Source organism: Brevundimonas sp. UBA2503 (genome assembly GCF_002341485.1).
GTDB classification, from domain to species: domain Bacteria; phylum Pseudomonadota; class Alphaproteobacteria; order Caulobacterales; family Caulobacteraceae; genus Brevundimonas; species Brevundimonas halotolerans.
Genome location: NZ_DDOD01000009.1, coordinates 1 through 55,843 on the forward strand (window position 1 = coordinate 1; position 55,843 = coordinate 55,843).

53 protein-coding genes, 1 tRNA gene and 1 riboswitch (1 of these 55 cut by a window edge) are annotated in these 55,843 nt (G+C 66.3%); of the genes, 28 read left to right on the forward strand and 26 right to left on the reverse strand.

The annotated features are described in order from the left end of the window. Positions 1–612, reverse strand: a 612-nt coding sequence (locus tag B4K74_RS03475) for a hypothetical protein (RefSeq protein ID WP_286691772.1), incomplete at its 3' end; no start/stop codon positions are given. 496 nt (positions 613–1,108) lie between these two features. Here B4K74_RS03475 and B4K74_RS03480 point away from each other — a divergent pair. From B4K74_RS03480 to clpA, 4 genes are all read left to right on the forward strand, one after another. Then, positions 1,109–1,501, forward strand: a complete 393-nt coding sequence (locus tag B4K74_RS03480; RefSeq protein WP_286691773.1) for a hypothetical protein — start codon at positions 1,109–1,111, stop codon at positions 1,499–1,501. Positions 1,502–1,728: 227 nt separating this feature from the next. Continuing rightward, positions 1,729–2,199 carry a phasin family protein gene (locus B4K74_RS03485; RefSeq protein ID WP_286691774.1) on the forward strand — a complete coding sequence of 157 codons (471 nt, stop codon included), beginning with the start codon at positions 1,729–1,731 and terminating at the stop codon, positions 2,197–2,199. A 297-nt stretch (positions 2,200–2,496) separates the two neighbouring features. Then, entirely contained in the window at positions 2,497–2,826 is a 330-nt protein-coding gene (clpS, locus tag B4K74_RS03490) for an ATP-dependent Clp protease adapter ClpS (protein ID WP_123286396.1), read from the forward strand. A gap of 15 nt (positions 2,827–2,841) precedes the next feature. Continuing rightward, positions 2,842–5,151 (forward strand): ATP-dependent Clp protease ATP-binding subunit ClpA, encoded by a 2,310-nt coding sequence (gene clpA / locus B4K74_RS03495; protein ID WP_123286397.1) that lies wholly within the window; start codon positions 2,842–2,844, stop codon positions 5,149–5,151. Between the two features lie 74 nt (positions 5,152–5,225). On the opposite strand, the gene B4K74_RS03500 is transcribed toward clpA, so the two are convergent. Beyond that, the gene (locus B4K74_RS03500; protein WP_123286398.1) at positions 5,226–5,531 is read right to left on the reverse strand and encodes a CsbD family protein; all 306 of its coding nucleotides are present in this window, start codon (positions 5,529–5,531) and stop codon (positions 5,226–5,228) included. Positions 5,532–5,627: 96 nt separating this feature from the next. Then, positions 5,628–6,395, reverse strand: coding sequence for a pseudouridine synthase (locus tag B4K74_RS03505; RefSeq protein WP_286691775.1), 768 nt, complete (start codon positions 6,393–6,395; stop codon positions 5,628–5,630). A 266-nt stretch (positions 6,396–6,661) separates the two neighbouring features. On the opposite strand from B4K74_RS03505, the gene B4K74_RS03510 reads away from it, so the two are divergent. Continuing rightward, entirely contained in the window at positions 6,662–7,159 is a 498-nt protein-coding gene (locus tag B4K74_RS03510; RefSeq protein WP_286691776.1) for a hypothetical protein, read from the forward strand. 24 nt (positions 7,160–7,183) lie between these two features. Here the strand turns inward: B4K74_RS03510 and B4K74_RS03515 are convergent, their stop codons facing one another. Further along, positions 7,184–7,810 (reverse strand): DUF938 domain-containing protein, encoded by a 627-nt coding sequence (locus B4K74_RS03515; RefSeq protein WP_286691777.1) that lies wholly within the window; start codon positions 7,808–7,810, stop codon positions 7,184–7,186. Positions 7,811–8,028: 218 nt separating this feature from the next. Here B4K74_RS03515 and B4K74_RS03520 point away from each other — a divergent pair, with 218 nt between their 5' ends. Beyond that, on the forward strand, positions 8,029–9,876 hold the full coding sequence (locus B4K74_RS03520; RefSeq protein ID WP_286691778.1) for a phosphoenolpyruvate carboxykinase (GTP): 1,848 nt from the start codon (positions 8,029–8,031) through the stop codon (positions 9,874–9,876). A gap of 48 nt (positions 9,877–9,924) precedes the next feature. Next, positions 9,925–10,893, forward strand: coding sequence for an NAD(P)/FAD-dependent oxidoreductase (locus tag B4K74_RS03525; RefSeq protein ID WP_286691779.1), 969 nt, complete (start codon positions 9,925–9,927; stop codon positions 10,891–10,893). A gap of 20 nt (positions 10,894–10,913) precedes the next feature. Here B4K74_RS03525 and B4K74_RS03530 read toward each other — a convergent pair whose 3' ends face one another. Continuing rightward, positions 10,914–11,651 (reverse strand): energy transducer TonB, encoded by a 738-nt coding sequence (locus tag B4K74_RS03530; RefSeq protein ID WP_286691780.1) that lies wholly within the window; start codon positions 11,649–11,651, stop codon positions 10,914–10,916. A gap of 149 nt (positions 11,652–11,800) precedes the next feature. Between B4K74_RS03530 and B4K74_RS03535 the strand changes: the two genes are divergently transcribed. Both B4K74_RS03535 and B4K74_RS03540 read left to right on the forward strand, forming a co-directional pair. After that, the gene (locus B4K74_RS03535) at positions 11,801–12,589 is read left to right on the forward strand and encodes a transglycosylase SLT domain-containing protein (protein ID WP_286691781.1); all 789 of its coding nucleotides are present in this window, start codon (positions 11,801–11,803) and stop codon (positions 12,587–12,589) included. Between the two features lie 98 nt (positions 12,590–12,687). Then, positions 12,688–13,833 (forward strand): DUF2336 domain-containing protein, encoded by a 1,146-nt coding sequence (locus tag B4K74_RS03540; protein ID WP_123286404.1) that lies wholly within the window; start codon positions 12,688–12,690, stop codon positions 13,831–13,833. Positions 13,834–13,888: 55 nt separating this feature from the next. Here B4K74_RS03540 and B4K74_RS03545 read toward each other — a convergent pair whose 3' ends face one another. The 3 genes from B4K74_RS03545 to B4K74_RS03555 form a co-directional block, all read right to left on the reverse strand. After that, entirely contained in the window at positions 13,889–14,365 is a 477-nt protein-coding gene (locus B4K74_RS03545) for an Hpt domain-containing protein (protein ID WP_123286405.1), read from the reverse strand. A gap of 62 nt (positions 14,366–14,427) precedes the next feature. Then, the gene (locus tag B4K74_RS03550) at positions 14,428–15,204 is read right to left on the reverse strand and encodes an NAD kinase (protein WP_286691782.1); all 777 of its coding nucleotides are present in this window, start codon (positions 15,202–15,204) and stop codon (positions 14,428–14,430) included. Positions 15,205–15,260: 56 nt separating this feature from the next. Then, positions 15,261–16,400, reverse strand: a complete 1,140-nt coding sequence (locus B4K74_RS03555; protein WP_286691783.1) for a DUF2336 domain-containing protein — start codon at positions 16,398–16,400, stop codon at positions 15,261–15,263. A 181-nt stretch (positions 16,401–16,581) separates the two neighbouring features. On the opposite strand from B4K74_RS03555, the gene B4K74_RS03560 reads away from it, so the two are divergent. From B4K74_RS03560 to B4K74_RS03575, 4 genes are all read left to right on the forward strand, one after another. Beyond that, entirely contained in the window at positions 16,582–17,346 is a 765-nt protein-coding gene (locus tag B4K74_RS03560) for a class II aldolase/adducin family protein (RefSeq protein WP_286691784.1), read from the forward strand. After that, complete coding sequence (locus B4K74_RS03565; RefSeq protein WP_286691785.1) at positions 17,292–18,131, forward strand: hypothetical protein; 840 nt, start codon at positions 17,292–17,294, stop codon at positions 18,129–18,131. Before B4K74_RS03560 ends, B4K74_RS03565 begins: the two co-directional genes overlap by 55 nt. A gap of 116 nt (positions 18,132–18,247) precedes the next feature. Next, positions 18,248–19,336: an efflux RND transporter periplasmic adaptor subunit gene (locus tag B4K74_RS03570; protein WP_286691786.1), complete on the forward strand. Its 1,089-nt coding sequence runs from the start codon at positions 18,248–18,250 to the stop codon at positions 19,334–19,336. Next, positions 19,336–22,503, forward strand: a complete 3,168-nt coding sequence (locus B4K74_RS03575; RefSeq protein ID WP_286691962.1) for an efflux RND transporter permease subunit — start codon at positions 19,336–19,338, stop codon at positions 22,501–22,503. Before B4K74_RS03570 ends, B4K74_RS03575 begins: the two co-directional genes overlap by 1 nt. 3 nt (positions 22,504–22,506) lie before the next feature. On the opposite strand, the gene B4K74_RS03580 is transcribed toward B4K74_RS03575, so the two are convergent. After that, positions 22,507–22,992: a c-type cytochrome gene (locus B4K74_RS03580; RefSeq protein WP_286691787.1), complete on the reverse strand. Its 486-nt coding sequence runs from the start codon at positions 22,990–22,992 to the stop codon at positions 22,507–22,509. 168 nt (positions 22,993–23,160) lie between these two features. On the opposite strand from B4K74_RS03580, the gene B4K74_RS03585 reads away from it, so the two are divergent. The 3 genes from B4K74_RS03585 to B4K74_RS03595 are packed head-to-tail and all read left to right on the forward strand — an operon-like array spanning position 23,161 to position 25,967. Then, positions 23,161–23,439 (forward strand): FeoA family protein, encoded by a 279-nt coding sequence (locus B4K74_RS03585; protein WP_286691788.1) that lies wholly within the window; start codon positions 23,161–23,163, stop codon positions 23,437–23,439. Positions 23,440–23,447: 8 nt separating this feature from the next. Then, positions 23,448–25,295, forward strand: a complete 1,848-nt coding sequence (feoB, locus tag B4K74_RS03590) for a ferrous iron transporter B (RefSeq protein ID WP_286691789.1) — start codon at positions 23,448–23,450, stop codon at positions 25,293–25,295. Positions 25,296–25,307: 12 nt separating this feature from the next. Continuing rightward, a complete protein-coding gene (locus tag B4K74_RS03595) occupies positions 25,308–25,967 on the forward strand; it encodes a prepilin peptidase (protein WP_123286412.1) in 660 nt (219 codons plus the stop codon). On the opposite strand, the gene B4K74_RS03600 is transcribed toward B4K74_RS03595, so the two are convergent. The 3 genes from B4K74_RS03600 to B4K74_RS03610 all read right to left on the reverse strand — a co-directional run bounded on the left by B4K74_RS03600 (position 25,954) and on the right by B4K74_RS03610 (position 27,188). After that, the gene (locus tag B4K74_RS03600; protein ID WP_286691790.1) at positions 25,954–26,580 is read right to left on the reverse strand and encodes a TetR/AcrR family transcriptional regulator; all 627 of its coding nucleotides are present in this window, start codon (positions 26,578–26,580) and stop codon (positions 25,954–25,956) included. The two genes, B4K74_RS03595 and B4K74_RS03600, sit on opposite strands and share 14 nt — an antisense overlap. Positions 26,581–26,606: 26 nt before the next feature. Then, positions 26,607–26,682, reverse strand: a tRNA-Thr gene (locus B4K74_RS03605). Positions 26,683–26,744: 62 nt separating this feature from the next. Next, on the reverse strand, positions 26,745–27,188 hold the full coding sequence (locus B4K74_RS03610) for an HIT family protein (RefSeq protein ID WP_286691791.1): 444 nt from the start codon (positions 27,186–27,188) through the stop codon (positions 26,745–26,747). Positions 27,189–27,312: 124 nt separating this feature from the next. Between B4K74_RS03610 and B4K74_RS03615 the strand changes: the two genes are divergently transcribed. From B4K74_RS03615 to B4K74_RS03650, 8 genes are all read left to right on the forward strand, one after another. After that, on the forward strand, positions 27,313–27,666 hold the full coding sequence (locus B4K74_RS03615) for a phage holin family protein (protein WP_286691792.1): 354 nt from the start codon (positions 27,313–27,315) through the stop codon (positions 27,664–27,666). A gap of 2 nt (positions 27,667–27,668) precedes the next feature. Further along, the gene (locus B4K74_RS03620) at positions 27,669–28,946 is read left to right on the forward strand and encodes an Nramp family divalent metal transporter (protein ID WP_286691793.1); all 1,278 of its coding nucleotides are present in this window, start codon (positions 27,669–27,671) and stop codon (positions 28,944–28,946) included. Positions 28,947–29,027: 81 nt separating this feature from the next. After that, the gene (gene fabD / locus B4K74_RS03625; protein WP_286691794.1) at positions 29,028–29,984 is read left to right on the forward strand and encodes an ACP S-malonyltransferase; all 957 of its coding nucleotides are present in this window, start codon (positions 29,028–29,030) and stop codon (positions 29,982–29,984) included. A gap of 79 nt (positions 29,985–30,063) precedes the next feature. Next, positions 30,064–30,804 (forward strand): 3-oxoacyl-[acyl-carrier-protein] reductase, encoded by a 741-nt coding sequence (gene fabG / locus B4K74_RS03630; protein WP_286691795.1) that lies wholly within the window; start codon positions 30,064–30,066, stop codon positions 30,802–30,804. 181 nt (positions 30,805–30,985) lie between these two features. Next, on the forward strand, positions 30,986–31,225 hold the full coding sequence (locus tag B4K74_RS03635; RefSeq protein WP_092312098.1) for an acyl carrier protein: 240 nt from the start codon (positions 30,986–30,988) through the stop codon (positions 31,223–31,225). A 107-nt stretch (positions 31,226–31,332) separates the two neighbouring features. Then, on the forward strand, positions 31,333–32,613 hold the full coding sequence (fabF, locus tag B4K74_RS03640) for a beta-ketoacyl-ACP synthase II (RefSeq protein ID WP_286691796.1): 1,281 nt from the start codon (positions 31,333–31,335) through the stop codon (positions 32,611–32,613). A 1-nt stretch (position 32,614) separates the two neighbouring features. Further along, positions 32,615–33,721, forward strand: a complete 1,107-nt coding sequence (gene mltG, locus B4K74_RS03645) for an endolytic transglycosylase MltG (RefSeq protein ID WP_286691797.1) — start codon at positions 32,615–32,617, stop codon at positions 33,719–33,721. Beyond that, complete coding sequence (locus B4K74_RS03650) at positions 33,718–34,605, forward strand: YicC/YloC family endoribonuclease (protein ID WP_286691798.1); 888 nt, start codon at positions 33,718–33,720, stop codon at positions 34,603–34,605. The genes mltG and B4K74_RS03650 overlap by 4 nt, the downstream gene beginning before the upstream one ends. A gap of 274 nt (positions 34,606–34,879) precedes the next feature. On the opposite strand, the gene hemN is transcribed toward B4K74_RS03650, so the two are convergent. The 12 genes from hemN to B4K74_RS03710 are packed head-to-tail and all read right to left on the reverse strand — an operon-like array spanning position 34,880 to position 49,897. After that, positions 34,880–36,238, reverse strand: a complete 1,359-nt coding sequence (gene hemN, locus B4K74_RS03655) for an oxygen-independent coproporphyrinogen III oxidase (protein ID WP_286691799.1) — start codon at positions 36,236–36,238, stop codon at positions 34,880–34,882. Beyond that, positions 36,235–36,816 (reverse strand): molybdenum cofactor guanylyltransferase, encoded by a 582-nt coding sequence (mobA, locus tag B4K74_RS03660; protein ID WP_286691800.1) that lies wholly within the window; start codon positions 36,814–36,816, stop codon positions 36,235–36,237. The genes hemN and mobA overlap by 4 nt, the downstream gene beginning before the upstream one ends. Beyond that, complete coding sequence (locus B4K74_RS03665; protein WP_286691801.1) at positions 36,817–37,512, reverse strand: carbonic anhydrase; 696 nt, start codon at positions 37,510–37,512, stop codon at positions 36,817–36,819. After that, positions 37,509–38,069 carry a hemerythrin domain-containing protein gene (locus B4K74_RS03670; protein ID WP_123286424.1) on the reverse strand — a complete coding sequence of 187 codons (561 nt, stop codon included), beginning with the start codon at positions 38,067–38,069 and terminating at the stop codon, positions 37,509–37,511. Before B4K74_RS03670 ends, B4K74_RS03665 begins: the two co-directional genes overlap by 4 nt. Positions 38,070–38,099: 30 nt before the next feature. Further along, the gene (locus tag B4K74_RS03675) at positions 38,100–39,326 is read right to left on the reverse strand and encodes a hypothetical protein (protein WP_286691802.1); all 1,227 of its coding nucleotides are present in this window, start codon (positions 39,324–39,326) and stop codon (positions 38,100–38,102) included. A 1-nt stretch (position 39,327) separates the two neighbouring features. Continuing rightward, positions 39,328–40,440 (reverse strand): peptidylprolyl isomerase, encoded by a 1,113-nt coding sequence (locus B4K74_RS03680; RefSeq protein ID WP_286691803.1) that lies wholly within the window; start codon positions 40,438–40,440, stop codon positions 39,328–39,330. Beyond that, positions 40,437–41,156: a respiratory nitrate reductase subunit gamma gene (gene narI / locus B4K74_RS03685; RefSeq protein ID WP_286691804.1), complete on the reverse strand. Its 720-nt coding sequence runs from the start codon at positions 41,154–41,156 to the stop codon at positions 40,437–40,439. The genes B4K74_RS03680 and narI overlap by 4 nt, the downstream gene beginning before the upstream one ends. 11 nt (positions 41,157–41,167) lie before the next feature. Further along, complete coding sequence (narJ, locus tag B4K74_RS03690; RefSeq protein WP_123286428.1) at positions 41,168–41,878, reverse strand: nitrate reductase molybdenum cofactor assembly chaperone; 711 nt, start codon at positions 41,876–41,878, stop codon at positions 41,168–41,170. Between the two features lie 2 nt (positions 41,879–41,880). Continuing rightward, entirely contained in the window at positions 41,881–43,407 is a 1,527-nt protein-coding gene (narH, locus tag B4K74_RS03695) for a nitrate reductase subunit beta (RefSeq protein WP_123286429.1), read from the reverse strand. Next, positions 43,404–47,135: a nitrate reductase subunit alpha gene (locus tag B4K74_RS03700; RefSeq protein WP_286691805.1), complete on the reverse strand. Its 3,732-nt coding sequence runs from the start codon at positions 47,133–47,135 to the stop codon at positions 43,404–43,406. The genes narH and B4K74_RS03700 overlap by 4 nt, the downstream gene beginning before the upstream one ends. A 2-nt stretch (positions 47,136–47,137) precedes the next feature. After that, a complete protein-coding gene (locus B4K74_RS03705; RefSeq protein ID WP_286691806.1) occupies positions 47,138–48,541 on the reverse strand; it encodes an MFS transporter in 1,404 nt (467 codons plus the stop codon). Between the two features lie 12 nt (positions 48,542–48,553). Continuing rightward, positions 48,554–49,897 (reverse strand): MFS transporter, encoded by a 1,344-nt coding sequence (locus tag B4K74_RS03710; RefSeq protein WP_241153121.1) that lies wholly within the window; start codon positions 49,895–49,897, stop codon positions 48,554–48,556. A 292-nt stretch (positions 49,898–50,189) separates the two neighbouring features. Between B4K74_RS03710 and B4K74_RS03715 the strand changes: the two genes are divergently transcribed. Further along, positions 50,190–50,975 (forward strand): cyclic nucleotide-binding domain-containing protein, encoded by a 786-nt coding sequence (locus tag B4K74_RS03715; protein ID WP_339784565.1) that lies wholly within the window; start codon positions 50,190–50,192, stop codon positions 50,973–50,975. Here B4K74_RS03715 and moaA read toward each other — a convergent pair whose 3' ends face one another. Then, positions 50,976–51,968, reverse strand: coding sequence for a GTP 3',8-cyclase MoaA (gene moaA, locus B4K74_RS03720; RefSeq protein WP_286691807.1), 993 nt, complete (start codon positions 51,966–51,968; stop codon positions 50,976–50,978). It abuts the gene before it with no gap. Then, positions 51,960–52,094, reverse strand: a riboswitch (molybdenum cofactor riboswitch). (Overlaps the previous gene by 9 nt.) A gap of 258 nt (positions 52,095–52,352) precedes the next feature. Here moaA and modA point away from each other — a divergent pair. The 3 genes from modA to modC are packed head-to-tail and all read left to right on the forward strand — an operon-like array spanning position 52,353 to position 54,829. Continuing rightward, complete coding sequence (gene modA, locus B4K74_RS03725) at positions 52,353–53,060, forward strand: molybdate ABC transporter substrate-binding protein (RefSeq protein ID WP_286691808.1); 708 nt, start codon at positions 52,353–52,355, stop codon at positions 53,058–53,060. Between the two features lie 9 nt (positions 53,061–53,069). Next, a complete protein-coding gene (gene modB / locus B4K74_RS03730) occupies positions 53,070–53,765 on the forward strand; it encodes a molybdate ABC transporter permease subunit (RefSeq protein ID WP_286691809.1) in 696 nt (231 codons plus the stop codon). Then, positions 53,765–54,829 (forward strand): molybdenum ABC transporter ATP-binding protein, encoded by a 1,065-nt coding sequence (gene modC / locus B4K74_RS03735; RefSeq protein WP_286691810.1) that lies wholly within the window; start codon positions 53,765–53,767, stop codon positions 54,827–54,829. The genes modB and modC overlap by 1 nt, the downstream gene beginning before the upstream one ends. Before the next feature lie 6 nt (positions 54,830–54,835). Here the strand turns inward: modC and B4K74_RS03740 are convergent, their stop codons facing one another. Further along, a protein-coding gene (locus tag B4K74_RS03740; protein WP_286691811.1) for an NnrS family protein crosses the window boundary here: on the reverse strand, positions 54,836–55,843 show its 3' portion. 177 nt of this gene lie beyond the right edge of the window; the window shows 1,008 of its 1,185 coding nt (coding positions 178–1,185); the start codon falls outside the window, past its right edge — the gene reads right to left on this strand; its stop codon occupies positions 54,836–54,838.

Below are 55,843 nucleotides of genomic sequence, written 5' to 3' on the forward strand. Positions count from 1 at the left end.
GGTCAAGCCCGAGGATGACGGGGATTTGCCTCCGGCCAGCGACCGGGCCATCGCCTCGATTTCAGCGACCTGGGCTTCGAGGGCGTCCATGAGGGGGTTGGGCACGGGTGCCGGTTTCGGCGCCGGCTTTGCGGGCGGCTTCCTGGCCATGTCCAGCAGGGTGCGGTGCAGGCGCATCCAGCGGCCGGCTTCGGTGGCGTGGCCTTTCAGGATGGCGCGGTTGAGGCGGATCAGGGCGTGGGCGGCCATGTCGGCATAGTCGGGCAGGCCCTGTTCCATCTCGGCGTCCAGATCGACCGGTTCGGGTTCCGGCTGGTCCTGACGGCGCCAGCCTTCTTCGGCGGCGCGGTTCCGGAGCGTCGAGACGCGCATGCCGTAGCGGTCGCAGACCACCGAGGCCGACTCCCCGGCCAGATAGTCGGCCCGGGCGCGGGCCCAGGTCTCGTCCGAGGCGCGGTGATGGCCGGAGCGGGATCGGGGCTCGCGTTCGGCGAAGATGCCGGCGCATTCGTCGTCGATGGCGGCCCGGTCGGGGTCATAGGCCGGATCGTGTCCGGGCCAGTCGTTGGGCCAGTAGCCCTGGTCGGCGGGGTTGGGGGCGTGCGGGTCCATGGGGTCCTCCCTGTGTTTCAACCGGCCAGTGTGCGGGGGCTGTGAGGTGAGGCGGGGAGAATGACGGTCGCGGCGGGCAGGGTGTTGGAAAGGCGAGGGTTTGTTGCCGGAGATGTGCGGGTTGGGGGGCGTAGCTGAGCATTCCCGCCCGTTGGTGCTTCGTCTTTCGTCATCCTCCGGGCCGCGAAGCGGAACCGGGGGACCCAGCGGCGCGCGAGAGCGCGACCCTGTCACGGGTGCGCCTGTGTCCAGCTTTCGCCTTCGGCGCCGCTGGGTCCCCCGGTCTGCGCCGCGCAGGCGCGGCTTGCCGGAGGATGACGAAAGAAAGAAGGGGGACTTTAAAAGGGGTTCATCACAGCGGACACAGCGAAGACACGGCGGTCACGGCGGGGGTGGTGCGGCGTCCGATGCCGTAGCCCCGCCGGAGTGGTCCGTGCGGACTCTACGAATGCCCACGATGGGTGGAAAGCTGATGCTGCCGTGATAGGTCTTGTTGATGATCCTACTCACTCTCTTCGCGGGCATCCTTGCCGCATTCCCAGGACAGCCAGACGACATGGGCGTCTGTGATGTGACCGAACTGGCTCAAGTCCGTGTCGAACCGCTTCGACTGGATGGCAGACGGTTTTGCGGCGAGGTTGAGGTCCGGCAGTTGAACGATTTTTTGATATTGATGCCGCCCGGAACCGATCTTCTGACCTCGGAAAACGAGACAATCGTTCTGCCGCACGAATGGCCGGAGAGAGTCCCGCTTCATGAAGGACTGTATCGGATCGAGGGCTATATAAACGTCGACCCAGACTGCTTCGATGAATCAAAAGAGCAATGCGTGCCCATTGATCGTCCAGTTTTCCTCGACGTTGATCTCGCGGAGCCCCGAAGCCGCTAACGCTACCAGCGGCAGTCCTGACACGTTCAGACTCGCGGAATGGGCGTTCTTTGGGTCGGGAGCGGACCCCTTCCCGGGAGCCTGCTAGCCCCAAAATGGTGCGGTGCACAAAAACCTCTTGCATTCCCTTCGCACTTGCACCATATGGCACATCAACGCCCCGGAGTTTTGCGTGGGGTGGACCTTTCAGAGCGGCTTTGGCCGCCACCGAACCAGGAGATGTGACCATGGCTGACACTGCCGAGACCACCAAGAAGACCGTCGAGACCGCCACTGCCAAGGCCCAGGCCCAGGCTGAAAAGATCCAGGCCGCCGGTGCGCAGGCCGTGCGTGAAGGCATGGACAAGTCCATGGCCTCCATGTCGGAACTGAGCGTTCAGGCCAAGAAGAACCTGGACGCCGTGGTCGAGTCGGCCGCTGCTGCCCAGAAGGGCACCGAGGCCCTGACCAAGCAGGCCGCCGCCTATTCGCGCAAGTCGTGGGAAGACGGCATCGCCGCCGCCCAGTCGCTGACGCAGGCCCGTTCGGTTCAGGAAATGATCGAACTGCAGACCAGCTTCACCAAGTCGGCCATCGAGCTGTACGTGGCGGAAATGAACAAGGCTGCTGAAGTCATGACCGCTTCGGTCAAGGACAGCTTCAAGCCGATCAACGAGCGCGTCACCGCCTCGGTTGAGAAGTTCCAGGCCGCTCGCTAACCCCGAGCTTCCTGACGGAACATGGACGGGCCCCGGTGGAAACGCCGGGGCCCGTTTGCGTTTGGGAATATCCTCCATCCGTCTTCCCGGCGAAGGCCGGGATCCAGGGGGTTGGGCTTGTTCGGCTGAGTAGGCGGCAGTGCGCTTGGCTCTGGGCCCCGGCCTGCGCCGGGGAGACGGAGAACAAGGAAGTAAACGGAGAAATTGCTGTCGCCAACAAGGAGGTGTGACTGGACGTCCCTTCAAATCCCGACATGATGACCTATCTGACTGTCTCTTCCCCGATCCGGACTTCGAATGCCCAAATCACGGCCTGATGAGAATGGTGGAGGTCTCGGTGCCGCCGTCGTCACCGAAACCCGGCCCAAGCTGAAAAAGCCGTCGCTGTATCGCGTTCTGATCCTGAACGACGACTACACGCCGATGGAATTCGTCGTCTATGTGCTGGAACGCTTCTTCGGAAAGAGTCGCGATGACGCGACTCGCATCATGCTCTCGGTGCACCAGAACGGTGTGGGAGTGTGTGGCGTCTTTACCTATGAGGTGGCCGAAACCAAGGTCGCCCAGGTGATAGAGACATCCCGGCGGCACCAGCACCCCCTGCAATGCACGATGGAAAAGGACTGAGAGGAGCCTTACCCGATGCCTTCGTTTTCCCGTCCTCTCGAAGAGACGCTGCACCGCGCGGTCGCCTATGCCAATGAGCGCCGCCACGAGTATGCGACCCTTGAACACCTGTTGCTGTCGCTGATCGACGATCCGGATGCCTCGGTCGTCATGGGCGCCTGCAATGTCGATCTGGCGGCGCTGAAGGTGGCGCTGACGCTCTATGTCGACAACGATCTGGCGGCCCTGACCACGCCGGATGGCGATGACGCCAAGCCGACCGCCGGCTTCCAGCGTGTGATCCAGCGCGCGGTGATCCATGTGCAGTCCTCGGGCCGCGAGGAGGTGTCGGGCGCCAATGTGCTGGTCGCCATCTTCAGCGAGCGCGAGAGCCACGCGGCGTACTTCCTGCAGGAGCAGGACATGACCCGCTATGACGCGGTCAACTATATCGCCCATGGGATCGCCAAGCGGCCGGGGTCGGCCGAGACGCGCCCGGCCAAGCCGACCTCGCCCGAGGATGCCGAGGATGCCGCCGCCGCCAAGTCGGGCGGAGAGGCGCTGGAGGCTTACTGCGTCGACCTCAACGAGAAGTCGCGCCAGGGCAAGGTTGACCCGTTGATCGGTCGCCAGAGCGAGGTGGATCGCTCGATCCAGATCCTGTGCCGGCGGACCAAGAACAATCCGCTGCTCGTCGGCGATCCGGGCGTGGGCAAGACCGCCATCGCCGAGGGTCTGGCCCGCAAGATCGTGAATGGCGAGGTGCCGGATGTCCTGAAGGACGCGACCATCTTCTCGCTGGACATGGGCTCGCTGCTGGCCGGGACGCGCTATCGCGGGGACTTTGAGGAGCGGCTGAAGCAGGTCGTCAAGGAACTCGAGACGCACGACAACGCCATCCTGTTCATCGACGAGATCCATACGGTGATCGGGGCGGGGGCGACCTCGGGCGGGGCCATGGATGCCTCGAACCTGCTGAAGCCGGCGCTGGCGTCAGGGACGCTGCGGTGCATGGGCTCGACCACCTACAAGGAGTACCGCCAGCATTTCGAGAAGGACCGGGCCCTGGCCCGCCGCTTCCAGAAGATCGACGTGCATGAGCCGACGGTCGAGGACACGGTCAAGATCCTGCGCGGGCTGAAGTCGTACTACGAAAGCCACCACAAGCTGCGCTACACGGAGGCGGCGATCCGCACGGCCGTCGAACTGTCGTCGCGCTATATGTCGGACCGGAAATTGCCGGACAAGGCGATCGATGTGATCGACGAGGCGGGCGCCAGCCAGATGCTGCTGCCCGAGTCGCGGCGCAAGAAGACCATCGGCCAGAAGGAGGTCGAACAGGTCATCGCCAAGATGGCGCGCATCCCGCCGAAGTCGGTCTCCAAGTCCGACACCGAGAGCCTGAAGGAACTGAAGGGCGATCTGGAGCGGGTGGTCTATGGCCAGGAGCAGGCCATCGACCAGGTGTCCTCGGCCATGAAGCTGGCACGGGCGGGCCTGCGCGAGTCGAACAAGCCGATCGGCAGCTTCCTGTTCAGCGGGCCCACGGGCGTCGGCAAGACCGAGGTGGCCAAGCAACTGGCCGCGACGCTCGGCATCGAGATGCTGCGCTTCGACATGTCGGAATACATGGAGCGACACACCGTCAGCCGGCTGATCGGGGCGCCTCCGGGCTATGTCGGGCATGATCAGGGAGGGCTGCTGAGCGATGCCGTAGACCAGCATCCGCACGCCGTGGTGCTGCTGGACGAGATCGAAAAGGCCCACCCCGACGTCTACAACATCCTGCTGCAGGTGATGGACAACGGCATGCTGACCGATGCCCTGGGCAAGAAGGTCGACTTCCGCAATGTGGTGCTGATCATGACCACCAATGCCGGCGCGGCCGACAATGCGCGGGCGGCGATCGGCTTTGGCCGGGGCAAGGTCGAGGGCGAGGACGACAAGGCCATCCAGCGCCTGTTCACCCCCGAGTTCCGCAACCGGCTGGATGCCATCATCACCTTCAAGGCGCTGGGCGCGGACACCATCCGCCAGGTGGTGACCAAATTCATCCTGCAGCTGGAAGTGCAGCTGGGCGATCGCAACATCACCCTCGAGCTGACCGATGAGGCCACCGACTGGCTGGCCAAGAACGGCTTTGATGAACTGTATGGCGCGCGGCCGCTGGGCCGGGTGATCCAGGAGCACATCAAGAAGCCGCTGGCCGACGACATCCTGTTCGGACGCCTGACCAAGGGCGGGCACGTCAAGGTGGCGCTCAAGGACGGCAAGATCGTCTTCGACATCTCGGGCACCGAGACGGCGGCGAAGCAGGCTGCGGATGCGGACGCCGACGCGGACTGACGGCGGACGGCAGACATGAAAAGAGGCCCGGGGTTCGTGCCCCGGGCCTCGATCAATTCCGGTGGTGACTGTGCCTAGCGACGGCGGCCAAGAGCGCCGAGCAGCACGGCCAGACCGGCGACGATGCCGGTGGTCAGCAGGGGCTTGCGGCGGGCGAAGTCGAGGCCTTCCCGGGCCTTGCCCTGATACTGGGTCGGGGCCTTGTCGATGAGACCGTCGAGGCCGTCGATGACGCGGCCATAGGCGTCGCGGGCCTTGCCCTTGTACTCGGTCAGATGGCCCTCGACCTGCTGCTTGCGGTCGCCGGTCAGGCGGCCCAGGGCGGAACGGGCCTTGCCGAGCGTCTTCTCGCCGGTGCCTTCGATACGTTGGTCGGTCATGCATGTCTCCTGATGCGGATGGGGAGGGGTCTCCCAACAAGCGCATGCAAGAGGTGGGAGTTCCACCGACGACCTGCGACATCGCAGCGCTGCCGGTCAGGCGGAGGGGCGCCCCGTCAGAGCCGCGCGCTCGGCCGCGGTCATGTGACGCCAGCGACCTTCGGGGAGGCCGTCCAGGGTGATCGGGCCGATGTGGGTGCGCCACAGGTCCATGACGCGCAGGTCCAGCATTTCGCACATGCGGCGGATCTGGCGGTTGCGGCCTTCGCGCAGCACGAAGCGGAGGCACAGGGGGCCGATCTGCTCGACCTCGGCGCGCTTGAGGTTGCGACCGTCCAGCGACAGGCCGAAACGCAGGCGGGCGATCTTGGAGTCCGTCAGGGTGCCGCGCACCCAGACCTGATAGGTCTTTGGCAGGTCGGCATCGGGGCCGATGACGGCCTTGGCCACCACACCGTCGGTCGACAGGATCAACAGGCCGCGTGAGTCCTCATCCAGCCGTCCGATCGGGGGCAGGCTGTCGCGTGAAGAGGGCAGTGGGCCGTCGCCCAGCTGGGCCCCCGCTGTCAGCAGCCGGGCCGCCGGGATCTTGCCGGGTTCAGGCTGTCCCGAGACATAGCCCATGGGTTTGTGCAGCAGGAGGGTGACGGCCGAGTCGAGCTTGTCCTGCGCGGCGCTGGCCAGGGTCAGGGTCTGGCCGGGCAGGATCTTGCGACCCGCGTCGAGCACGGTTTCGCCGTCCAGCGAGACCAGACCCTCGGCGATCAGGGCGTCGGCCTCGCGCCGCGACGACAGGCCGGACTGACCCATGAATTTGTTCAGGCGGACCGGTTCGGTGCCTGTGTAGGTGCGGCTGAGCGACATGGGCCGGGTTTATCCTGTCGCAGGTGGGCCCGCCAGCGGCGTGTGGAGCTTGAGACCTTCGGCTCGGGCGTGCAAGCACGATGGCCCGCGCTCGCGTTGACTTTGAGTATCGGCTCCCTATATCAAGCCCCTACCAATCGAACCGCGCACGCTTCGCGACCGTGATTCCAGATCACGGTCGTCGATCCTGTTTTTCCTGCGGTGAACTCCTGTCCAGATTTCTGGATGTATGAGGGTTTTGCGTGCCAACAACAGAAGGACTTGTTTTGAAAGCTCAAGCTGCCAAGAAAACCCCCTATCGTATTCGCTTCCAACGTGTGCCGACGCGGGCCCGGATCGGGCTGGCCATGCGCCGGGATATGAATTTCGGTCCGCTCGGAGATGTCGAGCCGATGATCCAGGCCGGTGGCCTGTCGATCGCGCCGATCTCGACCGGTGACGCCAGCCTGCACGTCAATGGCGTGACGGTGCTGCCGACGGCCAAGGCCGGGGATCTGGAGAGCGGCGACCTGAAGGCGCTGGTGGTGCCGGGTGGCCATTCGGACGAGGCCGGAGACAAGGCCGTGCGTGAGCTCGTGGACATGGCCATGAGCAAGGGTCTGCCGGTCATCGCCTTTGGCGAGGGCGTGGTGCATGCGACCCGCGCAGCCGGGGCCAATCCGTCAGACTATGTGGATGCGCCCGCCGTGGTGACGGATGGCGACGTCGTGACCATGCTGGCCGACCGGGATGCCCTGTCGGCGGCGACCGCCCGCATCGGCTGAGTTGCCGCTCGGCTGAAGGGGTGTTCAGACCGAGCGAAACAACAGGCCGAGGTTGTTGGCGGGCAGGGCGGCGCGATGCGTGAGCCTCAATCCGTTCAACCGGGCTTCTGACACGACGTCTTCGAGGGCGCGCAGGCCCCACGCCGGGTCGCGCGCCCTCAGGCTTTCATGGAAGGCCAGATTGCTGGGCGCGGTCGGGGTGTCGGCTTCGACATAGGGGCCGTAGAGGGCGAACAGGCCGCCAGGACGGGGAAGGCGTTCGCCCGCCAGCTTCATCAGGCCGACGGTCGCGGACCAGGGGCTGATGTGGATCATGTTGATGCACAGGGCGACGTCGAAGGTGCCGTCCGGCCAGGTCGTGGGGTCGGCGGCGTCAAGCCGCAGCGGCGGCAGGAAGTTGTCGGGACCGTGCGTCCTTCTCCATGCCTCCAGAGCCTTGATCGCATCTTCGTTGAAGTCGGTTGGCAACACCGTGAGGCCCGGATGGGCGCGTGCCAGCGCCTCGCCATGGCCGCCCGTGCCGGTCGCGACCTCGAGCAGGCGTCCCGTTGCAGGGAGGTGCGGGGCGAGGAACCCCAGGATATGGGGCAGGTTTCGTTCGCCGGCCGGGGTTAACAGGTTGGGATCGTGTGCGGGAGCGGCAGCCGTCAAAAAATATTCTCCATCACATTCCTGCCGGAGGTAACCGGTTACAGCCGCGTGGCATGCGGGATCGCGAGGGGCTGTGTGGCACGATCGGTGAAAACTTGCAGCAGTTGACCTTTCCGGCCCGACGTTGTTCTAGCGTGTAACAGAGCGTGATCCTCGCGCTCACTGGGGGGCAGTCCGGCGAAGATCGGCGCTCCCGTCTGACGTTCAGGAGCGCTTACATGGCCCAATCCCCCATCGCCGGATTGCATCCGGCCCCGACCCGCCATGCCGAACTGGTGGCCTGGGTCGAGCGGATCGCCAGCCTGACCAAGCCCGACCGGGTGCACTGGTGCGATGGCTCCGAAGCCGAGAAGGCGGCGATCGTCGCCGACCTGATCGACAAGGGCACGCTCAGGGCGCTGGACCCGGTCAAGCGTCCGGGCAGCTATTATGCCGCCTCGGACCCGCGTGATGTGGCGCGCGTCGAAAGCCGCACCTTCATCTGTCCCGCCGATCCGAAGGACGCCGGGCCGACCAACAACTGGGCCGAGCCGACCGAGATGCGCGCGCGGCTGGACGGTCTGTTCGACGGCTGCATGGTCGGGCGGACGATGTATGTGGTGCCGTTCTGCATGGGGCCGCTGGGCTCGGAGATCAGTGCGCTGGGCGTCGAGATCACCGACAGCGGCTATGTGGCCGTGTCGATGGGCATCATGACCCGCATGGGCAAGGACGCGCTGGACGCGCTGGGCGAGGACGGGGTGTTCGTGCCAGCCGTCCATACGCTGGGCGCGCCGCTGGCCGACGGTCAGGCCGATGTGCCGTGGCCCTGCAATGAGGACAAATGGATCGTCCATTTCCCCGAGACGCGGGAGATCTGGTCCTATGGCTCGGGCTATGGCGGCAACGCCCTGCTGGGCAAGAAATGCTATGCGCTGCGCATCGCCTCGGTCATGGCCCGCGACGAGGGCTGGCTGGCCGAGCATATGCTGATCCTGAAGCTGACCGATCCGCAGGATCGGGTGAAGTATGTGGCCGCAGCCTTCCCGTCCGCGTGCGGCAAGACCAATCTGGCCATGCTGCAACCCTCGATCCCCGGCTGGAAGGCCGAGACGGTCGGCGACGACATCGCCTGGATGCGGTTCGGCGACGACGGGCGGCTGTATGCGGTGAACCCGGAAGCGGGCTTCTTTGGTGTGGCGCCGGGCACCAGCCGCAACACCAACAAGAATGCGCTGGAGACTCTGGCGACCAACACCGTCTTCACCAATGTGGCGCTGACGGCGGACAATGATGTGTGGTGGGAGGGCCTGACGAAAGAGGCCCCCGAAGGCCTGACCAACTGGAAGGGCCAGCCGCACGATCCGGCCTCTGGCGAGCCTGCGGCCCATCCCAACGCGCGCTTTGCCGCCCCCGCCGCCCAGTGCCCGACGATTGCGCCGGAATGGGAAGACCCGAAGGGCGTGCCGATCGACGCCATCCTGTTCGGGGGGCGCCGTGCCAGCGCCGTGCCGCTGGTGACCGAGGCGTTCGACTGGGAGCACGGGGTGTTCCTGGGCTCGACCGTGGCGTCCGAAGGGACCGCGGCGGCCGAGAACAAGGTCGGCGAGCTGCGCCGCGACCCGTTCGCCATGCTGCCCTTCTGTGGCTACAACATGGGGGACTATTTCGCCCACTGGCTGGCCATGGGCAAGAAGAGCGACCCGGCGAAACTGCCGCGGTTCTACTTCGTCAACTGGTTCCGCAAGGGATCGGACGGCAAGTTTGTGTGGCCCGGCTTTGGCGACAATGCCCGGGTGCTGAAGTGGATCAGCGAGCGGCTGAACGGTGAGGCCGAGGCGGTGCGGACCCCGGTCGGTCACGTGCCGACGCGTGAGTCGCTGGATCTGGACGGGCTGGAGCTGTCGGAGGCCGACCTGGCGACCCTGCTGGACGTCGATGTCGAGGTCTGGACCGAGGAAGCCTCGCGCATCCCGGCCTTCTTCGAGACGTTCGAGGATCGCATGCCCAGGGCTCTGTGGGACCAGCTGAAGGCGCTGGAGCAGCGGCTGTCATCGGCCCGCAGCGCCTCCATGGCGGCCGAATAGGGCACGCTCCGGCTTGATTTCAGGACGCGCCCGGTCGATGCACCGGGCGTGACCTCCTCTTGCGACATTGCCGTCATCGGCGCGGGCGTACTGGGCCTCAGCGTCGCCGCCGACCTGCGCGCGCGCGGACGGAACGTGTGCGTCATCGACCCGGGCGGGGCCAATGCCTCGTCGGTGGCTGCGGGCATGATTGCGCCGGCGATGGAAAGCCTGCTGGACCCGTTCGAGGCGGATCCGGAGGGGCGGGCCGCCGTGCTGCGCGCGGCGCGGGATCTGTGGCCCGGGTTCGCCGAGCGGCACGGAATCGCGCTGATCCGGGACGGGGTGGACTGGATCGGGCCAGATGCCGACGGGGTGATCGCGCGGCTGGCGGTGCTGGGCTTTGCAGCCGGGCGGACGGAAGCGGGCGTGTTTTGCCCGGAGGACTGGCGGATCGATCCGGTCGCGGCGCTGGGCACGCTGGCACAAGGTATCGGACGGGTGGACGGCCGGGTCGCAGCGGTGCGGGTTCAGGCGGAGGGGTGGCAGCTGACGCTGGCGGACGGTGCCGTGATGTCTGCGCGGGCCGTGGTGCTGGCCTGCGGGACGACCTTTCCGGACCTGCCCGAGGCAGCGAGGCACGCGGTCGATCGGGTTCAGGCGATCGGCGGGCGGCTGGCGTTTACGATCCGGCGGCTGGTCGAGCGTCCGGCGCGGTTTGCCGGCGGCTATGCGGTGCCCCTGGGCGACGGCACGGTGATCGGCGCGACCATGGAGGCGGGCGGGCTGGTGGCCGAGGCGTCAGACCTTCAGGATGCGCTGCTGCGCCGGGCGCAGCAGGCGCTGGGCCTGCAGGAGATCGGCCCGGTGGAGTGGCGGTCGGGTGTGCGGGGAGCGACGGCGGACGGCCTGCCCCTGTCCGGTGAGGTCCTGCCCGGACTGCACCTGGCGCTGGCGCCGCGCCGCAACGGCTGGCTGATGGCGCCGGCGCTGGCCGCGCAGACGGTGGCCGGGATCGAGGGCCGCCAGACCGGCTGACCGCCCCCGACCCCTTCAGCCTAGTCCGGCAGGGTGAAGCGGATGCCGACGGTGACGCGGGCGCCGCCGACGGCTTGGCCGTCCACGGTGCGCGGGCTCATGCGGAAGTCGCGGGACAGGCGGGTGGCTGCGCGGCCAAAGCCGTAGCCGCCGGGGGTCTCGCTGACCACCTGACAATCGGTGAGGCTGCCGTTGACCCGCACGGTGCAGCTGAGCGTCGCAGAGCCCGTGACGTTCGCCGTGATGGCGCGCTCAGGATAGGCGCGCATCAGGGCCTCCCCGGACGGTTTGCGGACCCAGTCGGGGTTGGTGATGGTCGGCGGCCCAGCGGGCACGACCTCGGTTGGCGTGGTGCCCGTGCCCTCAGGGGACGGGTTCGGGATCGGCTTGGTCAGGGTGATGGCCGGGCCGGTCGCCGGGGTCGGAATGTCCGGAATGACGACGGTCAGCGTTTCCGTCGTCGGGACGGTTTCCAGCGGACGATGGATCGGCGGGTTGGGGGCGGGCGGCTCGGGCGCGACCTCGGGCTCGGGCGGAGGCTGCCTGTAGAATTCGAGCTTGATCGTGGAGTCCGGCTCGGACGGTGCGGTCAGGGGCAGTTCGAAGCGCTGATAGTAGAGGGCAATGCCGACGCCGACATGGGCGGCCAGCACGATCGCCACTGCGGTCAGGGTGGTGGGGGTCAGCTTCCACCGCGGCGTATCGCCATAGTCGAGGGGGCTGACCAGGCCGGGGCCACCGGCGTGATTCATCATCATGGACGTCTCTCCCTTATGCCGTCCCCACAGCACACCCTGAGGTGAAGGGGGCGCTGACCTTGCGGCAAGTTTAAGGCGAGCCCGGCGTGCGACGATCACGGTTCGGTGGGTTAAGATTCAATTAACCATGTCAGCCCAGCCTCCGGGTCATGACCATCAGTGCGATTCCCTCCCAGGGCGGTGTCGAGGCAGCCATTCGGCGCGCCTCTGCCTCGACGGGTGTGGACTTTGATTTCCTGATGAAGACGGCCCAGCGCGAGAGCGCCATGAACCCGTCGGCACGGGCGCGGACGTCATCGGCGGCGGGCCTGTTCCAGTTCATCGAGCAGACCTGGCTGTCGACCCTGAAGCAGCACGGCGGCAAGCACGGTTACGGCCAGTATGCGGACCTGATCTACAAGGGGACGGACGGGCGCTGGCGCGTGGATGGCGCGGCGCGGAATGTGGTGCTGGACCTGCGCTATGATCCGGTGGCGGCCTCGGCCATGGCGGGGGAACTGACGGCGTCGAACGCGGCCTATCTGCGCGGGCGGATCGGGCGGGAGCCGACAGCGGGTGACCTTTATGCCGCGCACTTTCTGGGACCGGCGGGGGCGGCCAAGCTGGTCGAGGCGGTGAATACGCGGCCCGGCGCCAGTGCGGCGGCCCTGTTTCCCCAGGCGGCGGCGGCCAACCGATCGATCTTTTACCGGGACGGACGCCCGGCCACGGTCGGTGAGGTCTATGCCAATCTGACCAGCAAGGCGGGGCAGGGCATGCCCGCCAGTCCGTCGTCGGCGCCGGTGATCGACGCCCTGTCGCCCAAGGACCGGATGGTGGCGGATCAGATGGACCGGATGCGTCAGGATCAGGGCCTGCTGGCGCTGTTGCTGGGTCAGGAGGGCGAAGAAGGCAATGCCGGGTTTATGCGGGCCTTTGTCGGCACGGCTGACGCCTGATCCAGCACGGTTGGTAAACTGTGCATTAAGCCTGTCGCGCGCATGCTTCGGATCGGGAATCGGAGCACACCGGTTCGTATAGCCCAGCTGAGTCCGACATGACGGCCTATCGCGCCCGCCTTACCGAGTTCGACATCCGCCGACTGATCAAGTCGACCGACGAGGACGAACGCGCGGCCGCGACTCACAAGCTTTGCCGGAACATGGAGCGGGTCGAGCTGACGCCGGAGGACCGTGAGGCGGCCGAGAAGATCCTGCGCGTTCTGGCCCATGATGCGGCGGAACTGGTGCGGCGCGCGATGGCGGTGACGCTCAAATCATCGGACCTGATCCCGCGCGATGTGGCGCGGCGGCTGGCGGCGGATGTGGACAGTGTGGCCCTGCCGATTATCGGCTTTTCGCCCGCCTTTTCCGACGAGGACCTGATCGAGATCGTCAAGGCGGGGTCGACCACCCGGCAGGTGGCGATCGCCGCCCGGCCCCGGGTGTCGCGCGACGTCTGTCAGGTGCTGGCCGAGACCGGCAGCCGCGAGGCGGTGCGGACGCTGGCGGCCAATGACAACGCCGATCTGGCCGAAGACGCGATGAATGTGGTCGTCGACCGGTTTGCCGATGCCTCCGAAGTGCTGACCGCCCTGTCCTATCGTCAGGTGCTGCCGCCGGACATTACCGAGCGGCTGGTCGCCCATGTGTCGGAAACGGTGCGCGAGCATCTGATCAGTCGCCATGCCATCGCGCCCGAGGCGGCGATCCGTCTGTCGGCCCATGCGCGCGAGCGGGCGACGCTGGATCTGGTCGACCAGGCGGCCACCACGACGGACATGGCGACCTTTGTCTCGCGGCTGAACGGGCGCCGGGCGCTGACGCCGTCGCTGTTGCTGCGGGCGCTGGCGCGCGGTCAGCTGACCTTTGTCGAGCACGGGCTGGCCGAGTTGGCCCAGACACCGCATGCGCGGACCTGGCTGATGGTGCATGACGCCGGGCCGCTGGGGCTGAAGGCGATCTATGACCGGGCGGGTCTGCCGCCGCGTCTGTTCCAGGCCTTCCGCTCGGGGATCGATACCTGGCGGGCGCTGCAGGCTGAGGGCGCGGATTTCACCGCAGAGACCTTCCGTCAGCGGATGCTGGAACGCTTCCTGACGCAACGGCCCAATGTGCCGCGCGAGGATCTGGCCTATCTGATGGAGCGGCTGGACCGCGCGCCGATGCCGGTGGACGCGCAGCGGGCCGCTAACGCGGCCTGAGGCCTTTGCCCCGCCGGGCAAAGGTGTCTTCGAGGATCAGGGCGGTGCGGCGGGATCAGGCCGCGTGTTCGGCGACGCGGGCTTCCAGGGTTTCGGCCAGGGTCTGGCCGACCGGGTGATCGTCGGTCTGGATCTTGTCGCGGACGACGGCGCGGATGGCGTCGATATGGGCATCGACCAGCACGATGGGCGCGGCCATGCGCTTTTCCGGGGCGTCCATCAGCTTGCACAGCGACCCGGCGAGGCGGGTCACCAGCGGGTACTGATAGGTGGTGCCGAGCCCCTTGAGGTCGTGGGCGCGGAAGTAGAGGGCCTCGGCCGTTTCGGTATTGTAGCCCTTGTCGCGGATATCGGCCTGGGCCTTGTCGAGCTTTTCGATTTCGTCCTGCAGCCATTGGGCGAACTGGGAGGACATGGCCTGCAGGGCCTCCTCCGCCTTGGCGATGGCCTTGGCGTCGACGCCGCCGAATCCACCACCGACCTTCAGGCGAAGGGTGTTGGGGGGGCGAATGACCTGTGCCGGACCGCTCATCGGCTGCTCCTGTAGAAATCTGGCCGTGATCATGCCCGGGGCGTCTTAAGAAGCCGTGACCGTCAGCCCGTGAATTGCTCGGCGAGCACCCGTTCCTCGAACGAGCGGCCGGGATCGAACATCATGGTCAGGTTGATGTCGCGGCGCTCGCACACATCGACCCGGCGCACGCGACGGACCTCGAAACTGTCGGCGGTGGCGCTGACCGGGCGCTTGTCGGCCTCGAGGACCTCGAAGCTGACCTGGGCCTCGTGCGGGAGCAGGGCGCCGCGCCAGCGCCTGGGGCGAAAGGCGCTGATGGGGGTCAGGGCGAGGATGCGGGCGTCCAGCGGGATAATGGGGCCGTGGGCCGAGAGGTTATAGGCGGTCGAGCCGGCTGGCGTTGCGATCAGGCAGCCGTCGCAGCTGAGCTCCTCCATCCGCACGCGCCCGTCGACGCGGATGCGCAGCTTGGCGCTTTGCCGGGTCTGGCGCAGCAGGGAGACCTCATTGATGGCCAGACCGCTGTGGGTGGCGCCGCTTTCGCTCCAGGCGTCCATCTGCAGCGGGTGGATGACGGTGCGGTCGGCGGCCGTTAGGCGAGGCAGGAGGTCGTCCTCGTCATAGTCATTCATCAGAAAACCGACCGAGCCGCGGTTCATGCCGTAGACGGGCGTGCCGCGCGCCAGATTGACGTGCAGGGTTTCCAGCATGAAGCCGTCCCCGCCCAGGGCGACGATGACCTCAGCCTCGGTCTCGGGCACATGGGCATAGCGGTCGCGCAGGCGGGCGAGCGCGGCCTGGGCCTCGGGGCGTTCGCTGGCCACAAAGGCCAGCCGGGGAGCGGGAGGAGGGGTCACGGGCACAGGTGAGACCGGGGGTGCCGACTTGTCAAACGTCCATTGCCGGGCTGCGGTCAGGCGGCCGGGGCTGTGCCGTCGCCGATAAGGGCGCGAAGGGCTCGCGCGGCGGACTGGGGCGAGAGGGCGCCCCGCAGCCAGACGGCGTTGCCGGCCTCACCGGGCGGGCCGCCGTTCAGCTGGCGGATTTCGTAGAGCAGGGGCGGAAAGACCGCGCGATCAATCCCGACGGCCGCGCAGGCATAGTAGAGGGCTTCCGGTGTATTGTGCGTCAGGCAGGCCTTCACCTGGGCCATGGAGAAGCCACCGAGGACAACGAGGGCATGCTGGAACAGGCCCAGCTTTTTCTCGCGGATGGCCCGGATCAGATAGCCGGGGCGAAGCTGACCGGCGGCCTGAAGTTTCAGCACCAGACGTCTGTCCATCTCGTCGCGGTCCTCGTCGACCGGGGGCGGAGGTGTGCCCATACCGAGCGAGGTGAAGGCCGTCTGCACGGCATCCTCGACGGCGTCGTCGAGCCGGATGTCGGTGATGGCGAAGCGTTCGGCCATCGACTCGCGCAGTGCGGTGCCGATCCAGGTGTACAGTTGCCGGGCCATGGATTCGTCAAGGCGCGGATGGCGGGCGAGGGGCGCGCGCAGGGCCGCAAGGCGGCGCGAGTGTTCGACGAGGCGGCGCAGACCCTCGGCACTGATTTCTGCCGTGGCGTTGCCGGCCAGAGCCGTCAGGGGAGCGGGGTGGGCCTGATCCAGAATGGCATCGGCGACGCGAGCGCTGAGGTTAGGGCGGCGGGCCACCTCGATCTGATGCTCCAGACTGGCCTTGACGAGTACGGCCAGCAGGTCCTCATCCTTGAGGATCGGGCTTCGGGCGAGGATCGGACGGGCGATCTCGATATCATCGAGCGCCAGAATATTGACGAGGGCGGGCGGCGCCCAGGTGGCTGTCGCCAGACGCTCGGAGAGGGCCTTGCGGATATCGTGTTCGGCCTGACGGGCCAGAACCAGGAAGATGTCGGTCAGGACCGGAGACAGATCCTGGCTGGTGGCCGGGTGCTGGTCGCACAGGGCCATGACGCCCATCAGAAGTCGCTGCCGGTCCTCAAGGGACCGGCTGTGGGCGAGGGTCAGCAGGTCCGTCATGGCCGCGCCGGGTGGCTGAAGGGGGCCTGTGTCTTCCAGGGCGACTGCCGTCACGATCGACAACTCCCGACACCTCAAGCCGACGACCGACTCGATACGATGTCAGGACGACTATCCGGCCAAGGCGGTGAAGACGGGGTTAACCACATCTTGCCGAGCGCTGCCGTGTCGCGCTGCGGCTTGACCGAATGGCCGTCCGGGGCGAGTTTCGCATCCGGATTGAGGAGAGACGTCTATGGCTGATGGAGCCCCCGCATCGCTGAAGTCGCGCGTGTCCGAGGCCGAATGGCAGGCGCGCGTCGATCTGGCGGCCCTGTATCGTCTGGTCGCCCTGCATGGCTGGGACGACATGATCTTCACCCACATTTCTGCGCGGGTGCCGGGGCCGGAGCTTCACTTCCTGATCAACCCGTACGGCTATTATTTCGAGGAAATCACGGCCTCGTCGCTGGTGAAGGTCGATCTGGACGGCAACATTGTTCAGGAGACAACCAACTTCATCAATCCGGCCGGGTTCACCATCCATTCGGCCGTGCATGCCGCGCGCGAGGATGCGCACTATGTCATCCATCTGCACACGGTGGCCGGTGTCGGCGTGGCGGCCCAGCAGCACGGTCTGCTGCCCGTCAGCCAGAACGCCTGTCTGTTGCAGCATCAGGTGGCCTATCACGGCTATGAGGGGCTGGCGCTGAACCACGACGAGCGCGAACGCCTGGTCGCAGATCTGGGCGACAAGCCGCTGATGCTGTTGCGGAACCACGGAACGCTAGCGGTCGGTCAGACGGCTGCGGCGGCCTGGGTCGGGATGTTCTTCCTCGAGCGGGCCTGCGCCCAGCAGATCGCCGCCCTGTCGGCGGGCCGCGACAATGTGCTGATCGCCCCGGATGCGGCGCAGAACGAGACGAAGGAACAGGGCAAGGGCATCGGCTTCATCTCGGCGCTGGCATGGCCCGGCGCGCTGCGCATGCTGGACCGGAAGTCACCCGGCTACGACGCCTGACCATGGGGCGGGGGCTGGGCATAGGTCTGGTCCTTGCCGGTACGCTGGCAATGGCCTTTCCGGCAGCGGCCGGGCCCTGGACGCGTGAGCAGGCAACGGCGCAGTTCATCCTGAAATATGAAGTGATGCGGGCCGAGCGGGGGTTCGACCTGGATGGCAACAGCCAGCCCCTGCTGGCGGAGCGGCGCGACAGCAGCTTGAGCCTCTATGCCGAATACGGCCTGACCGACCGGCTGATGCTTGTGCTCAAGACCGACTGGCAAAGCGGCTCGGACGCCTTTGTCGACTATGAGGGGCGGGGGCCGCTGGAGATCGGGCTGGCGTGGCAGGTCTATCGCGATCCGGCGAATGCTGTGGCGCTGCAGGTCAGCTATGCCGACGGCGGTGAGGGACGGAATGCCGGCTATGCCGCGCCGGGGGAAGGCACGGCGGACTGGGAGGTGCGGCTGTCGGCGGGACGGTCGGTGACGCCGCCGCAGCCTGTACTGGGGCTGCAGTCTGTGTTCGTCGATGTGCAGGGTGCGCGGCGGTTCCGGCAGGGGCTTGAGGACGAGACGCGGGTCGACGTCACCCTCGGCGGGCGGTTCGGGCGGGACTGGATGGTGCTGGGCCAGCTGTACGGCGGGCAGGTGGACAACGGCGGGCCGCGCTGGCTGTCGGCCGAAACGTCGGTGGTGCGCGATCTGGGTGACTGGAGCTTGCAGGTTGGATGGCGGACGGCGCTGGACGGGCGGGAGACGCCGCAGTCTGAAGGCTGGCTTGTGGGAGTCTGGCGACGGTTCTGACCCTGCGACGGAACACCGCGCCGGAATCTGCAACCTCGTGCGTTCCTGATTAGTAATTGCGTCTGGCTGACAGACCGCTATGTGCTGCCCGTATTGCTGCAGGGACTTTCCGACACGTGATCAAGCGCCACTTCCTCCTCGTCGCCGCTGGCGTTCTGGTCTTGCTGATGGCGGTCGCCGTCATCGTCCGGCTGTCGTTTGCCGATGACGGCGGTCAGGGCGGGCCGGGGGGTGGCCGGGGCGGCGCCCAGGAAGTCGCGGCGTTTGAAACGACCGAGCGGACCTTTTCTGACACCCTTCAGCTGGTCGGCGTTGCGCGGGGGCAGCGGTCGGTAGAGATCGCTTCGACCAACACCGAGCTGATCACGCGGGTGCTGTTCCGTGACGGCCAGTCGGTAAGGGCCGGCGCGCCGCTGGTCGAACTGCAGGCCCGCGAACAGGAAGCCGGGATGATTGAGGCCCGGGCCCGCGTGGAGCAGGCCCAGCGGGACTATGATCGCAGCAAGGAATTGGTCGATCGGGGAATCGCGCCCCGGGTCAATCTGGAGCAGGCCGACTCGGCGCTGAAGGCCGCCCAGGCGTCGCTAGAAGCGGCTGAGGCGCGCCGGGGTGAGCGCGTGATCCGCGCGCCCTTTTCTGGGGTTCTGGGCCTGACGACGGTCACGCCGGGCACGCTGGTCGGGCCGGGCACGGTGATCACGACGCTGGACGACATCAGCACCATCCGCATCGATTTCCCGCTGCCCGAGCGCTACCTGTCGCGGGTCCAATCCGGCACGCCGATCAGTGCGACGGCCGACGCCTTCCCCGGCTCGCAGTTCACGGGCCGGATCGCGCGGGTCGATACGCGGATCGATGAGGTGACCCGCTCGGCGACCGCGCGCGCGGAACTGCCCAATCCCGAAGGCCGGATTCGTCCGGGTATGTCGATGCGGGTGACCGTACGGCAGGGCCAGCGGCAGAGCCTGGCGGTGCCGGAGTCGGCCATCCAGTATGAGGGCGAGGGGGCCTTCGTCTATCGCATCATGCCCGCCGAAGACGGTCGGATCGCCCAGCGCGTCGAGGTCGAGACCGGAGTGGTCGAGGATGGCTATGTCGAGATCCTGTCCGGGCTCGACGCGGGCGACGCCGTGGTGGCCTCGGGCCTGAACCGGATCCAGCCGGGCGCGCCGGTCACGGTGGCCGGACGGAGCAACGGCCAATGATGCTGTCCGACATCGCCGTCCGCAGGCCCGTCTTTGCCGCCGTTGCGGCCATCGTGCTGTGCGTGATCGGGGCGGCGGCGTTCTTCTTCGTGCCGGTGCGCGAACTGCCCGATGTGGACCCGCCGATCGTGTCGGTGACCACCAGCTATACGGGGGCCTCGGCCGAGGTGATCGAGAACCGGATCACGGAGCCGGTCGAACAGCAGATTGCCGGTATCCAGGGCGTCGAAAGGATCACGTCATCCAGCCGCGACGGGCGTTCGAACGTCCGCATCGAGTTCTCGCTGGATACGGACCTGGACGTTGCGGCCAACGATGTGCGCGATCGGGTGTCGCGGGTGACCGGTCAGTTGCCGGATCAGGCCGATCCGCCGCGGGTGTCCAAGTCGGACGCGGACTCCCAGCCGATCATGATCGTCTTCCTGCGCTCGTCGGAGATGGATCGGCTGGAACTGACCGACTATGCGGAACGGTCGCTGACCGAGCGGTTCGCCACCCTGCCGGGCGTGGCCGAGGTGCGGATCTATGGCGAGCAGCGCTATGCGATGCGCGTATGGCTGGACGCCGATGCGCTGGCGGCGCGCGGTCTGACCGTATCGGACGTCGAGAGCGCCCTGACGTCCCAGAATATCGAACTACCTGCGGGGACACTGGAGTCGACCGACAAGGACTATACGATCCGGGTAGCCCGCAACTATGCCACGGCCAGCGACTTCGCCAACCTGCCGATATTGAATGGCGGGTCTGCATCCGGGTCGGGCATATCGGGCGCGGTTGCCGGCGGCTATGTGACCCGACTGGGCGACATCGCCCGCATCGAGGAGGCCCCCGAGGACGACCGCCGCCTGTTCCGGGGCAATGGTCTGGATCAGATCGGTCTGGCCATCACCCGACAGTCCCAGGCCAACGACCTGGCCATTTCCGAAGGCGTGCGCGCCATGATCGAGCAGGTCAGCCCGACCCTGCCCGAGGGGGCGGAACTGGTCATTGGATCGGACAACTCAGTGTTCACCTCACACGCCATTGATGAGGTCTGGATCACCGTCGGCATCGCCCTTGGGCTGGTGGCGCTGGTCAATTTCATCTTTCTGGGAACGCTCAGGGCGGCGCTGATCCCGTCGATCATCGCGCCGATCTGTCTGCTGTGCATCTTCATCGTGCTGGCGGCCTTCGGCTTTTCGCTGAACCTGTTGACGCTGCTGGCCATGGTGCTGGCCATCGGACTGGTCGTCGACGACGCCATCGTCGTGACCGAGAACATCCAGCGTCGCCTGGACCATGGCGAGCCGCCGCTGGTCGCCGCCGAGCGCGGCACGCGTCAGGTGTTCTTCGCCGTTGTCGCCACCACGATCGTGCTGCTCTCGGTCTTTGCACCGCTTCTGTTCCTGCCCGGCTATGTCGGACGGCTGTTCGTGGAACTGGCGGCGGCCATCGCCGGGGCCGTGGCCTTCTCGGCCTTCCTGGCGCTGACCCTGTCGCCGATGCTGGCTTCGAAGCTGTTGCGGCCCGCCAGCGGTTCGGGTTTCGTGGCGCGCAAGGTCGACGCGGGCATGGACCGGCTGAAGACCTCCTATCAGCACTCGCTGAACGCCATGCTGGGGGTTCGCAAGGCGCTGATCGCCACCATCGCCGTGGTGGTGTTTGTCGCCCTGGGGGCCGTCGGCATGTTCATGACCCTGCCCAGCGAACTGGTCCCGCCCGAGGACCGCGGCAGTATCTTCATCCGCGTTCAGGGCCCTGAGGGCGCAGGCTATGACTATACGCGCGACATCATGATGGGCATCGAGCCCATTCTGGCCAGCTACGCCCAGACCGGCGAGGTCGAGAGCTATTTCATTTCTGCCCCCGGCTGGGGCGGGGGCAATAATGGCGGCAACGCCAGCCTCAGCCTGACCGATTGGGGCGACCGTGAGCGCTCGGCTGACGAGATCGCCCAGGATTTGAACCGCCAGCTTCGGAGCCAGCCCGGCGCCCAGGTCAATGCCTTTGCCCGCAGCGGCCTGTCGCGCGGGGGTGGGGGCAACAGCGTCGAAATGGTCATGACCGGCCCCGAATATGGAAGCATGTTCCAGTGGGTCCAGCCGATCATGGCGGCAGCCCAGGCCAACCCCAATCTGTCGCGCCCGCGCCTCGACTATGAGCCCAACTCGCCGCGCCTGCTGGTCGATGTTGATCCGGAGCAGGCCGCCAGCCTCGGGGTATCGTCACAGGAGATCGGGCGCACCCTGCAGACCATGTTCGGGTCGCGCCGGGCCACGACCTATATCAAGGGCGGGCAGGAGTACGACGTCATCCTGCAGACCGAGCGCGCCGACCGCGCGGCAGTCTCGGATCTGGAAACGCTTTATGTCGGCACGCGATCAGGGGGAGTCGTGCCGCTGTCCTCTGTGGTTGAAACCCAGACCTCGGGGGATACGCCGGACCGGCGTCGTCTGGACCGGCAGCGCGCGATCAGCCTCTCGGTTGACCTGAACCCCGGCTACACCGTCGGTGACGCCATCGCCTTTTTCGAGGCGGAGGTCGCGAAACAACCGCCCGGTGTCGCCACGATCCAGTGGGGCGGCGCGGCTCGTGATCAGCAGGAATCCGGCGGTGCCGTCATTGCGGCCTTTGGCCTGGCGCTGTTGCTGGTCTTCCTGGTGCTGGCGGCCCAGTTCGAAAGCTGGATCACACCGGCGGTCATCATGCTGACGGTGCCGCTGGCGGCGGCGGGCGGGCTGTTTGGCCTGGTGATGATCGGATCAAGCCTGAACATCTATTCGCAGATCGGGCTGATCATCCTGATCGGGGTGGCGGCCAAGAACGGCATTCTGATCGTCGAGTTCGCCAACCAGCTCCGCGATCAGGGACGAACGGTGCGCGAGGCCATCATCGAGGCCTCGGCCCTGCGTCTGCGCCCGATCATCATGACGTCGATCGCCACGGCCTTCGGGGCCTTGCCGCTGATGCTGTGGCAGGGCGCGGGGGCGGGCAGCCGCCAGACCATCGGCGTGGTGATCTTCGCCGGGGCCATGTTCGCGACCCTGCTGACGCTGTTCGTGGTGCCGGTGATCTATGGCGTTCTGGCGCGCTTCACGCGGTCGCCGGAATATACGGCCCGCAAGATCGAGGAATGGGAAGCGCAGGAAGTCGCAGCCAATGACGCCATGCCCAAGGCCGCGGAATAGAGCCTAGCGCGGCGAGGTCTCGATCTTGAGCCAGGCGATCAGGTCGCGGCGATCCTGATCGTCGGGCACGCCGGCGAAGCTCATCTTGTTGCCCGGCAGGAAGGTGCGAGGATTGGCCAGCCACTGGTCCAGCTGTTCGCCGTCCCAGGTGAAGTCGGCCGCCAGCAGGGCCTTGGAATAGTTATAGCCCTCGTGCCGTCCGGCCGCGCGACCGAACACGCCGTAAAGGTTGGGGCCGGTCATGTTGGGGCCGCCCGGAGTGACTGTGTGACAGGCGCGGCAGCGGGCGAAGGCGCGCCGGCCATTCTCGTAATCCGCGTCGTTGTAGGGCGCGGGCAGGGCCGCGATGGCGACGCCGATCTGTTCCGGCGTGAGGGGCGCGGGCGGCGGCGCTTTCGGTATGGCCGTGCCCGACGACTCGCCACAGGCGGCGACGGCGAGGGCCAAGAGGGCGAGGCTGGCGATGCGGACAGTCGGGGAGGGTGTCATCGGGAGCTCCATGTTCCGTCCGGCATAGGTCGAGTGGTGGAAATCGACAAGCGGACTGGACGACGCGGGGCAGCACCTGATAATCACTGTCAACTGGAAGGCGCGCCGAACGCGGACGGTTGTGACCCCCGATTCCCCGCCCGACCCGCGACGGCAGTTCGTAGTCCCATGACCGAGATCATCACGCTGAGCCGGGCCCGCAGGGGCCAGGGAGGCCGGATTCACGCCGTCGAGGCGATCGAGGCCAATCCCGCCGATGCGCTGGAGCTGGAACGCCGCCTGCTGGAATTCGGTCTGGTCGAGGGCGCGCGGGTGCAGATGATCCACGAGGGGCCGGTCGGTCGTGATCCGGTCGTGCTGGACGTCGAGGGCATGCGGATCGCGCTGCGGCGGCACGAGGTGCGGGGCCTCAGCCTGCAACTGGACGAGGCGGACATCGGAGCATGAGCGCGTCGATGACGACCGTCGCCCTGGTCGGCAATCCGAACAGCGGCAAGACGGCCCTGTTCAACGCCCTGACGGGCAGTCGGCAAAAGGTCGCCAACTATGCCGGGGTGACGGTCGAGCGGAAGGCCGGCGCCATCAAGGCCCCAGACGGCACGCCGATGACGGTGCTGGACCTGCCGGGGACCTATTCGCTGCGGGCGCGCAGCCCCGATGAGGTGATCACACGCGATGTGGTGCTGGGCCGACGGCCCGGGGATGTGCCCGATGTGCTGGTGGTGGTGGCCGATGCAACCAACCTGCGGCTGGTGCTGCGACTGGCGCTGGAGATCAAGGCGATTGGCCTTCCGGCGGTCATGGCGCTGAACATGTATGACATCGCCGAGCGTCAGGGCCTGCGGATCGATCTGCAGGGTCTGTCGAAGGCCATCGGCATGCCGGTCGTGACCACAGTGGCGACGCGGAAGCGCGGGCTGGAGGATTTGCTGACTACCGTGCAGGGCGTGCTGGCGTCGACTGCGGTCCAACCCTCGACCTGGCACGAGCCCGACGTCGCAGAGATCCGGCAGGCCCATCGTGAGGCCAGTCGCATCCTGTCGGCGCATGTAAAGCCACCCGAGCGCCCCGATACCCTGACCGGCAAGATCGACGGCGTGCTGCTGCACCCGGTCGCGGGGCTGCTGATCCTGCTGGCGCTGCTGTTCGTCATGTTCCAGGCGGTGTTCAGCTGGGCCGCGCCGGGGATGGATGCCATCGACCTGGGGCTGGGCGCGCTGGGCGGCTGGGTCGCGGGGATCATGCCCGACGGCCTGTTGCAGAGCCTGATCGTCGACGGGCTGATCTCCGGGGTCGGCAGTGTGCTGGTGTTCCTGCCGCAGATTCTGGTGCTGTTCCTGTTCATCCTGCTGCTGGAAGACTTTGGCTATATGGCGCGGGCTGCCTTTCTGATGGACCGCATCATGGGCGGCGCAGGGCTGCACGGACGGGCCTTTATTCCGCTGCTGTCCAGCTTTGCCTGTGCCATTCCCGGCGTCATGTCGGCGCGGGTGATCGACTCCAAGCGGGACCGGCTGACGACCATTATGGTGGCGCCGCTGATGACCTGTTCGGCGCGCATTCCGGTCTACACCCTGATCATCGCCGCCTTCATTCCGCGCGAGACGGTGTGGGGCTGGGTCGAGCTGCAGGGGCTGGTGATGTTCGGCCTCTATGCCGCCGGGATTCTCAGCGCGCTGGTGGTATCATTCGTGATCCGCAAGATCTTCTGGAGGGGGGCGTTCGAGCCCTTCATGATGGAGTTGCCGGCCTACAAGATGCCCGATCCGGGCAGTGTGGCGCTGAACCTGTGGCAGCGGGCGCGGATCTTCCTGGAGCGGGCGGGGCGGATCATCCTGCCGCTGATGGTGGTGGTGTGGGCGCTGTCGACCTTCCCCGGACCGCCGCCGGGGGCGACGGGTGCCGCCATCGACTACAGCTTTGCCGGGATGATCGGGCGGGCGCTGGAGCCGATCTTCGCGCCGATCGGCTTCAACTGGCAGATGGTGGTGGCGCTGGTGCCGGGCATGGCGGCGCGCGAGGTGGCGGTGGCGGCGCTGGGCACCGTCTATGCCGTGGCCGACGCCGAGAGCGCGGTCGGCACCCTGGCCGGGGTGTTGTCGCTGCAGTGGTCGCTGGCGACGGGTCTGGCCTTCCTGGCCTGGTATGTGTTTGCGCCGCAGTGCGTAGCGACGCTGGGCGTGGTCAAGCGCGAGACCAACTCCTGGATGTGGATGTGGGGCATGGTGGTCTATATGTTCGCCCTGGCCTATCTCGCGGCCTTTGTGGTCTATCGGCTGGCGGTCGCGTTCGGCCTCGGCTGAGACGGAGCGGACATGCTGGCGACGGTGGGGATCGGAGCAGGGGGTCTGATCGTCGGTCTGGCGGTGTCGCGGCTGAGCCTGTGGCTGGCGGCGCTGGACGGAGAGGCCGCGCGGGCGACCAGCCTGAAGCGCGATGTGGCGCTGAGCCTGTTTGGCGGCGGCCTTGGCGTATGGGCCGCGTCGGCATCTCCGAGCCTGATGATCGCGGCGGTCAGTGCGGTTCTGGCCTGGCAGCTGCTGATGCTGGCGGTCGTGGATGGCGAGAATTTCTGGCTTCCGGATGTGCTGACCTGGCCTTTGGTGGTGACGGGGCTGGTGGCCGCCTGGTGGTTGGAGCCCGACAGTCTGATGGCGCGCGCGATCGGGGCGGCGGCGGGGTTCGGCCTGCTGTGGGGGCTGGGCTGGCTGTATCGGCGGCTGCGAGGGCGTGATGGACTGGGCGGCGGTGATCCGTTCCTGATGGCGGGAGCCGGAGCCTGGGTCGGCTGGATGGGGCTGGCCAGCGTGATGCTGTGGGCGGGGATCGCGGGGCTGAGCCTCGTCATCGCACGACGGGTGACGGGCAAGGCGGTCAGCGGTCAGGACGCCCTGCCGTTCGGCGTGTTTCTGGCCATCGGTATCTGGCTGACGTGGCTGTACGGCCCGCTGGGCCTCGCGATCAGCGGCCGGTGATCAGGCGGACGAGGATATGGGCGGTCGTTTCGATGATGGCGCGGTCACTGTCGGCGCGCTTCAGCAGGTTGAAACTGGCGGCGGCGGACTCGGCGATGTTCGCGACCTCATAGGAGGCGAGGCGGGGGTCGTAGCCTTGCGGGTGAAGGCCGGCATTGGCCGCCTGGGCGATGCGCCGCTCCAGCGCCAGATGCAGTCGGCGGAGGCGGCCGATCCGGGCCTCGACAAAGGCCGGATCGCCGCGATCGGCCATCATCTGTTCGACCCGGATGATGGGGCCGTGGCGGTCCCACAAAGCCAGCATGTCGGTGATCAGGGCGCGGGCGTGGGCGAGGCCCTGACCGGCAGACCAGTCGGCCTCGACATGGTGGGCCAGTCCCTGCCAGTCGCTGGCGACCTCTTCGCAGAGGGCCAGCAGGGCTTCATCGAGAGTGTCGAAATAGGTGTAGAAGGTCGGGGCAGAAATGGCCGCCGACTGGGCGATATCGGCAATGCGGATTTCGCCCAGATGCCGGGTGGCCAACAGACCCCGCAGGGCATCGAGGATGGCCGCGCGGGTGCGGCCGCCGCGCGCGCCGATCCTGTGTCCCAGCTTGTTGACGGCGTCGGCCATGGAACCCCGGGGGAGGGGGAGGAGAGTGGTGCCGGTTGCAGGAATCGAACCCGCGACCTTCGGTTTACAAAACCGCTGCTCTACCAGCTGAGCTAAACCGGCGCCGGGCGGTTATGCGCAGGCCGCGCCCCCTGTGCAAGGGGGCGTGTGCACTGCGGCATGGGTCAGGCCGGGTCCAGTTCGGCAGCGACCCGGTCGGCGAGCGCGCGCAGGCGGTCGCTGTCGGCCATGGGGGCGTGGCCGTGGCCCTTCATCGGGCGATCCGACCAGCGCGGGATGATGTGAAAGTGCAGGTGGAAGACGGTCTGGCCCCCGGCCTCGCCGTTGAACTGCATGATGCTGATACCCTCGGGCTTCAGGGCCTTTTCCGCCGCGCGGGCGGTGCGGTGGACGGCGCGCATGACCCGGTCGAGCGTATCGGGCTCAACCTCGAGCAGGTTGCGGGCCTGTGAGGTCTTTGAGATCACCAGCATATGGCCCTCGGACTGGGGGAAGACGTCCATGAAGACCCGCACATGGTCGTCCTCCCAGACCGTCACCGAGGGAATCTCGCCGCGCAGGATGCGGGCGAAGATATTGTCGGGGTCATAGGGGCCGTGCAGGCTCATGCGGCATTCTCCGGTCTGAATCGGGCCCAGCCTAACATGTCCGGGAACAGGCGGGAGCCATTGACCGGCTGAGGCGCTGTGGCGGAGGGTAAGGGTTGAGAGCTTCAGGAGAGGAGACAGCGTCATGGTGCGCTTCATTGTTCAGGCCCTGGTGACGATGGTCGGGCTTTGGCTGGCCGACGCCCTGATCGCGGGCGTCGAGTTCCTGTCGACCGGGTCGCTGATCGCGGCGGCCATCATTCTCGGCATCGTCAACGCCTTTGTGCGGCCGATCCTGGTCGTGGTGACCTTCCCGATCACGGTGATCACGCTGGGGCTGTTCCTGCTGGTGGTGAATGCGGCGATGATCGGCCTGACGTCCATGTTCCTGGGCGGCTTTGTCGTTGACGGCCTGTGGCCCGGAATCGGGGCGGCGATTGTGACGGGTCTGGTCAGCTGGATCGCGGGCGCCTTCATTCCTGACGAGGCGAAGGGTTGAGCGTGGCGCCGCCGCCGGTCAAACCGCGCCTGTCGCTGGTCGGGCCCGGGATTGTCGTCGCGGCGACGGGGATCGGGGCCGGGGATCTGCTGGCGACCCTGATCGCCGGGGGGCGGTTCGGCTATCTGCTGCTGTGGGCGGCGCTGGTCGGGACGCTGTTGAAGATCGCGCTGGCCGAGGGCGTCGGGCGCTGGACGCTGGCGTCGGGGCGAACGCTTTTTGACGGCTGGGCGCGACTGCCGGGGCCGGGGGTCAAGGTGCCGGGCGGCGGGACGCTGAACTGGGCCGGGCTGTATTTCGGCATCTATACGATCCTCTGGGGCTTTGTGTACGGCGCCAGCGCCATGACGGCGACGGGCCTGCCGCTGACGGCCCTATTCCCGGTTCTGGACCTGAAGACCTGGGGGATGATCACCGGCGTGATCGGCCTGATCCTAGTGTGGCTGGGCAGCTATGGCCTGTTCGAGAAGATCATGACCGGGCTGGTGGCCATCATGTTCGTCACCGTCGTCGGGCTGGCGGTGCTGGTCACGCCCGACCTGCCCCGCCTGATCACCGGGGTCTGGCCGACCCTGCCCGAGGGGTCGGGGTTCTATACGCTGGGTCTGATCGGTGGGGTGGGGGGCACGATCACCATGGCGGCCTATGGCTATTGGCTGACGGCCAAGGGCTGGAAGGGCCCCGAGTTCATGCCGGTCATGCGTTGGGACAACCGCATCGCCTACGGGATGACCGGGGTGTTTGTGGTGGCCATGCTGATCGTGGGGGCGGAGCTGTTGCACGCGGCGGGCATTGCGCTGGCCAGCGGAGATCGTGGCCTGCTGAACCTGTCGGACGTGCTGCGCGAGCGGTTTGGCCAGCCGATCGCCATCCTGTTCCTCGTGGGCTTTCTGGCGACGACCTTCTCCAGCCTGATCGGGGTCTGGCAGGGCGTCAGTCTGATGGTCACGGACTTTGTCGCCCACGCCGCAGGCCGGGTTGGAGATCCGGCCATGACGGGGTCCAGGTCACCGGCGTTTCGCGCCTATCTGCTGTGGCTGACCTTTCCGCCGATGGCGCTGCTGTTCATCGACCGACCGTTCGGGCTGATCGTGGCCTATGGCGTGCTCGGCAGCCTGTTCATGCCGTTTCTGGCCGGGACACTGATCTGGCTTTTGAACGGGCGGGACCAGCCCGCGCCCTGGCGCAGCGGCTGGCTGTCGAACGGCGCGCTGGGGCTGGCGGCGCTGTTGTTTGCGGTGCTGGCGGGGCAGCAGCTGTACGAGATCATCACCGGCTGAGGACGCCCCGGCTTGCCGTCGCGGCAGGCTTGGCCTACCCCTTCGGCCCGCAGAATCAACGAAACGACGGACGTTTTTGACATGACCCTCGCCTTCCTTTTTCCCGGACAGGGCAGCCAGACCGTCGGCATGGGCGGCAGCCTGGCCGGGGCCTTTGCCAGCGCGCGCGAGGTGTTCGACGAGGTCGATGAGGCGCTGGGCCAACGCCTGTCGATGCTGATGCGAGAGGGGCCCGAGGACCAGCTGACCCTGACCGAAAATGCCCAGCCGGCGCTGATGGCGGTGTCGGTGGCGGTCGCCCGGGTGCTGAAGGTCGAGTTCGGGATCGATATGTCGAAGGCAGGCTATGTCGCGGGCCATTCGCTGGGCGAGTATTCGGCCCTGTGCGCGGCAGGCGCGATCAGCCTGGCGGACACGGCTCGCCTGTTGAAGCTGCGCGGTCAGGCGATGCAGCGCGCCGTGCCGGTCGGCAAGGGGGCCATGGCCTCGCTGATCGGGCCGAAGACGGATCTGGCGCTGGCCGAGGCGGCTGCGGCCGCGGGGTCTGAGGTCGGCGTCTGCGTCGTCGCCAATGACAACAATGCCGGCAATATCGTGATTTCGGGCGACAAGGCCGCGGTCGATCGCGCCATCGAAAAGGCCAAGGAACTGGGCGCGCGCGCTATCCCGCTGAACGTGTCGGCGCCGTTCCACTGTCCGCTGATGCAGTCGGCCGCCGATGAGATGGCCGACGCCCTGGCCGATGCCAAGATCATCGCCCCGGTCGTGCCGGTGGTCGCCAATGTTACCGCGCGCCCCGAGACCGACCCCGAAGCGATCCGCCGCCTGCTGGTCGAACAGGTCACCGGCCGGGTGCGCTGGCGTGAGTCGATGGAGTGGATGGCCGGTGAAGGCGGCGTGACCCGCTTTGCCGAGATCGGCTCGGGCAAGGTGCTGACCGGCATGGCCAAACGCATCGCCCCCGACGCCGAGAGCCTGGCCCTGAACGCCCCGGAGGATCTGGACGCGTTCGCGAAGTCAGTGACGAGTGGCGAGTGACGAGTGGCGAGCCTTTTTGCAACGCCGCCTTGTTCCCTCGCCACACGCCACTAATCACTCGCCACTTGGAGAGATATTGATGTTCAACCTTTCAGGAAAAACCGCCCTCGTGACCGGCGCCACGGGCGGCATTGGCGGGGCCATTGCCCGGGCGCTGCATGCCCAGGGCGCGACCGTGGTGCTGTCGGGCACGCGCGAGGGCGTGCTGCAGGATCTGGCCAAGGAGCTGGGCGAGCGCGCCTTTGCCGCCGCCGCCAATCTGTCCGATGCGGAGAGTGTTGACGGGCTGTTGGCGCGGGCCGAGGAGGCCGCAGGTAGCCCGCTTGATATCCTGGTCGCCAATGCGGGCATCACCAGGGACGGCCTGCTGATGCGGATGAAGGACGAGGACTTTTCCGACGTCATCAAGGTCAATCTGGAGAGCTATTTCCGCCTGTCGCGCGCGGCCATGAAGGGCATGATGAAGCGCCGCTCGGGCCGGATCATCGGGGTGACCTCGGTGGTCGGCGTGACCGGCAATCCGGGCCAGACCAACTATGCCGCGTCCAAGGCCGGTATGATCGGCTTTTCCAAGTCGCTGGCGCAGGAGGTCGGCTCGCGCGGGATCACGGTCAACTGTATCGCGCCGGGCTTTATCGCCAGCCCGATGACCGATGTGCTGAACGACCAGCAACGCGAGACCATTCTGAAGAACATCCCCGCCGGCCGGCTGGGCACGGGCGAGGAGATCGCCGCCGCCGCCGTCTATCTGGCCTCGGACGAGGGCGCCTATGTCACCGGCCAGACCCTGCATGTGAACGGCGGGATGGCGATGATCTGAGCCCACAGGTTCGGCATCAAACCCCGTAACCGCCCCTTCCCCCTGCGAGCGACTGTGCTAAAGGGCAGGGGCACACGGCGGCGGCGAGTCTGGTTCAGGCTTGCGCCGGCGACTTCGCCGTCATACGGCAGGCATGTAAGACAACTGCCGCACCCTGCGGCTTATCAAGGCAGAGACACCCATGTCCGATACTCTGGAACGCGTCCGCAAGATCGTCATCGACCACCTGGACGCTGATCCCGACAAGGTCACTGAAAAGGCCAGCTTCATTGACGACCTGGGCGCCGACTCGCTCGACAACGTCGAGCTGGTCATGGCCTTCGAGGAAGAATTCGACATCGAGATCCCGGATGATGCCGCCGAGCACATCCAGACGGTCGGCGATGCGGTGAAGTTCATCGACGAGAAACTGGCGGGCTGATGCCCGGCTGAAACCGGCCCGATGGCCGCCGCGGTGTGCCCCTAGCGGGCCCGCCCGGCGGCCATTAGTGTTTGTGGCCAAAGCTGAATCGATAAGGAGCCGCCAAGATGCGTCGTGTCGTGGTGACGGGACTGGGCCTTCTGACCCCTCTGGGGACGGGCGTCGAGCATAACTGGACGGGTATTCTGGCGGGTCGGTCCGGCATTCGCCCGATCACCGCCTTTGATACCGAGGGCTGGGGCTGCACCATCGCCGGTGAATTGCCGAGTATCGACGGTCGCGGCGGCGGCAAGCCGGGTGACCCCGGCGTCTTCGATCCCGACAGCATCATGTCGCCCAAGGAGCGCAAGCGCGTCGACAACTTCATCCTGTACGGCATTGCCGCCGCGGATGAGGCCTTGGCCGATGCCGGCTGGACGCCCGAGAGCGACCACGACCGCGAGCGCACCGGCGTGGTGATGGGGTCGGGCATCGGCGGGCTGGGCCCGATTGCCGAGACTTCGCTGGAGCTGCAGGAAAAGGGGCCGCGCCGGGTCAGCCCGTTTTTTATCCCGTCGTCGCTGATCAATCTGGCGTCGGGACAGATCTCGATCCGGCATGGGCTGAAAGGTCCGAACCACGCCGTGGTCACGGCCTGTGCCTCGGGCGTGCACGCCATTGGTGACGCGGCGCGGATGATTGCGTTGGACGATGCCGATGTGATGGTGGCGGGCGGGGCGGAAAGCTCGATCGTGCCGATCGGCATTGCGGGTTTCTTGGCCTGCAAGGCGCTGTGCACCGACTTCAACGACACGCCGGAGAAGGCCAGCCGTCCGTATGACAAGGACCATGCGGGCTTTGTCATGGGCGAGGGCGCCGGGGTCGTGGTGCTGGAGGAATACGAGCACGCCAAGGCGCGCGGCGCGAAAATCTATGCCGAGGTGGTCGGCTACGGCATGAGCGGCGATGCCTATCACATCACGGCGCCGTCCGAGGACGGCGACGGGGCCTATCGCGCCATGGCGGCGGCAGTGAAGCGGGCCGGGATCCAGCCGGGCGACATCGACTATGTGAACGCGCACGGCACCTCGACCATGGCCGACTGGATTGAACTGGGCGCCGTCGAGCGGCTGGTGGGGGATGCGGCATCTACCGTCGCCATGTCCTCGACCAAGTCGATGACCGGTCACTTGCTGGGCGCCGCCGGCGCCATCGAGGCGGTATTCACCGTGCTGGCCATCCGCGACCAGATCGCGCCGCCGACCATCAATCTCGACAATCCCGAGCGGGACACGGCCATCGACCTGGTGCCGCACACGGCCAAGCCGATGAAGATCGACGTGGCCATGTCGAACAGCTTCGGATTCGGCGGCACCAATGCCAGCCTGATCCTGAAGAAGGTCGACTAGAGTGGCGGGCAAGGGTGCTCCGTCCGACTCGAAACGTCCGCTGGGGGCGGCGCTGCTGGCGGCGTCCGCGACCTTCAGCCTGTTCCTGATCGGGGCGCTGGTCTGGGGCTGGAGCGTGTTCTACGCGCCCGGGCCCGAGGCGCGTCAGGGCGATACGACCATCGTCGTGCTGCCCAGCGGGGCGGGGGTGTCGGCCATCGGGGCGACCCTCAAACAGGCCGGGGTGATCCGCTCGACCGACATGTTCAAGGCGGCCGTGACCCTGACCGGATCGGACCGCAAGCTGCGCGCGGGCGAGTATGAGGTGCCGTCGGGGGCGTCCTTGCGGTCGGTCATCAGCCTGCTGGTCGATGGCCGGGTGGTGCGCCACTATGTGACCCTGCCCGAGGGCTGGTCGTCGGCCCAGGCCTTCGACATCCTGATGGCCGAGGACATTCTGACCGGCGAGATCGAAATCCCGGAGGAGGGCACCCTGTGGCCCGATACCTATGAGGTCACGCGGGGTGAAAGCCGGGCCTCGGTCATCGCCCGCATGCAGCGTGCCCACGACCGGAACCTGGCCGAGCTGTGGGCCCAGCGCAGCCCCAACACGGTGGTCAGCAGTCCGGACGAGGCCGTGATCCTGGCCTCCATCGTCGAAAAGGAAACCGCCGTGGCCGAGGAACGGCCCATGGTGGCGTCGGTGTTTTCAAACCGGATCCGTTTGGGCATGCGGCTGGAGAGCGATCCGACCATCATATATGGCATCACCCAGGGACGGCCGCTGGGCCGGGGGATCCGCCGCTCGGAGCTGGATCGGCAGACCCGGTGGAACACCTATCAGATCGACGGCCTGCCGCCGACGCCGATTGCCAATCCCGGGCGGGAGGCGATTGCCGCTGTGCTGAACCCGCCGCGATCAGATGCGCTGTTCTTTGTGGCGGACGGGACGGGCGGGCACGCCTTTGCCTCGACCTATGCCGAGCACCAGCAGAATGTCGCGCGCTGGCGGGCCATCGAGCGCCAGCAGCAGGGTCTACCGCCTGTCGAGGTGCCGCTGCAGGACGAGCTGGCCCCCGAGACCGGCGCCGAGATCACCATACTGCCGCGTGGGGCAACACCCGAATGACCGGCACACTGTCCGGCATGACCGGCTTTGGCCGGGCGGATGGGGCGCTGGGCGGTTGGGTCTGGACGGTCGAGGCGCGCTCGGTCAACGGGCGAGGGCTGGAGGTCCGGTTCCGGGGCCCGCCCGGGCTGGACGGACTCGAGCGTCTGACCAAGGCGCGGGCCCAGGCCCTGATGAACCGGGGACAGGTGACGGTCGGGGTGCAGGCGCGGCGCGAGGCCAATCCGGCCAGCGAGATAGCCGTCGATCAGGCGCTGCTGGACCGCTATCTGGCCCTGTCTCTGGAGTTGGTCGAGCGGGGGGCCGAGCGTCCGCGCGCCGATGGGCTGCTGGCCCTGCGCGGCGTGCTGGACCGGCCGGAGGAGGCCGATAGCGAGGAGCAGAAGTCCGCGCTGGAGACCGCCATCGGCGCCAGTATCGATCAGGCCCTGATCACGCTGATGGAGGCGCGCCACGACGAGGGCCGTCAGCTGGCCGCGCTGATCGAGGGCTTCCTCGACCGGATCACGGCGGGCGTCGATCAGGCCGAGACCGAGGCCGCAGCCCAGACCGAGGCGGTGCGGGAGCGGTTCACCCGGCGCATGGCGGAGCTGGCGCCGGACACGCCCGGCCTTGAGGACAAGATTGTCGTGGAGGCGGCGGCGCTGGCCGCGCGCGCCGATGTGCGCGAGGAGCTGGACCGTCTGCGGGCCCATCTGGACAGTGGTCGTCAGCTTTTGGGCCAGCCCCCGGCCGGACGGAAGCTGGATTTCCTGATGCAGGAGTTCATGCGCGAGGCCAACACCCTGTGCTCCAAATCGGCCACGGTGGAGTTGACTCGCGTCGGTCTGGCGTTGAAGGCCACGATCGATCAGTTGCGTGAACAGGTTCAGAATGTCGAATAATCAACCTCCCTGTTCATAACGGTCCGTTGGTGTACCGCAATGCCATGAATTACATGGTGTTATAAAAAAAATTGTCCTTGGGTGTATTTATCTGTGCCTGGCTGAACCGCTCATATGTGAGGGCTCATGTGTGGGTTTGGGGGCTGGGCAAAGCCAAGTCGTGATCCCATAATTTTGCCTGACGACCGACACGGGGCCGGCCCCTGAAGGTGACCTGCCCCCTTCCTGATCCCTCGGTTTGAGTGAGAGTCCATCACACAGCGGGACTGAACACCTAGATGGCCAGACTATGTCTCCTCGATGGTGATGGTGACTGGTCATCAAAGCAGGCTGCGACCACCCGAACCAGCCGCGACGCTTTTCCCGAAACCTGGATCTGTCGACCGGAAACAGTACAAAGTCCATCCGCTTCGAGGGCACGGGCCAGGTCCAGGCCCTCGTCGAGGGCGCCCTCTGCACGTCCGTGCTCCACACATACGGATCCGAGGTCCACTTCGAGATGGCACATCAGCCTTTCAATGACGGCTGCCCGCAGCCGGTCCTCTGCCGTCGTTGCCAGCTGGCGGAGGACGGGGAGTTCGCCGCGATCAATGGCCGACGCCCAGTGATCCACCCGCGATGCATTTTGGCAAAAGCCTTGCGGGAAGGCGCTGATCGCTGAAGGACCGAGACCGATCAGAACGTCGGCCGGGTCGTCGGTATAGCCCTGGAAATTGCGGCGCAGACCACCGTTCGCGAGCTGTGCCAACATGGGGTCGCTGGCGCGCGCAAAATGGTCCATGCCGATCCGGATGTAGCCGTGAGCAACAAGGACAGCTTCGGCTGCCTCCGCCTGGCTCCATCGTCCGGCGACATCGGCCAGATCGTCCTCGCGGATCATGGCCTGGTGCTTTTTCATCCACGGGACATGGGCATAGCCGAACAGGGCAACCCGGTCCGGAGCCAATGAGAGAGCGGCAGTCAGACTGGCCGCGACATTGTCCGGGGTCTGGCCAGGCAGGCCGTACATCATGTCGAAATTTATGGCTTCCACGCCACCGCCACGAATGTCGGCGACGGCCGCCTCGACCCGCTCGAAAGGCTGGACACGGTTGACCAGCCGCTGGACCGTGGGGTCGAAAGTCTGGACGCCCAGACTGGCCCGGGTAACGCCCGCAGCGCCCAAACCGCGGGCGAAGTCCGGGTCGAGATGTCCGGGGTCGAGTTCGACAGCCACCTCGGCGTGGGGCCGCAGGGTGAGCTTCTGGGAAATGGAGCCAAGCAGGCGAGAAAAATCGTCGCGGGAAAGCGAGTTGGGACTGCCGCCGCCGAAGTGGATATGGGCGGCACCGGCGTGCGCTGGCAGAGCATCGACCCACAGGTCCAGCTCGCGCGCGAGGGGGTCCAGAAAGGCGGCGATGCGGTCGTAGCCGTTGGGAACGCTGGTGTGGCAGCCGCAGTACCAGCAAAGCCGTTCGCAGAACGGAATATGGACGTAGACGGAGAGGGCGTCGGTTGGCTGGATGGCGTCCAGCCACCCTCGCATCAGGGTGTCGTCGGACGCCGGCCGGAAGGCAAGGGCGGTGGGATAGCTCGTGTAGCGCGGCAGGCTGCGCGACGCATGAGCCAGCAGGGGTTCGGCCAGCGCCGTCATCTCAGCGCCGCCTCGGCTGCGGCGAGGTCCTCAGCCGTGTTGATGTTGATGAAAGGATCTCCCTCCTCGACGGGCCAGTCCACAGCGACGCAACCGACGGCTTCCGCCAGTCCGCGGAGGGACAGCTGCCCCTCACTCGCCCGCTGCACCAGCGCGGGCACAACGGCTGTGCGCCACAGGGCGCAGATGGGATGCAGTCGTCCGTCACTGGCGGCGAGGGCGACGTCGACATCCGGCGCAAGAGCCTGCTCAAGTCGGGCAAGCAGATCGGCTGGCAGGAAGGGCATGTCACAGGGCAGCGTCAGGACCCGGTCGGCTCCGGCCTCCGCGGCCCAGTTCAAGGCCGAAAGCAGGCCGGCCAGCGGTCCATCGATCCCGGGTTCGTCGAGCACCACGGTTCCAGCGAACCCTTCAACCTGCTGGGGGCTGCGCGCGACCATGATGCAGGGCGCGGCCGTGTCGTTCACGCGGGTGAGGGCGTGATCCAGCAGGCGGGCTCCAGCCAGGAGCCGACGCGGCTTGTCTCCCCCGATCCGCCGGCCAGCTCCGCCCGCAAGGATTGCAACGACCGTACCCATTCAGCGTGCCTCGGGGCGCCGGGGGACTCGCGGGCGTGAGGCCGTGCGGCTACTGGAGCCCCGTCGGGGAGACGGGAGCGGTGTGGCCAGACGCGCGGCGGCGTCCGCGTCACAGACCGTCGTCTCAAGGTCTCGTACCAGGCCGTCGCGAATGGAATAGATCCAGCCGTGAATCGACAACGACTGACCCCGACGCCAGGCGTCGACAACGAAGGGATTGCGGGAGAGGGATCGAACCTGTGCCAGGACGTTCTTTTCGCAGATGAAGTTGACCCGGGTTTCAGGATCGTGGATGGCGTCGAGATCGGCATCGTGGTCTTCACACAGACGCTGCACGCGCTGCATCCAGTGATCGAGAATCCCGTGGCGGCGACCGTCCAGCACGGCACGAACGCCACCACAGCCATAGTGGCCGCAGACAATGATATGCCGCACCTTCAGCGTCTCGAGCGCGAACTGGAGCACCGCCAGCAGGTTCATGTCCTGAGCGGGCGCGAGATTGGCGACATTGCGATGGACGAACAGTTCGCCGGGTTGAAGGCCGACGATTTCGTTGGCGGGAACCCGGCTGTCAGAACAGCCGATCCACAGATAGTCCGGCGCCTGTTGTTCCGAGAGCCGGCGAAAATATTCCGGATCGAGCCGGGTCCGGGTGGCCGCCCAGTCCAGATTGTTCCGCAGCAGGGCCTCGATCACGACGTCGCTTCCTCGCCTTGGGGATCCAGCAGGAGGCCGCGGCGCGCGGCCAGCCGGATACTCAGCGACCTCAGATCCGCGGCAGTCAGACGAAGACGGGCGATCGGAAGGACGACGGCGTTCTCAAGAGCGATATGGCGGCGCTCATGCAGGGCGAAGTCCGTGAAAACGCGTCGGCTTTCGCGATCCTGACCGGGCGCACGGCCATCGGCCAAGGCACGCTCGAGCGAGTCTATGAGGGCGCGGGCCCTGTTCAGGTCATCATGGTGCTGGGCTGACAGCGCGCCGAGGACGGAGTCCAGTTCATCGGCGGCCTGGCACCGCCGACGCAGGAGCGGAAACAGGTCATCCTCCTCGTCGATGACGTGCAGCGGCATATCGTGGCGCAAGAAGGTGAGGATCTCGTGAGCTTCGTCGGTCAGCAGGACGGTCGCGGTGCCCACCCGCTCGATCAAATGGCACAGCTGCCGGTGGCGGTAGTGCTCGGCGAACAGCCAGTTCAGCGGCTCATGCACCAGCTCCGGAGGCAGCGGCTCTATCAGGGGGACCTGGTTCATCGATCATGCGCTCCGTGCCGCCGCGTCCACCTAGAACCGGTAATCGAATGCGACCCAGACCTTGTCGCGGTCCGGGAACGCGGCCAGGGCGCCGGCGAAATGCGCACCCTTGAACTCGACCGCCCAGTGGTCGTCGAGCACCAACCGGGCGGACAGATCCAGTTCGCTGCCGTAGCGAGCGGAGCCTTCAACGTCATGCAACTCCCGCCACGCGGCCGTCAGGACGCCGCTGCGCCCGATAGGCGGATGGGCGACTGCGTAGCTGACCGTGGCAGAGACGTCGCGCAAACCGTCCCTCGGCGTCGTCAGGAAGACGTCCGCCCAACCCTGGAAGGCATGCAGGGTCGCCAACGGGGTCTGGAATGCCTGGCTTCCGTTGCCGTCCAGGTGCTCGAGTGCCAATGTCCCTGTGACGGGACCGCGCTTCACTCCTGCCGAGACCAGGACATAGTCAAGGTCGAACCGGGCCGGATTGGCTCCGTACTCCGATTGCCGGGCGTATTCCACGGCGTATAGAGCCGACCAGCCGGACGAGAGGGGACGACTTCCCTCCAGTCGCGCACCCCACGTCGCCGAGGACTGGGCCGGAGCGTTGTCGAAATCCAGCAGATAGCCATAGGCCGTTACCTTGCCTGCCGGGCTCGCGGTCTCGACATTGATCAGGTGACTGTCCGAGCGCCATTCGCCCACGGGGCTGTCGTCGCCGAAGACCCTGTGAACCCGATCGACCCAGGCCCAGGTGACAGTGAGCGGCTCAAATGCCCGGGTCGTCACCTTGATCGCGTCAAAGGTCTGTTCGTTCTGGCGGAAGCCAACATTGCCCACGAAGCGAGCATTTCCCAGCACAATGCGCTGTCGCCCGAGCACCACTTCGGTGTCCGGCAGGCCGGTCCAGGTCACCTGCAGCCGGTTCAGCTCTAACGCTTCGGGGTCGGCCACCACAGGATAGGTCGAGGGGCCGTGGATAGTGTCATTGTAGTCATCAACCAGGGCGACAACGGCCTCACCCTCCATCAGAAAGCGGAAGCCGGACCGCTTCGGGCTCTCCCAGCCGAGGCGGGCGCGCAGGGTGGCTGCCGTGGCGTCATCGAATCCGTCCTGCCGAACGCCCTCGTAACGCAGGCGACTTTCGAACAGGAACCCACCCGCCGGTGACGGGGCGGCGACCGGGGGCAAGGCCGAAGACTGTGCATAGGCCGGGGATGAGGCCGTGCCCACCAATAGGGCCAGCAAGGCAGCGCGGCGAAAGGACGACATGTCAGTGTCTCCGGATCAGGGTGAAGGTCTTCGTCGGCGCGACCAGTTTCGATTTCAGGATCGCCCTGACGCAGGCCAGAGCCGGGTCGCCCGAGCCTTGGGCTGCCGAAATCAGGCGCGTCCAGCCCTGGTCGTCGGCGCTCTGGATGAAGCCGGCAATTTCGTTCTGGACGAACTCGGCCAGACTGACGCCCGCCGCAGCAGCGGTCTGCCGGGCCTGCGCGGCCAAGGCAGGTTCAGCTTCGTCGAGCCAGACTTCCAGACGGGCAGCCACGGCAGACTGGTCGCGTAGCAGGTCGCCCAGGGACAGGGCGCCGGGCGCGAGCTTGCCGTCTTCGGTGATGCTTAGTGCGACGCCGCAATCGCGGGCCTCAGCTGCCAGCCCGGAGACGTAACGGGCCGCAGCCGCGGTCCAGGCGCGGCTCTCCAGATGCAGGGCGATACGGGGCAGGACATGTTCGAAGGGCAGCCGGCGGCCTTCGATCCGGCGCTCAAGGCGCAGCACGTGCCAGCCGAAACGGGATCGCACTGGCTCGGAGGCAGTTTCCCCGTCCCGCAGCTGGTTGAGACCCGCCTCGACCTCGGCGGTGAGATCGCCCGGCGAGAGCTGCCCCAAGGAGCCGCCGACGCCCTTGGACGGGCAGTCCGAAAGGGCCTTGGCCATCTCCGAAAAGCTGTGCGGATCAGTTGCCAGCTTTGTGATGGCGGCCTCGGCCGAGCTGCGCGCCGCCGTCCACGCGGCTTCAGTCTGGTCCTTGGGCGCGAACAGGATGTGGGACGCCTGGGTCAGCGGCGGCGTGCGGAACCGCTCTGGTGAGCTGTCGTAGACCCTCCGGCATTCGGCCTCGCCGGGGCGCTCCACCTCGATTTCCGCCTCAAGTACAGCCCTGACCAGGGCTTCTTCCGACGTTTCCTCGCGGCCGTCCTCGTCTATCTCCGGCCGCGGCGTCAGACCGAGCTGGTCGGCCCGGTCCAGCAGCAAGGCCTTGATGGCGAGGGCATGTGCGGCCGCCATTCGTGCAGCTTCGGGGGTCGCGGCGGGATGGTTCTGGGCCTCTTCGGCGACCAGACGTTCCGGGAGTGCAACCCCATCGATGACCATGACGGCGCTCATCGCGGCAGATCCCCGGAGCGACGAGAGACTGGCATCTGACGCTTGCTGCGAACGAGCTGCCAGCCGCGGCGGTTCAGGTACCAGACCGGTGCGGAGAGCATGTGAACCAGCCGTGTGAACGGAAAGATCAGCAGGATGGTCAAGCCGAGGGTCAGGTGCGCCTTGAAGATCCAGTGAACGTCAGCGACGAAGCCGGCGCTCTGGGGGTTGAGGGTGAAGATCCCCTGGGCCCAGGACATGAATTTGATCATCTCGTGGCCATCGCGGTGGCCGAGGGAGAGAGGAATAGTGGCGAGCCCGATGCAGAGCTGGGTCAGCAGGATCGCCAGGATCGCGGTGTCGCCGAAGCTTGACGTCTGGCGTATCCGGGCGTCAAAGAGGCGTCGGTGAAGCAGCAGAAGACCTCCCACGAGGCAGAAGGCCCCGGCGAGGCCGCCGGCGACGATCGCCAGCATCTGTTTGAAGCCGTGGCTGACCCCCAGAAAGTCCCACACGGCGATCGGCGTCAGCAGGCCCACGAAATGCCCGGCGAAAATGGCAAGGATGCCCACGTGAAAGAGGATGGAACCCAGAACGAGCTGCTTGCGCCGGAGGAGCTGGGATGAGCCCGTGCGCCATGTGTACTGCTCGCGGTCGAAGCGCAGGACCGATCCGATCACCAGGACCGCAAGGGCTATGTAGGGGTAGACGCCGAAGGCGATGAAATTCAGGTCCATAGTCTCGATCCTCAGGCAGCCGCGCCGGCGCGGCGGCTTTTGTCGGGGGCAGGGGCAGCATTCATGGCGGACAGCATGGAGTCGGCCTTCGGACATCCTTCGTCGGAGGGGCCGAAGGTGACGGCGGTCTCTTCCCAGGCCTTGTCGAGCGCCTCCAGGTCGTCGGGGTCGTCGTCCGGCTCCTGCATCAGGGCAGCGACAGCATCCGAGTCCGGCACGGCTCCGGTCATGGCTGTAAGCGCGCCGAACACGGCCCGGTAGGGGCTCTCACGCTTGTGGAGCCGCTCGGTCAGGGCGGCGAGGACATGCGCCCCTTCGCCCAGCAGTGAGGCGGCCTCGTCGTTGGGCAGGGTGGACAGGAAATCCAGGAATACCGGCAGATGATCCGGCAGCTCGTTGGCCGTCAGTTCCAGCCCGTAGGAGCGGTAGAGCTCGACGAGGGCTGCCATCGCCTGTCCGCGGTCCCGGCTTTCGCCGTGAATGTGTTCGTACAGGTTGAGTGACAGGGATCGGGTCCGGTCGAACAGATGAACAAAGCCCTCCTGGAGGTCGAAGAGGTCCTCGTGTTCCAGCTTGCGGGCCAGCTTCTCCAGAGCTCCGACGATCGGCGCGGGGATCATGCCCTCCGAGCGGATGGTCGCCATGATTGACGACGCGGACGCCTGGATGTCCGCAGTCGGATAGCTGAGAAGAAGCGCAAGTGCGCGATAGGTCAAAGCCATGGTCAGGCCACCTCTGCTGTCGGTTTGGCGCGAGAGCGTTTGTCAGGGCCGAACAAGCCCAATTCGGTGCGTCCGCCGGAACAACCATTGCCAAAGGTGAAGCCGCAGTTCCCTCGCAGATCGTAGGCGTCCTCAACCGTCTCCCGGTGAGTGGAGGGGATCACGAATCGATCCTCGTAATCGGCGATGGCCATGATCCGGTACATGTCGTCGATCTGGGCTGCGGTGAGACCTACGGTGTCCGCCAGTCCGTGATCGATGCGGCCATCGACCGTTCTGGCGCGCATATAGGCCCGCATCGCCAGCATTCGGCGCAGCCCGAGCGTCACGGGCTCCTCGACCCCTGCGGTCAAAAGGTTGGCGAGATATCTGACGGGAATGCGGAGCGAGTCGACGTCCGGCATCTCTCCGTCCATTTCGAGGGCGCCGACGGCGGCGGCGTTCTGGATCGGCGACAGCGGCGGGACGTACCAGACCATTGGCAGGGTCCGGTATTCGGGGTGCAGTGGGAAGGCGACCTTCCAGTCGATCGCCATCTTGTACACCGGACTGCGACGTGCCCCCTCCAGCCAGGCCTCGGGCACGCCGTCGGCGCGGGCCTGGGCGATGACGGCCGGATCGTGGGGGTCAAGGAAGATGTCGAGCTGGGCCTGGTAGAGATCCTTCTCGTCCGGCGTCGAGGCAGCCGCCTCGATCCGGTCTGCGTCGTAGAGCAGCACGCCGAGATAGCGGATGCGACCCACGCAGGTCTCGGAACAGACGGTCGGCTGGCCCACTTCGATGCGCGGGAAGCAGAAGGTGCATTTCTCGGATTTGCCCGAGTCCCAGTTGTAATAGATCTTCTTGTACGGGCAGGCCGACACACACATCCGCCAGCCCCGGCACTTGTCCTGGTCGATGAGGACGATGCCGTCCTCCTCGCGCTTGTAGATGGCGCCGGACGGGCAGGCCGCCACGCAGGTCGGGTTGAGGCAGTGCTCGCACAGCCTCGGCAGATACATCATGAAGGTGTTTTCGAACTGGCCGTAGATCTCGTTCTGGATGCCTTCGAAATTGGCGTCCTGAGATCGTTTGGCGAATTCACCGCCGAGAATTTCCTCCCAGTTCGGGCCCCATTCGATCTTCTCCATCCGCTTGCCGGTGATCTGCGAGCGCGGTCGGGCGGTGGGGAAGTGCTTCATCTCCGGCGCCGTCTGCAGGTGGCCGTAGTCGAAGTCGAACGGCTCGTAGTAGTCGTCGATCTCGGGCAGGTCGGGGTTGGCGAAGATCTTGGCGAGGATGCGCCATTTGGCGCCCATGCGCGGCTCGATCTTGCCGTTGGCCTTGCGCCGCCAGCCGCCATTCCACTTCTTCTGGTTCTCCCACTCCTTGGGATAGCCGATGCCCGGCTTGGTCTCGACGTTGTTGAACCAGGCGTATTCCACGCCCTTGCGGCTGGTCCAGACGTTCTTGCAGGTCACCGAACAGGTGTGACAGCCGATGCATTTGTCGAGGTTCAGCACCATGCCGATCTGTGCGCGGACTTTCATTGGCCAAACTCCTTGGACTCGAGCGGCTCATCCAGCCAGTCGACCTTCGTCATTTTGCGCAGGACGATGAACTCGTCCCGGTTGGATCCCACGGTGCCGTAGTAGTTGAAGCCGTAGGACAGCTGGGCGTAACCGCCGATCATGTGGGTCGGCTTGAGCACGGTGCGGGTCACCGAGTTGTGGATGCCGCCGCGCCGGCCGGTGATCTGCGATCCCGGCGTGTTCACGATCTTCTCCTGGGCGTGGTACATGAAGGTGGTGCCTTCACGGATCCGCTGGGAGACTACGGCCCGGGCTGTCAGGGCCCCGTTGGCGTTGAAGACCTCGATCCAGTCGTTGTCGACGATTCCGGCCTTGCGGGCGTCCGTCTCCGATATCCACACCACCGGGCCGCCGCGGTTGAGCGTCAGCATCAGCAGATTGTCGGAATAGGTGGAGTGGATGCCCCACTTCTGGTGCGGGGTGATGAAGTTGAGGACGATCTCGGTCTCGCCGTTGGGCTTGAGACCCTTCACGTGGGTGGTTTTTAGGTCGATCGGCGGCTTGTAGACGCACAGCGCCTCGCCAAAGGCCCGCATCCACAGGTGATCCTGATAAAGTTGCTGCCGGCCGGTGAGCGTCCGCCAGGGGATCAGCTCATGCACATTGGTGTAGCCGGCGTTGTAGCAAACCGTCTCGCTCTCAATGCCCGACCAGATGGGCGATGAGATGATCTTGCGGGGCTGGGCGAGAAGATCGCGGAAGCGGATCTTCTCGTCCTCCTTGGGCAGGGCCAGATGGGTGTGCTCTCGCCCGGTTTGCTTCTCGAGGGCGGCCCAGGCCTTGACCGCGACCTCGCCATTGGTCTCCGGCGCCAGCATGAGGATGGTCTCGCAGGCGTCGATCGAGCTCTCGATCCGGGGCATGCCTTCCGTCAGGCCCTGGTCGAGCACGGCGCCGTTCAGGCCGCGCAGTTCGTCCACCTCATGGCCGGTGTTCCAGCCCAGGCCCTTGCCGCCATTGCCGACATTGGCAAGGAGGGGGCCCAGCGCCGTGAACTGCTTGTAGAGGTTGGGATAGTCGCGCTCAACGATGGTGATCTGAGGCATGGTCTTGCCCGGGATCGCTTCGCACTCGTCCAGATACCAGTCCTTGACCTCGATGGGCTGGGCCATCTCGCCCGGACTGTCGTGCTGGATCGGCGTCAGGACGACATCCTTCTCAACCCCCAGCACTTCGGGCGCGACGGCGGAGAATTTCTTCGCGATCGCCTTGAAGATTTCCCAGTCGGACTTCGACTCCCACGCCGGATCCACAGCCTCGGACAGCGGGTGAATGAAGGGGTGCATGTCAGAGGTGTTGAGGTCGTTCTTCTCATACCATGTGGCCGTCGGCAGGACGATGTCGGAGTAGACGGCGGTCGTCGACATTCGGAAGTCGAGGGTCACCAGCAGGTCGAGTTTTCCCTCCGGTGCCTCGTCATGCCAGACCACGTCGACAGGCTTCACCTGACCGGCCTCACCCAGATCCTTGCCCTGGACGCCGTGGGAGGCACCGAGCAGGTGTTTGAGGAAATACTCGTGGCCCTTGCCGGAGGAGCCCAGCAGGTTCGAGCGCCAGATGAACATGTTGCGCGGCCAGTTGGCCGGATCATCGGGGTCCATGCAGGACAACTGGATCGAGCGGTCCTTCAGCCGGTCCACGGTGTAGGCCTTCGGGTCGACGCCGGCCCTTTCAGCGGCCTTGGCGATGTCGAGGGAGTTGGTCTTCAGCGCCGGGGTGGATGGCAGCCAGCCCATCCGTTCCGCCCTGACGTTGAAATCGATCATTGACGCCTTCCACGGCCCATCGGGCGCGGTCGGCGACAGCAGTTCGTCGATGCCTACGGTCTCGTAGCGCCACTGGTCGGAGTGGGCGTAGAAGAAGGAGGTGGAGTTCTGCTGCCGCGGCGGACGGATCCAGTCGGTGGCAAAGGCCAGGGGTGCCCAGCCGGTCTGCGGCCTCAGCTTCTCCTGGCCGACATAGTGGGCCCAGCCGCCGCCGGATTGGCCCACGCAGCCGCACATCACCAGCATGTTGATGACGCCGCGGTAATTCATGTCCATGTGGAACCAGTGGTTCATCGCCGCGCCGATGATCACCATCGACTTGCCGTTGGTCTTCTCGGCATTGGTGGCAAAGCCGCGGGCGGTGGCGATGATCTGGTCGCGCGGGACCGAGGTAATGGCCTCGGCCCAGGCCGGGGAGTACGGCTGCAGGTCGTCGAACGACTCCGGCATGCAATCGCCGCCGAACCCTTGATCCACGCCGTAGTTGGCGAGGAACAGGTCGTAGACGCAGGCGACCAGCGCCTCACCGTCCTTCAGCTTGACGCGTCTGACCGGAACATTGCGGGTCAGGACATCGGGGTGGTCGGTGGATGCGAAGCCGTTGCTGGCGGTGTTGGCGAAATAGGGGAATCGGACGCCGGCGACCTCGTCATGCGCGTCCTTTAGGCCAAGCTTCAGCGTGGTCTCGCGCCCTTTGGCGTCGCGTTCCTCGAGGTTCCAGCGGCCGTCCTCGCCCCAGCGGAAGCCGATCGAGCCGTTGGGCACGACGATCTCGCCGGTGGCCTCGTCAATGGCGACCGTTTTCCAGTCGGGATTGTTGGCCTGATCGAGATCGCCGACGAAGTCCGAGGCGCGCACCAGCCGTTCCGGAACATAGCCGCCGTCCTGGGGGACCAGCCTGACCAGCATCGGCAGGTCGCTGTACTGGCGCAGGTAGTCGCGGAAGTACGGCACCTGTCTGTCGACGTGATACTCCTTGAGAATGACGTGCCCGAAGGCCATGGCGAGGGCCGCGTCGGTGCCCTGTTTGACCGGCAGCCACAGGTCCGAGAATTTCGAGGCCTCGGAATAGTCGGGGCAGATGACGACCGACTTGGCGCCGCGGTAGCGGGCCTCGGTGTAGAAGTGGGCGTCCGGGGTACGGGTCTGCGGAACGTTCGAGCCCCACAGCAGCATGAAGCTGGAATTGTACCAGTCGGCGCTCTCGGCCACATCGGTCTGCTCGCCCCAGGTCTGCGGCGAGGCGGGGGGCAGGTCGCAGTACCAGTCATAGAAGGAGCCGGTGACTCCGCCCAGAAGCTGCAGGTAGCGGGCGCCGGCAGCATAGGAGATCATCGACATGGCCGGGATGGGCGAGAAGCCGAACACGCGGTCCGGGCCCCAACGTTTGACCGTATGGGCGTTGGCTGCGGCGATGATCTCGGTGATTTCTTCCCAGTCGGCCCGCACGAAGCCGCCTGCGCCGCGCATGCTGGTGTAGGATTTGCGCGCCGCCGGATCGTTCTGGATCGAGGCCCATGCCGCGACCGGTTCCATGGTCTCGCGTGCCTTGCGCCACACGCGCAGCAGCCGTGACCGCACCAGCGGATATTTCACCCGGTTGGCCGAATAGAGGTACCAGCTGTAGCTGGCGCCACGCGCGCAGCCCCGCGGCTCATGGTTGGGCAGGCCGGGTCGGGTCCGCGGATAGTCCGTCTGCTGGGTTTCCCAGGTGACGATCCCGCCCTTGACGTAGATCTTCCAGGAGCATGACCCCGTGCAGTTCACGCCGTGGGTCGAACGCACGATCTTGTCGTGGCGCCAGCGGCTTCGATAGGCTTCCTCCCAGCTCCGATCTTCGTCGTTCATGACGCCGTGGCGGTCTGAGAACAGTTCGGTCTTGCGCGTAAAAAAGGCGAGACGGTCGAGGGTATGGCTCATGGTCAGGCCGCCGGTTCGTTGGTTGTCGGGGGGGAATGCAGAATCGAGCGTTTCCGGGCGTAGAAGACCCAGTTCACGATCGCGCAGCTCAGGTAGAAGGCGAGGAAGGCGTACAGGGCGGTCTCGGGCCCGCCGGTGGCGCGCATGGAGTCACCGAAGGCCATGGGGATGAAGAAGCCGCCATAGGCGCCGACGGCCGAGGAGAAGCCGATGATGGCGGCCGCCTCCATCTCGGACGCCTTGAGACGCACCGCGGCCGTGGCCATCGGCATCAGCCGCAGCATGTCGATCCGGACGATTGCGGGGATCATCTGGAAGGTCGAGGCATTGCCCACCCCGGTCCAGAAGAACAGCCAGAGGAAGGCGGCGAAGAACAGGATGAACGACGGTTCAGCGCCGAAGCCGCCCACACTGTAGAGCACAGCCAGTACGCCGACCATCAGGGCGCCGAAGACGATCTGGGTGACATTTTCTCCGCCCCAGCGGTCAGACACCCATCCGGTGAGGGCGCGCGAGGCCGCCCCGACCAGCGGTCCGAGGAAGGCGAACTGCAGCGCGTTCACTTCCGGAAACAGGGTCTTGGTCAGCAGGGGGAAGGCGGCCGAGAAGCCGATGAAGGAACCGAAGGTGCCAACATAAAGCCAGCACATCAGCCAGTTGTGCTTGCGCTTGAAGATCACGGACTGCGCCGCGAAAGAAGCCTTGGCCGAGCTGAGGTCGTTCATGCCGAACCAGGCAGCGGCGGCAGATGCCAGAAGGAAGGGAATCCAGACGAAGCCGGCGTTCTGAAGCCACATCTGGCTCTCGACGCCCTTGTCGACGGCGATCTGGGGCGCTCCGACGACGGGCGCGAACAGGCCAAGTGTGATGACCACCGGCACGAGGAACTGCATGACGCTGACGCCGAGGTTGCCGAACCCGGCGTTGATGGCGAGCGCATTGCCCTTTTCCGCCTTGGGGAAGAAGAAGGCCATGTTCGACATCGATGATGCAAAGTTTCCACCGCCCAGTCCGCAAAGCAGGGCCAGGGTGACGAACACCCAGTAGGGCGTGTCGGGGTTCTGGACCGCGAGACCGATGCCCAGCGCCGGAACGACCAGGGACAGGGTCGACAGAGCCGTCCATCGACGGCCGCCGAAAATCGGCACCATGAAGCTGTAGAAAATGCGGAGTGTCGCACCCGAGAGGGCCGGAAGGGCAGTCAGCCAGAACAGCTGATCGGTGGTGAACTGGAATCCGATCAGACCGAGCTTGGCCACCACCATGGACCAGACCATCCACACCGAGAAGGCCAGGAGGAGGTTGGGCACCGAAATCCAGAGATTACGGCGGGCGATCGCCTTGCCGGTCGTGGACCAGAATTCTGGGTCTTCGGGACGCCAGTCAGTAAGGATGGAGCGAGACATCCGCGCCTTTCTCTAGTTCGGACGGGTGGATGAGGCGGCGGCGGTTCGGTCGGGACCGACGCCGGCCAGCTCGGGGAATTCGGGCAGGGTCGCCAGCATCGGGGAGCGCTGACGCTCCATCCGGCGGACGGCGAAATGCATCCAGACGAGGGCGGTGAGGACCAGCAGGAACAGCAGCATGAAGCAACTGGTCCAGACGCCGGTCAGGTCGTTCAGTACGCCAAAGACTATGGGCAGGATGAAGCCGCCAAGGCCGCCGATCATCCCGACCAGACCGCCGACCGAGCCGACGTGGTCGGGATAGTAGACGGGGATGTGTTTGTAGACGGCTGCCTTGCCGAGGCTCATGGCGAAGCCGAGCACGAAAACCACAGCGGTGAAGACCGGCAGGCTCATCGCCAGGCGGAAACGGATCGGCCCGTCGATGCCGTCGACCACGTAGGTCGTCGCCGGATAGGCGAGAATGAAAGCGCAGACGACGCTGATGAGAAAGGTCAGGTACATGACCTTGCGGGCGCCGATCCGGTCGGACAGCCAGCCCCCGAACACCCGGAACAGCGAGCCGGGGATCGAATAGGCCGCGGCCAGCATACCGGCCACGCCGATGCCAACCCCATAGGCGCCGGTCAGATAGTGCGGGAGCCAGAGGGCGAGAGCGACAAACCCGCCGAAGACGAAGAAATAGTAGAGAGCAAACCGCCACACCCGAAGGTCTTTCAGCGGCTCAAGCTGCATCCAGGCCGCCACAGGCTTCTGGCCCGTCCGCCGGCGCTCGATCAGCTGGGGCTCGTCGCGGGTCAGAAAAAAGGCCGCGAGAGCGATGAGGAGCAGGGCCCCGGCCCAGACCTGGGCCACGGCTTCCCAGCCCAGCGCCAGCATGACGAAGGGGGCCGCAAATTTGGTTACTGCCGCGCCGACATTGCCGGCGCCGAAGATACCCAGGGCCGTGCCCTGCCGACCGGCCGGGAAGAATTTCGAGACATAGGCGACGCCGACTGCAAAGGCCCCGCCTGCCATCCCGACGCCGAGGGCAGCGATCAGGAACTGGGGGTAGGTTTCAGCGTAGGAGAGAAGGAAAGTCGCCGCCGCCGCCAGAGCCATGACGATCAGGCTGACCCTCCGCCCGCCGAATTGTTCGGTCCAGACGCCGAGAAACACGCGCGCCAGCGATCCGGTCAGAATGGGGGTTCCGACCAGCAGGCCGAACTGCGCCTCGGTCAAGCCCAGGTCGGCCTTGATCTGAACGCCGATGATCGAAAAGATCGTCCACACCGCGAAGCAGGCCGTGAAGGCAAAGGTGCTGACCCACAGGGCCGACGCCGCGCCGGGTGCTGCTGTTTCAGAGGTGGATGCCACCTGCGTCTGCTCCATGGAATGCCGCCGCTTGCCGGCTGAGGTTCCATTAGACCTAGCGCGCCCTTGGCATGCGTTATTTGACGTTTATCAATCCTATGCTTGGTGAAGTTGGAACATGCGTACTGGAATGAGGGATAATTACAGTAACGTGATAATGTACAGGCGCAGAGTTAGCGCGCTTATCTTCCTCGCTTGATATTGGTCAAGCTATCCACTAGTCGGAGATGGGGGTGGAGCATGCGAACCCGGCCAGTTCAGAATCTCGCTCTCGAATCGCTTGAGGAAAAACACGATGACGATGCGCCCCGCAGATCTTGACCGCGTCCGCGCCCTTCCTCTGTTTGAACGCGCCGCGCCGGAAGTTTTCCGGGACGCGACCGGCGGCGCATTCCTGCAGCGCTTCCCTGCCGGTACCACCTTGCTGATGGAGGGCGACAGGGTCGATTTCCTCTATGTGCTGCTTGACGGGGCGGTCGAACTTCAGGGCTCCTGGAAGGAGAAGGAAACGACCCTCGCCCTCTTGCGACCGGTTTCGACCTTTGTTCTGGCAGCAGTGGTCCTTGACGCCGACGCCCTGATGTCAGCGCGAACCCTGGAGCGATCGGAGATCCTGATGTTGTCTGGTGAGGCTCTTCGCCGCACCATGAGGCAGGATGCCGACTTCAGCTTTGCCGTGGCCCAGGAACTCTCGGGGTGTTACAGCGGCCTTGTGCGGGCCGTGAAAAACCAGAAGCTCCGGGGCGGTGTCGAACGTCTGGCCAACTATCTGATTACCCAGAGGGTGCGCCAAGGGATGTGCGACCCCATCGTCCTGCCCCACGAGAAGCGGGTGCTGGCCTCTCTGCTCGGCATGTCTCCCGAGAATCTTTCCCGCGCCTTCGCCAGTCTGTCCAGCTACGGCGTTTCTGTGCAAGGCGCCGAAGTCGGCATCGGCCGGCCCGAGGCCCTCGAACGGCTGGCGCGGCCTCATCCGCTGATCGACAATCACATGCCGCCACCGACGGAGAACATCGGGAAGGCTGAAAGTGAGCGGTGGAGCTCGCAGACGGGGCCCTCCTGCGGGTCCGCCCAGGGCTGATCAACCCCCGAGTTGGGCCAGATTCCTCAGGTCGCCGGAACGTCCCAATGCGAGGTTGTGGCCTACGGACTTGCCTCCCAGGGAGGACATGATGCGCTGGGTCAGCGCCTCTCGATCATCGTCATCCTGCAGCAGATCGCGCAGGTCGACGCCGCCGTCTCCGAACAGGCACAGGCGCAGCTTGCCCCGCGCCGTGACGCGCAGGCGGTTGCAGCTGTCGCAGAAGCCGGGCGCATAGGGGGCGATCAGGCCGATGGCGCCAGCGTGGTCGGGGTGGCGATATTCCAGCGCCGGCCCGGCGTCAAAGGCGCGCTCCGACGGGGTCCAGCCATTCTGGTCCAGCCAGTCCCGCAGGCCCTGGGCCTTGACGTGATGGCGCGCGAAATACGCGTCGTTGTCCGTCGTCTTCATCAGCTCGATGAACCGGACGGCCACGGGCCGATCACGCACGAAGCGCGCCCAGCCGTCAAATCCGGCTTCCGCCGTCTCGCGCAACAGGACAGCGTTGACCTTCACAGCCGAGTAGCCCTCCGCCAACGCCAGGTCCAGGCCCGTCAGGACCTGGTTCAGTTTGTCGTGGCCGGTGATCTGATGGAACGTCTGAGGATCGATCGAATCGATGCTGACGTTGATATGGCTGAGACCGGAGGCGCGCCAGTCGGTCGCATGACGGGCCAGGTTCCAGCCGTTCGTGGTCATGGCAACCTTGGCCACACCCGGCGCGCTCGCAACGGTCTGGATGATGGCGTTGAAGTCCTTACGGACAGTGGGTTCACCGCCGGTCAGGCGAACCTTGCTGAGTCCCAGATCGGAAAAACCGGCGACCAGACGACCGATCTCGTCGACCGTCAGGAACGACAGGGGGCCGGTCTTTTTCCACCCGTTCGGCAAACAGTAGGTGCAGCTGAAATTGCAGACCTCTGTCACCGACAGGCGAAGGTAGTGGAACCGGCGGCCAAAGCCGTCAGTGATTTTTCCGGCGTCGAACGCCATGGAAGCCCCTTTCCAAACACGGGAGGCGGAGGGATTTCTCCCGCCGCCCTCGATCCTTGCGGATCCGGCTGCCGAACCTTGGCGCTGTAGCGCTTTAGGTCAGGCCGCTCGGAGCGAACTCGTGAAGATTGGTACCTGATCGCCCCGTCATACCCCATGACGCGAGCCCGCCCCGGCCTTGATGAAGATCAATCGGGATCGATACACGCCGGGGATGTCGACAGACCCGGCCATGCTAATCAGAGTCGGCAGACCGGAGCGGTCGGCCCAGAAGGAGGCGCATCAATGGCGGAAGGGGGGGCAGGTATCGACCGACGAGCCGGGCTGTTGCTTCTTGCAGCCACGGCGCTGGTCGCGTGCTCGCCCCGCCGCGTAGACCCATCGTTGATCGACCTGTTCGCTGCCGCCAGTCTGCGTGAGGTGCTGGACGCCGTCGTTGCCGACTATCGCCGCCGCTCCGGCAAGACCGTGCGGGTCACCTATGCTGGAAGCAGTCAACTGGCCCGGCAGATCGCCCAGGGCGCACCGGCGGATCTCTTCATTGCGGCTGATGAGGCCTGGATGGACTGGCTGGACCAACGCGGCCTGATCGAGACGTCCGCCCGACGATCCCTTGCGTCCAACCAGTTGGTGCTGATTGCGCCGGTGGCCGCCTCAGACGAACCGGTGGACCTGACAGCCCCAGCTGCGATCGCCGCGCGGCTGGGGGAGGGGCGCCTGGCCATGGCCGAAACCGCCGTGCCGGCGGGCCGCTATGGGCAGGAGGCTCTCACTCACCTGAACCTGTGGTCGGCGGTCAAGGATCGGCGGGCCCCCGCCGACGATGTCCGGGCGGCGCTGGCCATGGTCGCTCGCGGCGAGGCGCCGCTGGGTCTGGTCTATGCGACAGACGCCCGGGTCGAGCCACGGGTCCGGGTCGTAGCGACCTTACCCGCGGGAAGCCACGCGCCGATCGTCTATTCTGCGGCGCCGGTCCGGCCACTGGACGGAGCAGGCGACCCCGTGGGCGCGCGGGCCTTTCTGGGCTTCCTGGCCGGCACTCAGGGACAGTCCGTTTTTCGGCGCTTCGGCTTCGCGCCCGTCCCTGTCTGAGCCGCCCCGATGTTCTCGCTCAGCCCCGAGGAACAGCAGATTATCGGACTGTCGCTGAAGGTCGCCGCCACAGCGACGGTGTTCAGCCTGCCGCCGGGCGTCGCCCTGGCCTATCTGCTGTCGCGGGCTGACTTTCCCGGCAAGGCCCTGCTGTCGGGCCTCACCCATCTGCCCCTGATCCTGCCGCCGGTCGTCACCGGCTACGCCCTGTTGCTACTGTTCGGCCGCAACGGGCCGCTGGGGCGTCTGCTGGACCCAATGGGGATCGTATTCGCCTTCGACTGGACGGGCGCGGCCCTGGCCGCGGCGGTCATGGGCTTTCCCTTGATGGTGCGGGCGATCCGGCTGTCGTTCGATCTGGTTGATCCCCGGATTGAACGCGCGGCGGAGACCCTGGGAGCCAGACCCTTGATCCGCTTCATGACCATTACCCTGCCGCTCGCGCTACCCGGCGTAGCGGCCGGGGCGGTGCTGGGCTTCGCCAAGGCGCTCGGCGAGTTCGGGGCCACCATCACCTTCGTGGCCAACATACCCGGAGAGACGCGCACCCTCCCGCTCGCCATCTACAGCCTGATCCAGGTTCCCGGCGGCGAGGCCGCCGCGCTGAGATTGGTCCTCATCTCGGTCGGGGTTTCGATCGGCGCCCTGTTGATCTCGGAGTGGGGCGCGCGGGCCGCGACGCGGCGCCTGGCAGGAATGGGCTGATGCTCGACGTTTCCGCCCATATCGTCCGTGGCGACTTCGCGCTCGAGGTCAGCTTCTCGAGCGATGCCCGCATCACCTGTCTTTTTGGCCGCTCCGGCGCGGGCAAGACGACAGTGGCCGAGGTCGTCGCCGGCCTTGTCCGCCCCTCGTGCGGCCGGGTGATGCTGAACGGGGAGGCCCTGTTTGACAGCGACACCGGTCAGTCGGTCCCGGTCTGGAAACGACGCATCGGCTATGTGTTCCAGGACGCGCGGCTATTTCCGCACATGACGGTTCGGGACAATCTGCTTTACGGCCCCCGTCGATCAGGCGATCCGGATCCTGCTCTTGATGAGGCGGTGGCCTTGTTGGGTCTCGAAGGTCTGCTCGAGCGCGGCCCGAGTTCGTTGTCCGGCGGCGAGGCCCGGCGGGTCGCGATCGGACGGGCCCTGCTCAGCCGTCCCCGTCTGCTGATCCTCGACGAGCCGCTGGCCGGATTGGACGGCGCCCGGCGCGGCGACATTCTGCCCTATCTGGATCGACTGGCTCGAGAGGGGCCTCCCATCCTCTATGTCAGCCATGCCGTAGAAGAGGTCGCCCGCCTGGCCGATCGCGTGGTTCTGGTCAGTGACGGCCGAGCTGTTGGTGCCGAGCCTCCCGATGCCGCGTTCGATCGTCCGGAGGCCGAGGCCGCCGCCGGGCTCAACGCGCCCTTGTCCGTTCTCGACGGGCGGGTCATAGCGCACGATCCCGAAAGAGACGCCACCCGCGTCGACCTGGCGGGGACCGCGTTTCTCGCCCCGCTCCTCCATGTGGTCCCCGGCGATCGCTTGCGAGTCGTTGTCGACGCACGGGATGTCGCTCTTGCCCTGACCGATCCTGTCGACGCCAGTTTCCAGAACCGGCTCCCGATGGAGGTCGCCGCGCTGGAGGTCCGGAGCGATGGAGTCCTCGTTCGACTTGAGGCAGGCGGGCTGAGGATGAAGGCTCTGGTTACCCGGCAAGCGAGCGAGCAGCTGGGACTGGCCCCGGGAAGGCGCGTGATCGCACTGGTGAAGGCGACCGCCGCCGCCCGCTACGCCTGATCACCATCATCCGCGATCCGGCCGGGGTAACAGCAACATGGGAGCATAGCCGATCGCGAATGTCAGAAAGGCCGCTGACCAGAGTGCTGCCGAGGCGATTAGCAAGGGCTGATAGATGTCCGGGATCAAGCCTCCCACGACTCGGGTTAGCGCCGCAGCATTGACCAGTACATAGATCAGAACCTCGACCTTGCCGGCGTTCAACGGCCGACCCGTATGGCCGCGACTGGCGCGAGTCATGATGGCGAGCGTCATGACGCCGATTGCGCCCGCTGTCAGGGCGTGAACACCGACAGTGGGGGGGACCAGTCCGGGCGCGGCCGCTGACAGCCCCGTGAGAAAGAGGCCCGCAGCCAGCCACAGGTAGCCAAGGTGCAGAATCCACACGAGGGGTTCCGCTGCCGTGGCATCACCGCGCCACCGGATCAGCCGGAGCAGGTTCAATCCTCCCGCCGACAGCATGAGGGCACCCGCCAACGGGTGGGCCGGCGCGATGCCCCATGCGATGAGGCCCACAGCTGTGACCGCCAGGGTCACGGCGTCGAACCGGCCGACGACAGCCGGCAATGGTCCGCCGCGCCTGATCTGCCAGTTGCGGGTGAAGCTCGGGGTAACCCGACCCCCGATGACCGCGATCAGCATGGCCACGACTGCAAGACCCAGGCGGGTGGACAGGTTTGCGACGCCGCCGGCGCCTGACTCGATGTGAAATCCGGCATTGGCGAGGGCAAATATGGTGACCATGAGGGCAACCGGTACATTGCGCCAGTTGCGCCCAGTCAGCACCTCCCGCCAGACCACGAAGGCCATGGCGAACAGGAACAGACCGTCAACCATCAAGGGCCAGATTGCCGCCGCCAGATTGGCGTCGAGGGCCATGGCCAGCATGGCACCCCGGCCTGCCAGCCACAGGCCGAACAGCAGGGCCAGCGGCGTCCCCACGACCGGCAGGCGACCCGTCCAGTTGGGCACGGCGGTGAGCAGGAAGCCGACGACGATCCCGCCCGTATAGCC

What these genes read in the sequence shown, in the direction of transcription:
- B4K74_RS03480 (WP_286691773.1), top strand. Translation starts at nt 1,109, where the DNA reads ATGATCCTACTCACTCTCTTCGCGGGCATCCTTGCCGCATTCCCAGGA.
- B4K74_RS03485 (WP_286691774.1), top strand. Translation starts at nt 1,729, where the DNA reads ATGGCTGACACTGCCGAGACCACCAAGAAGACCGTCGAGACCGCCACT.
- clpS (WP_123286396.1), top strand. Translation starts at nt 2,497, where the DNA reads ATGCCCAAATCACGGCCTGATGAGAATGGTGGAGGTCTCGGTGCCGCC.
- clpA (WP_123286397.1), top strand. Translation starts at nt 2,842, where the DNA reads ATGCCTTCGTTTTCCCGTCCTCTCGAAGAGACGCTGCACCGCGCGGTC.
- B4K74_RS03500 (WP_123286398.1), bottom strand. Translation starts at nt 5,531, where the DNA reads ATGACCGACCAACGTATCGAAGGCACCGGCGAGAAGACGCTCGGCAAG.
- B4K74_RS03505 (WP_286691775.1), bottom strand. Translation starts at nt 6,395, where the DNA reads ATGTCGCTCAGCCGCACCTACACAGGCACCGAACCGGTCCGCCTGAAC.
- B4K74_RS03520 (WP_286691778.1), top strand. Translation starts at nt 8,029, where the DNA reads ATGGCCCAATCCCCCATCGCCGGATTGCATCCGGCCCCGACCCGCCAT.
- B4K74_RS03530 (WP_286691780.1), bottom strand. Translation starts at nt 11,651, where the DNA reads ATGATGATGAATCACGCCGGTGGCCCCGGCCTGGTCAGCCCCCTCGAC.
- B4K74_RS03535 (WP_286691781.1), top strand. Translation starts at nt 11,801, where the DNA reads ATGACCATCAGTGCGATTCCCTCCCAGGGCGGTGTCGAGGCAGCCATT.
- B4K74_RS03540 (WP_123286404.1), top strand. Translation starts at nt 12,688, where the DNA reads ATGACGGCCTATCGCGCCCGCCTTACCGAGTTCGACATCCGCCGACTG.
- B4K74_RS03545 (WP_123286405.1), bottom strand. Translation starts at nt 14,365, where the DNA reads ATGAGCGGTCCGGCACAGGTCATTCGCCCCCCCAACACCCTTCGCCTG.
- B4K74_RS03560 (WP_286691784.1), top strand. Translation starts at nt 16,582, where the DNA reads ATGGCTGATGGAGCCCCCGCATCGCTGAAGTCGCGCGTGTCCGAGGCC.
- B4K74_RS03565 (WP_286691785.1), top strand. Translation starts at nt 17,292, where the DNA reads ATGGCCCGGCGCGCTGCGCATGCTGGACCGGAAGTCACCCGGCTACGA.
- B4K74_RS03575 (WP_286691962.1), top strand. Translation starts at nt 19,336, where the DNA reads ATGCTGTCCGACATCGCCGTCCGCAGGCCCGTCTTTGCCGCCGTTGCG.
- B4K74_RS03580 (WP_286691787.1), bottom strand. Translation starts at nt 22,992, where the DNA reads ATGACACCCTCCCCGACTGTCCGCATCGCCAGCCTCGCCCTCTTGGCC.
- B4K74_RS03585 (WP_286691788.1), top strand. Translation starts at nt 23,161, where the DNA reads ATGACCGAGATCATCACGCTGAGCCGGGCCCGCAGGGGCCAGGGAGGC.
- feoB (WP_286691789.1), top strand. Translation starts at nt 23,448, where the DNA reads ATGACGACCGTCGCCCTGGTCGGCAATCCGAACAGCGGCAAGACGGCC.
- B4K74_RS03595 (WP_123286412.1), top strand. Translation starts at nt 25,308, where the DNA reads ATGCTGGCGACGGTGGGGATCGGAGCAGGGGGTCTGATCGTCGGTCTG.
- B4K74_RS03600 (WP_286691790.1), bottom strand. Translation starts at nt 26,580, where the DNA reads ATGGCCGACGCCGTCAACAAGCTGGGACACAGGATCGGCGCGCGCGGC.
- B4K74_RS03610 (WP_286691791.1), bottom strand. Translation starts at nt 27,188, where the DNA reads ATGAGCCTGCACGGCCCCTATGACCCCGACAATATCTTCGCCCGCATC.
- B4K74_RS03615 (WP_286691792.1), top strand. Translation starts at nt 27,313, where the DNA reads ATGGTGCGCTTCATTGTTCAGGCCCTGGTGACGATGGTCGGGCTTTGG.
- fabD (WP_286691794.1), top strand. Translation starts at nt 29,028, where the DNA reads ATGACCCTCGCCTTCCTTTTTCCCGGACAGGGCAGCCAGACCGTCGGC.
- fabG (WP_286691795.1), top strand. Translation starts at nt 30,064, where the DNA reads ATGTTCAACCTTTCAGGAAAAACCGCCCTCGTGACCGGCGCCACGGGC.
- B4K74_RS03635 (WP_092312098.1), top strand. Translation starts at nt 30,986, where the DNA reads ATGTCCGATACTCTGGAACGCGTCCGCAAGATCGTCATCGACCACCTG.
- fabF (WP_286691796.1), top strand. Translation starts at nt 31,333, where the DNA reads ATGCGTCGTGTCGTGGTGACGGGACTGGGCCTTCTGACCCCTCTGGGG.
- B4K74_RS03650 (WP_286691798.1), top strand. Translation starts at nt 33,718, where the DNA reads ATGACCGGCACACTGTCCGGCATGACCGGCTTTGGCCGGGCGGATGGG.
- hemN (WP_286691799.1), bottom strand. Translation starts at nt 36,238, where the DNA reads ATGACGGCGCTGGCCGAACCCCTGCTGGCTCATGCGTCGCGCAGCCTG.
- mobA (WP_286691800.1), bottom strand. Translation starts at nt 36,816, where the DNA reads ATGGGTACGGTCGTTGCAATCCTTGCGGGCGGAGCTGGCCGGCGGATC.
- B4K74_RS03670 (WP_123286424.1), bottom strand. Translation starts at nt 38,069, where the DNA reads ATGAACCAGGTCCCCCTGATAGAGCCGCTGCCTCCGGAGCTGGTGCAT.
- B4K74_RS03675 (WP_286691802.1), bottom strand. Translation starts at nt 39,326, where the DNA reads ATGTCGTCCTTTCGCCGCGCTGCCTTGCTGGCCCTATTGGTGGGCACG.
- B4K74_RS03680 (WP_286691803.1), bottom strand. Translation starts at nt 40,440, where the DNA reads ATGAGCGCCGTCATGGTCATCGATGGGGTTGCACTCCCGGAACGTCTG.
- narI (WP_286691804.1), bottom strand. Translation starts at nt 41,156, where the DNA reads ATGGACCTGAATTTCATCGCCTTCGGCGTCTACCCCTACATAGCCCTT.
- narJ (WP_123286428.1), bottom strand. Translation starts at nt 41,878, where the DNA reads ATGGCTTTGACCTATCGCGCACTTGCGCTTCTTCTCAGCTATCCGACT.
- narH (WP_123286429.1), bottom strand. Translation starts at nt 43,407, where the DNA reads ATGAAAGTCCGCGCACAGATCGGCATGGTGCTGAACCTCGACAAATGC.
- B4K74_RS03700 (WP_286691805.1), bottom strand. Translation starts at nt 47,135, where the DNA reads ATGAGCCATACCCTCGACCGTCTCGCCTTTTTTACGCGCAAGACCGAA.
- B4K74_RS03705 (WP_286691806.1), bottom strand. Translation starts at nt 48,541, where the DNA reads ATGTCTCGCTCCATCCTTACTGACTGGCGTCCCGAAGACCCAGAATTC.
- B4K74_RS03715 (WP_339784565.1), top strand. Translation starts at nt 50,190, where the DNA reads ATGACGATGCGCCCCGCAGATCTTGACCGCGTCCGCGCCCTTCCTCTG.
- moaA (WP_286691807.1), bottom strand. Translation starts at nt 51,968, where the DNA reads ATGGCGTTCGACGCCGGAAAAATCACTGACGGCTTTGGCCGCCGGTTC.
- modB (WP_286691809.1), top strand. Translation starts at nt 53,070, where the DNA reads ATGTTCTCGCTCAGCCCCGAGGAACAGCAGATTATCGGACTGTCGCTG.
- modC (WP_286691810.1), top strand. Translation starts at nt 53,765, where the DNA reads ATGCTCGACGTTTCCGCCCATATCGTCCGTGGCGACTTCGCGCTCGAG.